This is a genomic window from Streptomyces sp. WI03-4A, assembly GCF_033792105.1.
Classification (GTDB): Bacteria; Actinomycetota; Actinomycetes; order Streptomycetales; family Streptomycetaceae; genus Streptomyces; species Streptomyces collinus_A.
In genome coordinates this window covers 1-51,527 of sequence record NZ_JARAUO010000052.1, presented here as the reverse complement: position 1 = coordinate 51,527, position 51,527 = coordinate 1, and the positions used below count along the sequence as shown (strand labels likewise).

At 73.5% G+C, this 51,527-nt stretch carries 51 protein-coding genes and 1 pseudogene; 27 read left to right on the top strand and 25 right to left on the bottom strand.

Translation table 11 applies throughout. The features are described from left to right. The first annotated feature begins 56 nt into the window (after positions 1 to 56). From PV343_RS35715 to PV343_RS35705, 3 genes are read left to right on the top strand one after another with little or no spacing between them, the layout of a single operon-like run. On the top strand, positions 57 to 1,232 hold the full coding sequence (locus PV343_RS35715) for a vWA domain-containing protein (protein ID WP_415923534.1): 1,176 nt from the start codon (positions 57 to 59) through the stop codon (positions 1,230 to 1,232). After that, entirely contained in the window at positions 1,225 to 2,331 is a 1,107-nt protein-coding gene (locus PV343_RS35710) for an XdhC/CoxI family protein (protein WP_319151190.1), read from the top strand. The genes PV343_RS35715 and PV343_RS35710 overlap by 8 nt, the downstream gene beginning before the upstream one ends. Before the next feature lie 17 nt (positions 2,332 to 2,348). Next, a complete protein-coding gene (locus PV343_RS35705; RefSeq protein ID WP_319151189.1) occupies positions 2,349 to 3,044 on the top strand; it encodes an SRPBCC family protein in 696 nt (231 codons plus the stop codon). Positions 3,045 to 3,186: 142 nt separating this feature from the next. Here PV343_RS35705 and PV343_RS35700 read toward each other — a convergent pair whose 3' ends face one another. The 3 genes from PV343_RS35700 to PV343_RS35690 all read right to left on the bottom strand — a co-directional run bounded on the left by PV343_RS35700 (position 3,187) and on the right by PV343_RS35690 (position 4,822). Beyond that, a complete protein-coding gene (locus PV343_RS35700) occupies positions 3,187 to 3,480 on the bottom strand; it encodes a hypothetical protein (protein WP_319151188.1) in 294 nt (97 codons plus the stop codon). Positions 3,481 to 3,567: 87 nt separating this feature from the next. After that, positions 3,568 to 3,969: a TraR/DksA family transcriptional regulator gene (locus PV343_RS35695; RefSeq protein WP_319151187.1), complete on the bottom strand. Its 402-nt coding sequence runs from the start codon at positions 3,967 to 3,969 to the stop codon at positions 3,568 to 3,570. Positions 3,970 to 4,120: 151 nt separating this feature from the next. Then, positions 4,121 to 4,822 (bottom strand): DUF4232 domain-containing protein, encoded by a 702-nt coding sequence (locus PV343_RS35690; protein WP_319151186.1) that lies wholly within the window; start codon positions 4,820 to 4,822, stop codon positions 4,121 to 4,123. A gap of 279 nt (positions 4,823 to 5,101) precedes the next feature. On the opposite strand from PV343_RS35690, the gene ppk2 reads away from it, so the two are divergent. Beyond that, complete coding sequence (gene ppk2, locus PV343_RS35685; RefSeq protein ID WP_319151185.1) at positions 5,102 to 6,097, top strand: polyphosphate kinase 2; 996 nt, start codon at positions 5,102 to 5,104, stop codon at positions 6,095 to 6,097. A 41-nt stretch (positions 6,098 to 6,138) separates the two neighbouring features. On the opposite strand, the gene PV343_RS35680 is transcribed toward ppk2, so the two are convergent. Continuing rightward, positions 6,139 to 6,402: a DUF4190 domain-containing protein gene (locus PV343_RS35680; protein ID WP_319151184.1), complete on the bottom strand. Its 264-nt coding sequence runs from the start codon at positions 6,400 to 6,402 to the stop codon at positions 6,139 to 6,141. 222 nt (positions 6,403 to 6,624) lie between these two features. Here PV343_RS35680 and PV343_RS35675 point away from each other — a divergent pair, with 222 nt between their 5' ends. Beyond that, the gene (locus tag PV343_RS35675) at positions 6,625 to 6,885 is read left to right on the top strand and encodes a hypothetical protein (RefSeq protein WP_319151183.1); all 261 of its coding nucleotides are present in this window, start codon (positions 6,625 to 6,627) and stop codon (positions 6,883 to 6,885) included. Positions 6,886 to 6,923: 38 nt separating this feature from the next. Here PV343_RS35675 and PV343_RS40495 read toward each other — a convergent pair whose 3' ends face one another. Both PV343_RS40495 and PV343_RS35670 read right to left on the bottom strand, forming a co-directional pair. Continuing rightward, a complete protein-coding gene (locus PV343_RS40495; protein WP_387952498.1) occupies positions 6,924 to 7,118 on the bottom strand; it encodes a helix-turn-helix domain-containing protein in 195 nt (64 codons plus the stop codon). 61 nt (positions 7,119 to 7,179) lie between these two features. Further along, positions 7,180 to 8,178, bottom strand: a complete 999-nt coding sequence (locus PV343_RS35670; protein WP_319151182.1) for a helix-turn-helix domain-containing protein — start codon at positions 8,176 to 8,178, stop codon at positions 7,180 to 7,182. A gap of 595 nt (positions 8,179 to 8,773) precedes the next feature. Between PV343_RS35670 and PV343_RS35665 the strand changes: the two genes are divergently transcribed. After that, complete coding sequence (locus PV343_RS35665) at positions 8,774 to 9,181, top strand: SH3 domain-containing protein (RefSeq protein WP_319151181.1); 408 nt, start codon at positions 8,774 to 8,776, stop codon at positions 9,179 to 9,181. A gap of 59 nt (positions 9,182 to 9,240) precedes the next feature. Here the strand turns inward: PV343_RS35665 and PV343_RS35660 are convergent, their stop codons facing one another. After that, positions 9,241 to 9,549 carry a WhiB family transcriptional regulator gene (locus tag PV343_RS35660; RefSeq protein WP_319151180.1) on the bottom strand — a complete coding sequence of 103 codons (309 nt, stop codon included), beginning with the start codon at positions 9,547 to 9,549 and terminating at the stop codon, positions 9,241 to 9,243. 191 nt (positions 9,550 to 9,740) lie between these two features. Between PV343_RS35660 and PV343_RS35655 the strand changes: the two genes are divergently transcribed. Then, complete coding sequence (locus PV343_RS35655) at positions 9,741 to 10,301, top strand: GNAT family N-acetyltransferase (RefSeq protein WP_319151179.1); 561 nt, start codon at positions 9,741 to 9,743, stop codon at positions 10,299 to 10,301. A gap of 73 nt (positions 10,302 to 10,374) precedes the next feature. Further along, positions 10,375 to 10,806 carry a YrdB family protein gene (locus PV343_RS35650; protein ID WP_387952436.1) on the top strand — a complete coding sequence of 144 codons (432 nt, stop codon included), beginning with the start codon at positions 10,375 to 10,377 and terminating at the stop codon, positions 10,804 to 10,806. Between the two features lie 94 nt (positions 10,807 to 10,900). Here the strand turns inward: PV343_RS35650 and PV343_RS35645 are convergent, their stop codons facing one another. The 3 genes from PV343_RS35645 to PV343_RS35635 form a co-directional block, all read right to left on the bottom strand. After that, the gene (locus tag PV343_RS35645) at positions 10,901 to 12,121 is read right to left on the bottom strand and encodes a WD40 repeat domain-containing protein (RefSeq protein ID WP_319151178.1); all 1,221 of its coding nucleotides are present in this window, start codon (positions 12,119 to 12,121) and stop codon (positions 10,901 to 10,903) included. Next, on the bottom strand, positions 12,118 to 12,675 hold the full coding sequence (locus PV343_RS35640) for a SigE family RNA polymerase sigma factor (RefSeq protein WP_319151177.1): 558 nt from the start codon (positions 12,673 to 12,675) through the stop codon (positions 12,118 to 12,120). Before PV343_RS35640 ends, PV343_RS35645 begins: the two co-directional genes overlap by 4 nt. A gap of 303 nt (positions 12,676 to 12,978) precedes the next feature. Further along, positions 12,979 to 13,848, bottom strand: coding sequence for an alpha/beta fold hydrolase (locus tag PV343_RS35635; protein WP_319151193.1), 870 nt, complete (start codon positions 13,846 to 13,848; stop codon positions 12,979 to 12,981). Positions 13,849 to 14,027: 179 nt separating this feature from the next. Here PV343_RS35635 and PV343_RS35630 point away from each other — a divergent pair, with 179 nt between their 5' ends. Then, positions 14,028 to 14,600: a GNAT family N-acetyltransferase gene (locus PV343_RS35630; RefSeq protein ID WP_319151176.1), complete on the top strand. Its 573-nt coding sequence runs from the start codon at positions 14,028 to 14,030 to the stop codon at positions 14,598 to 14,600. Positions 14,601 to 14,615: 15 nt separating this feature from the next. Here PV343_RS35630 and PV343_RS35625 read toward each other — a convergent pair whose 3' ends face one another. The 4 genes from PV343_RS35625 to PV343_RS35610 all read right to left on the bottom strand — a co-directional run bounded on the left by PV343_RS35625 (position 14,616) and on the right by PV343_RS35610 (position 19,978). Then, the gene (locus PV343_RS35625) at positions 14,616 to 14,990 is read right to left on the bottom strand and encodes a hypothetical protein (protein WP_319151175.1); all 375 of its coding nucleotides are present in this window, start codon (positions 14,988 to 14,990) and stop codon (positions 14,616 to 14,618) included. A 280-nt stretch (positions 14,991 to 15,270) separates the two neighbouring features. Beyond that, positions 15,271 to 15,771 carry a metallophosphoesterase family protein gene (locus tag PV343_RS35620; protein WP_319151174.1) on the bottom strand — a complete coding sequence of 167 codons (501 nt, stop codon included), beginning with the start codon at positions 15,769 to 15,771 and terminating at the stop codon, positions 15,271 to 15,273. 18 nt (positions 15,772 to 15,789) lie between these two features. Further along, a complete protein-coding gene (locus PV343_RS35615; protein ID WP_319151173.1) occupies positions 15,790 to 16,788 on the bottom strand; it encodes an SDR family oxidoreductase in 999 nt (332 codons plus the stop codon). 145 nt (positions 16,789 to 16,933) lie between these two features. Continuing rightward, complete coding sequence (locus tag PV343_RS35610; protein ID WP_319151172.1) at positions 16,934 to 19,978, bottom strand: FAD-binding and (Fe-S)-binding domain-containing protein; 3,045 nt, start codon at positions 19,976 to 19,978, stop codon at positions 16,934 to 16,936. Between the two features lie 125 nt (positions 19,979 to 20,103). Here PV343_RS35610 and PV343_RS35605 point away from each other — a divergent pair, with 125 nt between their 5' ends. The 4 genes from PV343_RS35605 to rfbC all read left to right on the top strand — a co-directional run bounded on the left by PV343_RS35605 (position 20,104) and on the right by rfbC (position 24,093). Next, positions 20,104 to 20,541 (top strand): MarR family winged helix-turn-helix transcriptional regulator, encoded by a 438-nt coding sequence (locus PV343_RS35605; RefSeq protein ID WP_319151171.1) that lies wholly within the window; start codon positions 20,104 to 20,106, stop codon positions 20,539 to 20,541. Positions 20,542 to 20,815: 274 nt separating this feature from the next. Then, on the top strand, positions 20,816 to 21,400 hold the full coding sequence (locus PV343_RS35600; protein ID WP_319151170.1) for a hydrolase: 585 nt from the start codon (positions 20,816 to 20,818) through the stop codon (positions 21,398 to 21,400). A gap of 124 nt (positions 21,401 to 21,524) precedes the next feature. Then, positions 21,525 to 23,480 (top strand): glycosyltransferase family 2 protein, encoded by a 1,956-nt coding sequence (locus PV343_RS35595; RefSeq protein ID WP_319151169.1) that lies wholly within the window; start codon positions 21,525 to 21,527, stop codon positions 23,478 to 23,480. 4 nt (positions 23,481 to 23,484) lie between these two features. Beyond that, complete coding sequence (gene rfbC / locus PV343_RS35590) at positions 23,485 to 24,093, top strand: dTDP-4-dehydrorhamnose 3,5-epimerase (RefSeq protein ID WP_319151168.1); 609 nt, start codon at positions 23,485 to 23,487, stop codon at positions 24,091 to 24,093. Here rfbC and PV343_RS35585 read toward each other — a convergent pair. From PV343_RS35585 to PV343_RS35575, 3 genes are all read right to left on the bottom strand, one after another. Then, positions 24,083 to 24,886: a class I SAM-dependent methyltransferase gene (locus PV343_RS35585; RefSeq protein WP_319151167.1), complete on the bottom strand. Its 804-nt coding sequence runs from the start codon at positions 24,884 to 24,886 to the stop codon at positions 24,083 to 24,085. The genes rfbC and PV343_RS35585 overlap by 11 nt on opposite strands. Before the next feature lie 149 nt (positions 24,887 to 25,035). Next, positions 25,036 to 25,209, bottom strand: coding sequence for a hypothetical protein (locus tag PV343_RS35580; RefSeq protein WP_319151166.1), 174 nt, complete (start codon positions 25,207 to 25,209; stop codon positions 25,036 to 25,038). Between the two features lie 134 nt (positions 25,210 to 25,343). Beyond that, on the bottom strand, positions 25,344 to 25,712 hold the full coding sequence (locus tag PV343_RS35575) for a DUF6479 family protein (protein WP_319151165.1): 369 nt from the start codon (positions 25,710 to 25,712) through the stop codon (positions 25,344 to 25,346). Positions 25,713 to 25,867: 155 nt separating this feature from the next. Between PV343_RS35575 and ctaD the strand changes: the two genes are divergently transcribed. After that, positions 25,868 to 27,550 carry a cytochrome c oxidase subunit I gene (gene ctaD / locus PV343_RS35570; protein ID WP_387952422.1) on the top strand — a complete coding sequence of 561 codons (1,683 nt, stop codon included), beginning with the start codon at positions 25,868 to 25,870 and terminating at the stop codon, positions 27,548 to 27,550. Continuing rightward, the gene (locus tag PV343_RS35565) at positions 27,547 to 27,930 is read left to right on the top strand and encodes a cytochrome c oxidase subunit 4 (protein ID WP_319151164.1); all 384 of its coding nucleotides are present in this window, start codon (positions 27,547 to 27,549) and stop codon (positions 27,928 to 27,930) included. Before ctaD ends, PV343_RS35565 begins: the two co-directional genes overlap by 4 nt. On the opposite strand, the gene PV343_RS35560 is transcribed toward PV343_RS35565, so the two are convergent. From PV343_RS35560 to PV343_RS35550, 3 genes are all read right to left on the bottom strand, one after another. After that, complete coding sequence (locus tag PV343_RS35560; RefSeq protein ID WP_319151163.1) at positions 27,866 to 29,359, bottom strand: cytochrome b; 1,494 nt, start codon at positions 29,357 to 29,359, stop codon at positions 27,866 to 27,868. The two genes, PV343_RS35565 and PV343_RS35560, sit on opposite strands and share 65 nt — an antisense overlap. Next, positions 29,356 to 29,628: a hypothetical protein gene (locus PV343_RS35555; RefSeq protein WP_319151162.1), complete on the bottom strand. Its 273-nt coding sequence runs from the start codon at positions 29,626 to 29,628 to the stop codon at positions 29,356 to 29,358. Before PV343_RS35555 ends, PV343_RS35560 begins: the two co-directional genes overlap by 4 nt. Positions 29,629 to 29,738: 110 nt before the next feature. Next, entirely contained in the window at positions 29,739 to 32,204 is a 2,466-nt protein-coding gene (locus tag PV343_RS35550; RefSeq protein WP_319151161.1) for a SpoIIE family protein phosphatase, read from the bottom strand. Between the two features lie 409 nt (positions 32,205 to 32,613). Here PV343_RS35550 and PV343_RS35545 point away from each other — a divergent pair, with 409 nt between their 5' ends. Further along, entirely contained in the window at positions 32,614 to 34,764 is a 2,151-nt protein-coding gene (locus PV343_RS35545) for a SpoIIE family protein phosphatase (RefSeq protein WP_387952417.1), read from the top strand. Positions 34,765 to 34,974: 210 nt separating this feature from the next. On the opposite strand, the gene PV343_RS35540 is transcribed toward PV343_RS35545, so the two are convergent. After that, a complete protein-coding gene (locus PV343_RS35540; RefSeq protein ID WP_319151191.1) occupies positions 34,975 to 36,435 on the bottom strand; it encodes a S1 family peptidase in 1,461 nt (486 codons plus the stop codon). 196 nt (positions 36,436 to 36,631) lie between these two features. Here PV343_RS35540 and PV343_RS35535 point away from each other — a divergent pair, with 196 nt between their 5' ends. The 5 genes from PV343_RS35535 (at position 36,632) to PV343_RS35515 (ending at position 43,717) form a co-directional block, all read left to right on the top strand. After that, the gene (locus PV343_RS35535) at positions 36,632 to 37,045 is read left to right on the top strand and encodes a PaaI family thioesterase (protein WP_319151159.1); all 414 of its coding nucleotides are present in this window, start codon (positions 36,632 to 36,634) and stop codon (positions 37,043 to 37,045) included. 452 nt (positions 37,046 to 37,497) lie between these two features. Then, positions 37,498 to 37,713 (top strand): hypothetical protein, encoded by a 216-nt coding sequence (locus tag PV343_RS35530; RefSeq protein WP_020943744.1) that lies wholly within the window; start codon positions 37,498 to 37,500, stop codon positions 37,711 to 37,713. 106 nt (positions 37,714 to 37,819) lie between these two features. Beyond that, a complete protein-coding gene (locus tag PV343_RS35525) occupies positions 37,820 to 38,626 on the top strand; it encodes an HlyD family efflux transporter periplasmic adaptor subunit (RefSeq protein ID WP_319151158.1) in 807 nt (268 codons plus the stop codon). Further along, positions 38,623 to 40,845, top strand: a complete 2,223-nt coding sequence (locus PV343_RS35520) for an NHLP family bacteriocin export ABC transporter peptidase/permease/ATPase subunit (RefSeq protein ID WP_319151157.1) — start codon at positions 38,623 to 38,625, stop codon at positions 40,843 to 40,845. Before PV343_RS35525 ends, PV343_RS35520 begins: the two co-directional genes overlap by 4 nt. Position 40,846: 1 nt before the next feature. Beyond that, complete coding sequence (locus tag PV343_RS35515) at positions 40,847 to 43,717, top strand: NHLP bacteriocin export ABC transporter permease/ATPase subunit (RefSeq protein ID WP_319151156.1); 2,871 nt, start codon at positions 40,847 to 40,849, stop codon at positions 43,715 to 43,717. 30 nt (positions 43,718 to 43,747) lie between these two features. On the opposite strand, the gene PV343_RS35510 is transcribed toward PV343_RS35515, so the two are convergent. Continuing rightward, on the bottom strand, positions 43,748 to 44,311 hold the full coding sequence (locus PV343_RS35510) for an SRPBCC family protein (RefSeq protein ID WP_319151155.1): 564 nt from the start codon (positions 44,309 to 44,311) through the stop codon (positions 43,748 to 43,750). A 174-nt stretch (positions 44,312 to 44,485) separates the two neighbouring features. Here PV343_RS35510 and PV343_RS35505 point away from each other — a divergent pair, with 174 nt between their 5' ends. Then, the gene (locus tag PV343_RS35505; RefSeq protein WP_319151154.1) at positions 44,486 to 45,991 is read left to right on the top strand and encodes an MFS transporter; all 1,506 of its coding nucleotides are present in this window, start codon (positions 44,486 to 44,488) and stop codon (positions 45,989 to 45,991) included. 174 nt (positions 45,992 to 46,165) lie between these two features. Continuing rightward, a complete protein-coding gene (locus PV343_RS35500; RefSeq protein ID WP_319151153.1) occupies positions 46,166 to 46,363 on the top strand; it encodes a hypothetical protein in 198 nt (65 codons plus the stop codon). A 22-nt stretch (positions 46,364 to 46,385) separates the two neighbouring features. Here PV343_RS35500 and PV343_RS40490 read toward each other — a convergent pair. Beyond that, positions 46,386 to 46,487: pseudogene (locus PV343_RS40490) on the bottom strand (flavodoxin family protein); the annotation flags it as partial. A 122-nt stretch (positions 46,488 to 46,609) separates the two neighbouring features. Here PV343_RS40490 and PV343_RS35490 point away from each other — a divergent pair. The 3 genes from PV343_RS35490 to PV343_RS35480 are packed head-to-tail and all read left to right on the top strand — an operon-like array spanning position 46,610 to position 48,467. Further along, positions 46,610 to 47,614, top strand: coding sequence for an iron-containing redox enzyme family protein (locus PV343_RS35490; protein ID WP_319151152.1), 1,005 nt, complete (start codon positions 46,610 to 46,612; stop codon positions 47,612 to 47,614). Next, positions 47,615 to 48,289 (top strand): HemK2/MTQ2 family protein methyltransferase, encoded by a 675-nt coding sequence (locus PV343_RS35485; protein ID WP_319151151.1) that lies wholly within the window; start codon positions 47,615 to 47,617, stop codon positions 48,287 to 48,289. A gap of 19 nt (positions 48,290 to 48,308) precedes the next feature. Next, positions 48,309 to 48,467, top strand: coding sequence for a CDGSH iron-sulfur domain-containing protein (locus PV343_RS35480; protein ID WP_387952494.1), 159 nt, complete (start codon positions 48,309 to 48,311; stop codon positions 48,465 to 48,467). 207 nt (positions 48,468 to 48,674) lie between these two features. Here PV343_RS35480 and PV343_RS35475 read toward each other — a convergent pair whose 3' ends face one another. Next, complete coding sequence (locus tag PV343_RS35475) at positions 48,675 to 49,109, bottom strand: protease inhibitor (protein ID WP_319151149.1); 435 nt, start codon at positions 49,107 to 49,109, stop codon at positions 48,675 to 48,677. Positions 49,110 to 49,512: 403 nt separating this feature from the next. Here PV343_RS35475 and PV343_RS35470 point away from each other — a divergent pair, with 403 nt between their 5' ends. Further along, entirely contained in the window at positions 49,513 to 50,682 is a 1,170-nt protein-coding gene (locus PV343_RS35470) for a lactate 2-monooxygenase (protein WP_319151148.1), read from the top strand. A 441-nt stretch (positions 50,683 to 51,123) separates the two neighbouring features. Here the strand turns inward: PV343_RS35470 and PV343_RS35465 are convergent. Continuing rightward, a partial coding sequence (locus PV343_RS35465; protein ID WP_319151147.1) for an RICIN domain-containing protein occupies positions 51,124 to 51,527 on the bottom strand: 404 nt, incomplete at its 5' end.

Below are 51,527 nucleotides of genomic sequence, written 5' to 3'. Positions count from 1 at the left end.
GGTCCGGCGCGGCGGGGGCGCGGCCCGGGTCGGCGGACGCCCAGGCCGGCGCGGCGGTGGCGCCGCCCGGCGCAGCGGACGGACGGTCGCTGGGTGGTGATGCCGTGCTGGTCGGCTTCGTTCGGGCGTTGCGGGCGGCGGGGCTCGATGCGAGCAGCGAGCGGTTGTACGCCTTTCTGCGGGCCGTGGACGAGTTGCGGACCGGGGTGCGGGCCGACGTGTACTGGGCCGGGCGGGCGACGCTGTGCGGCGAGCCCGACGACCTGGAGCGGTACGAGCGGGTGTTCGCCGCGTACTTCGGCGCACGGGACGGGGCCGCGTCCCGAGCCGTGCCGGCCGCCGCCGCGCCCCGGCCCGTACTCGCCGCCCGGGAGGCGCACGGCGACGCGCGCGAACCCGGTGAGCGGGAGCCGTCGGGCCCGCCCACCGCCACGCTCGCCAGCTCCGCCGAGGTCCTGCGGCACCGCGACGTCGCCGAGCTGGACCCCGCCGAACGCGCCCAACTACGCCGACTGCTCGTAGCGTTCGCCCTGCGCGGGCAGACCCGCCGCTCCGCGCGCCGGCGGCCCGCCCGGCGCGGGGACGTCGACCCGCGCCGCACGGTGCGGGAACTCCTCCGGCGCGGCGGCGAGCCGGCCCGGCTGCGGCGGCACGCGCGCGTGCACCGCCCCCGCCGGGTGGTCCTGCTCGTCGACGTCAGCGGCTCCATGGCGCCGTACGCCGACGCCCTGCTTCGGTTCGCGCACGCGGCGGTACGAGGGGGCCGCACCGAGGTGTTCACCATCGGCACCCGGCTGACCCGGGTCACCCGCGAACTCGCCCACCGGGACCCGGACCTGGCCATGACGGCCCTCGCGGCGGCCGTGCCGGACTGGCGCGGCGGCACCCGACTCGGCGAGCTGCTGCGCGAGTTCCTCAACCGCTGGGGGCAACGCGGCATGGCCCGCGGCGCGGTCGTCGTCCTGCTCTCCGACGGCTGGGAGCGCGGCGACCCGGAGCTGCTCGGCGCGCAGATGCGCCGGCTGCACGCCCTGGCCCACCAGGTGGTCTGGGCCAACCCGCGCAAGGCGCGCCCCGGTTACGCGCCGCTGGCCGCCGGGATGGCGGCGGCCCTGCCCAGCGTGGACGCCTTCGTCGAGGGACACAGCCTGGCGGCGCTCGAACGGCTGGCGGCGGTGGTGCGCGGGGCGGCGAGCGGTGAGGCTCTGGAGAAGGGAGCGCAGCGTGCGTGAGATTCTGCCGGCGCTGGAGCGCTGGTACGCGGCCGGGATCCCGTTCGGGCTGGCCACGGTCGTCGCGGTGAGCCGCAGCGCGCCGCGCGGGCCCGGCGCCGCCATGGCGGTGGGCCCCGACGACGAGGTCGTGGGGAGCGTGTCGGGCGGCTGCGTGGAGGGCGCGGTGTTCGAACTCGCGCAGGAGGTCGCGGCGAGCGGCGAGGCACGCCTCGAGACCTTCGGCTACAGCGACGAGGACGCGTTCGCGGTCGGGCTCACCTGCGGTGGCGAGATCACCCTGCTGGTGCGGCCGGTCACGGCCGCCACGGACCCGGCGTTCGACGCGGTCGCCGGGTCGGTCGCCGCGGGCGAGCCGGTGACCGTCGCCACGGTGGTCGACGGACCGGCGACGCGCGGCGCGACCCTCGCGGTCTGGCCGGAGCGCACGGCGGGCACCCTCGGCACGGCCGGGCTCGACGTCGCGGTCAGCGCCGACGCACGCGGCGAACTCGCCCTCGGCGCCTCCGTCCAGCGGCACTACGGGCCGCACGGGGAGCGCCGCGAGGACGCCGTCACCGTGTTCCTGCAGTCCTTCGCGCCGCCGCCGCGGATGCTGGTCTTCGGCGCCATCGACTACGCGGCCTCGGTGGCCCGCATCGGCGACTTCCTGGGCTACCGGGTCACCGTGTGCGACGCCCGCCCGGTCTTCGCCACGCCGAAGCGCTTCCCGGCCGGTGTGGAGGTCGTCGTCGACTGGCCGCACCGCTACCTGCGGAGCACCGGCACCGACGACCGCACGGTGATCTGCGTCCTCACCCACGACCCGAAGTTCGACGTACCGCTGCTGGAGGAGGCGCTGCGCCGGCCGGCCGCCTACATCGGGGCGATGGGCAGCCGCCGTACCCACGACGAACGGCGCGCCCGGCTCGCCGAGGCCGGTCTCACCGGGGCCGAGCTGGCCCGGCTGCGCTCGCCGCTCGGCCTCGACCTCGGGGCCCGTACGCCGGAGGAGGTCGCGGTGTCCGTCGCCGGGGAGATCGTGGCCCTGCGCTGGGGCGGCAGCGGGGCGCCCCTGACCGGCACCGCCGGGGCCATCCACCCGACCGCCGCCCCCTGAGACCCGAGGAGCACGTCATGGAGCTGCACCACGAGTTCACCGTCCCCGTCCCGGTCGACGACGCCTGGCACGCGTTCCTCGACATCGAACGCGTCGCCCCGTGTCTGCCGGGCGCGGCGGTGGAGAGCTACGACGGCAGGACCGTGAACGGCTCGGTGAAGGTGAAGGTGGGACCGGTCACGGTGACGTACCGGGGCACCGCGGTCTTCGAGGAGCAGGACGAGGGGGCGCACCGGATGGTGCTCGTGGCGAGCGGCCGGGAGACCCGGGGGCAGGGCACGGCCCGGGCCACGGTCACCGGCACCCTGACCGAACGCGACGGCGGCACGGCGGTGTCGGTGGACACCGACCTGACGGTGACCGGGCGCCCGGCGCAGTTCGGGCGCGGCGTACTGGCGGAGGTGGGCGACCGGCTGGTGGGCCGGTTCGCGGCATGCCTGGAGGAGCGACTGGCCGAACGCCCCGCCGCGTCCCCGGCCGAGGCGGCGCCGCCGCCGGCCGGAGAGGGGGCGGCGGCACCGCCCGTCGAGGGGGCGGCGGCACCGCCGGTCCGGGAGGAACCGGAACCGATCGACCTGCTGCGGACGGCCGGAGTGCCGGTGGCCAAGCGGGTCGCGGCGGTGGTCGCGGCGGCCGCCGCCGTCGCCCTGGCGGCCGTGGGCCTGCGGCGCCGGGGGCGGACGCGGTCCGGTCGCAGAGGCGCGCGACGGTAGCCGGCGCACCGCGCACCGTCCGCCTCAGCGACAGCCGGGGGCTCGCGGCAGGGTGCCGCGCACCCGGTGGGGCTGTCGCCCCCGGCTCGGCACCTGGGCCCCGGGCGGCTGCGAGGCGGCGCCGGGGCCGTCCGGCGGTGGGTCAGGCGTGCACGTGGCGTGACCGCGCCGCCCGCCGGGGTGCGGCGTGGTGCGCGGGCTCCGCCGGGCTCTCCGCCCGCAGGCGCTGGAGCCACAGGGCGGCGGTGAACAGCAGGCCGGTGAAGATGGCCAGGAGGAGGGCGGATACCCACATCTGCCGGCCCCCGGGGGCCTGCCAGGCGGTCCAGGCGGTCGACGCCGCCCACACCAGCACGCCGGCCGCGTAGAAGGTGCGCATGCGGCGCAGCTGCCGCACGGCCCGCAGGGACTTGATGCGATCAGTCTTGGATGCCATGCCGGCCCGTGTACCCCGGGGCACGCCGTTCAGCTTCACGAGTTGCCGGGCAGCGCACGACGGCCAGGTCGTCCCGCCCGCCTCGCGTCAAGCGCTGCGCGGGCCGGACCGGGCGCAGCGGACGCAGGTGGTGGCCGCCGGACGGATCTCAAGGCGTTCAGGGGGAATCGTCCCGCCACAGCCTTCACACTGCCCGTACCGACCCTGTTCGAGCCGTTCCAGTGCCCGGTCCAGTTCCTCCAGGTGCTCGCGCGTCTGCGCCATCAGGGCGGCGACGTGGGCCCGCTCGAAGGCGGTGGTGCCCCCTTCGGGGTCGTGCTCGTCGTCCACCGCGACCAGGGCGTTCGCCGCGACGATCCCGTCGTAGTCACGGCTCAGCGCGGCCGCCCGGGCGAGGGTGTCGGCCCGGTCGGCCGCCAGGCGTGCGCGGACGGCCGAGAGGTCCGACGGGCCGGGCCCGTCCTGGCCGTGCCGGGGTACGTCTGCCATGCCGGGAGAACGCTGACTCGCGGTCCCCTGTTCCCTCTCCCCTGTCCCCTGGGCATCCGCACGCGCGCCGGCTGCCATGGCTCGCACAGCGACCGCCGGCCCGGCCGGGGGCGGGCCGGCGGTGCTCCTCGGGCGGCGCGACCGGCCGACGTCAGAAGTCGTACGGCTTCTTGGTGTTCCAGTTCAGCACGTCGGCCTCGTTCCAGCTGAACTGCGGCTTCTGGCCCTTGGCGTCGACGGAGTAGAAGGGGCCCTCGTGACCGTCCGCGCCGCGCAGCGCCATGGCGAACGAGCGCGCCGTGTGGTTCTTCGAGCCGTAGTCGAAGAGGTTCACCGCGCTGTACACCTTGTCGCCGGCCCTGAGCGTGATGTGCTTGTCGCCGCCCGGGGCGTCCTTCTTGGAGTGCGGCAGCGTGGGGCCGTCGACGTCGTCGCCGAGCTTCACGGCCGGGTACGAGGTGACCCAGCACGGCGTGGCGCTCGTGTTCGACGCCGTGACCAGCAGGTGGTCGCCCTGTTCACCGGCGAACCGGTGCACCGCGGTGACCAGCATCTCGTCCCCGCGGCACTGCCGGACGGCGGCCTTCGTGCCCTTGTTAATCTTGTTCGTCCCGCTCGAGGCGCTCTCCGAGCGCACCTCCTTGGTGGCACCACCGGTCTTGGCCTGCTCCGCGCCGCCCTTGGCGTTCGCGTCGGACGCGGTCCGGCTCTGCGCGCCGCCGGCGGCGTGGTCGCCGCCCGCCGCCTTGGATCCGCCGGAGCCACCGCAGGCGGTCAGGCCGAGCGCCAGCGTGGCGGTGACGGCGGCGAGGGCGGCGGTGCGGGCGGTACGACGGGCACGATGCGTGGTCATGATGAGAGTTCCCCCATGGTCGGTGAGGACGCGTGGTCGGTGTGGACGCGGCACCTCCGTCCGCTCACGCAGAGCGGCCGGCCGCATCGACTGTGTCACTGCGCCCTTGTAGATGACACGGGAATGGGCGCCGTTCCCCCGGGTTTGTCCGTGTTCAGTAACAGGGCCGTCGGGCGTACGCACCCGGGAACGGTGTGCCTGGGTTCGGTCTGCCGGGGCACGCAGAAGGGGACTGAAGGGGACCGGCGGTGTGGCTGACGAGGCGGAGAGGCGGCGTGCGTGGCCGAGCGGGAGCGGGTGCTTGAGGCACAGGAGGGCCGGGGTCCGGAGCGCGAGGACGACCTGCTGCGCGGGCTCGCGGTGGACGACCGGCAGCCGGAGCGGCCGGTGCTCCTGGACGGCGACGGCCGGCCGATCGGGACCTGGCGGGAGAACCACCCGTACGACCACCTGATCGGGCGGCGGGAGTACGAGCGGACCAAGCGGATCCTGCAGATCGAGCTGCTCAAGCTGCAGCGCTGGGTGAAGGAGACGGGGCAGCGGATCGTCGTGGTCTGCGAGGGGCGGGACGCGGCCGGCAAGGGCGGCACCATCCAGCGGTTCACCGAGCGGCTGAACCCTCGCGGCGCCCGGGTCGTGGCCCTGGACAAGCCGACCGAGCGGGAGGCGGGACAGTGGTACTTCCAGCGGTACGTCGGCCACCTGCCGGCGCGCGGCGAGATCGTCTTCTTCGACCGGTCCTGGTACAACCGGGCGGGCGTCGAGAGGGTCATGGGGTTCTGCTCGGAGGAGGAACATGAGCGGTTCCTCCTCCAGGCACCGCTGTTCGAGCGGCTGCTCACCGACGACGGCACCCTGCTGGTGAAGTTCTGGTTCTCGGTGTCGCGTGCCGAACAGCGCACCCGGTTCGCGATCCGGCAGGTCGACCCGGTGCGCCGCTGGAAGCTGTCGCCCACCGACCTGGCCTCGCTCGACCGCTGGGACGACTACACCGCGGCCAAGGTCGACATGTTCCGGGCGACCGACACCACGCATGCGCCCTGGACGGTGGTGAAGAACAACGACAAGCGGCGGGGCCGCCTGGAGGCGATGCGCAGTCTGCTGTACCGGTTCGACTACCCGGCCAAGGACGCGGCGGCGGTCGGTACGCCCGATCCGCTGATCGTCGGTGCGGCGGACACCCTGCTCGAACCGGGCGAGGAACCGACGGCCCTCTCCCCGACACCGCTGGCCGGGCCGGGCGGTGGCCCCGGGAACCACCCGGACCCACGCTGACGGCCCGGCCGCCGACGTCCCGCCCCGGCGGGCGGGCCGGGTCAGCCCACGTGCCAGGTGAGGCTGCCGCCGTTGCCGGCGGCGACGACGAACATCACGATCATGAGGATGATGTCGACCACTCCGAGGCCGATGTCCCACTTCGCCATCACGGAGCCGGTCTGGCGCAGCGCCACGACGCCGAAGACGACGGCGAGCGGGCCCAGGATGATGGGCAGGAAGAAGAGGCCGACGATGCCGCAGACGAGTCCCGCGATCGCCAGTCCGCTCGTCCGGCTCGCCTTGCCTGTGCTGTAGGACGTCATCGGTATCTCCCCAACTGTCGCGATCGGCTTCGTTTCCCTCTTTCGTTCCTTCCTGGTTGCCCGTCACGGCCGGGTCATTCCTTCGGTGACGCGACCAAGTCCGCCCTTAGAAGGTCGAGTTGACGGACCGACGCGCCTTCGGTCGTACGCGGGTCTCCCCCGGCCGGGGGCTCGCAGGTTCGAACCACTCGCCGCGATCCGATCCAGGGCCAGATCCACGAGGTGTACGGCGGGATCCACGACACCGACATCTGTCTGGCCGTCCCCAAGAGCCCCAGCGGTGACTTCGCCAAGGACGTCGACACGACGAGCTGCAACAACTACCGGTCCTACTACCTCGGGATGAGCACGATCCCCAAGCCGAACAGGCCCACCACGCTCGGCACCGTCCCCGGATACATCGGGCACTGCTCCGCCAGTGACACCTACCCGAGCTGCTACCAGATCGACGGCAACCGCACCAAGTGGCTCTGGGTGCCCTGACCGGGCGATGCGCGGCATGCCCGGTCCGTCGCCGCCCGTCACCGTGACCCCGCGGCCACCAGGGTCGCGGTGACGGGTTCGAGCTCGGCGACCAGTTCGTCGAGCTCGGCGGGGGACAGTGCCTCGTACGGCGGGGCGGCGAGCTCGTCCGTCAGGGCCTCGACCCGCTGCTCGGGGGCACGTCCGGCGTCGGTGAACCGCCCGTCGGCGTCGACGAGTCCGCGCTCGCGCAGCCGAGGCCGGCATCCCGCCCCGCATCCGGGCCGAGGGTGCCCAGCGGCCCGCGGACCCGGCCTAGCCGATGCGCCCGGTGGCTTCCAGCAGGGCGGTGCCCAGGGGGGTGAGGGCGTGCAGCACCGCCTTGCCCTCCCGTCTCGTGGTGATCAGCTTGGCCTCGCGCAGCACGCCGGCGTGGTGGCTCGCGGCTGCCGCCGAGATGCCCAGCCGGCGCGACAGCTGCGTGGTGTTGCAGCCGTCGGCCACGGCCTCCAGCGCCGCCGCGCGCGTGCGGCCGAGCAGATCGCCGAGGGAGCGGTCGGTGCTCTCGCCGATGTCCCACAGCGGGGTGCCGACGTCGGCACCGGTGACGGCGGGGACCGCGAGGACGGGTGCCCGATCGGGTTCCAGCGGGGACTGCAGCAGTTCGACCTGCGGCGACGAGAAGAACGTCGGCGTGATCACCAGACCGCGGCCGCCGAGGTGGACGTCCGCGTCACGGGCATGGCGCACCTCGAGCACGGGCGGGCGCCAGCGCGTCAACGGGGTGCACAGGTGCGCGAGGAGCCCTTCGACACCCGTCTCGGCCAGGGTGTGCATGTAGGCCGAGCGCTTCGCCACCAGATGGGAGTGCACCCGTCCGGCGAACGGGGCGAGACCCACTCGGTGGCAGTGCCTGAGCGCGGCGGCGACTTCCAGCCGCGCCTCCCGGTCGCCGTCCATCAGGCTCTGCGCCCAGGACCGGTGGGAGGGGTGGAAGTCGATGTTCTCCAGTTCGATGCGCATCAGGTCACGGGGCGCTCCGAGGAAGTGGTCCACCGCCTCCTCGATGGAGGGGGCGTCGCCCGCGAGGCTCACCATGTCGATCACCGGCCCCTGCGCCGGCAGCAGCGCGGACAGCGGCTTCGCCCGGCCGCCCAGGCGCCCTCGCACGGACGCCTGCCACGGGCGGAAGGCCGGACCGAGGCCGCGCTGGCGGAGCAGTCTGACGCCGTCGAAGGTCTCCGCGGCCGCGCCGAGCGTCGTTGCCAGGCGGGTGCGCGCCAGGTCCTCGGCTGTGAAATGTATGCGTTTCACCGAGCGTCCATTCCCTGCCGTGCACGGTCACCGAGGGCAGTGTCCGTCCTGGGCAGCGGGCCGGGCAACGATCATTCAGGCCAGCGGCGGCCGGATCCGCGTGCTCCGGTGCGCGTCGGAGCGGGCTGACCCACCGCGGCGGAGCTTTCGAGCAGGGTCGAATACATTGCCGCTCCCGTCCCGGCGTGAGCATGATCGCCTCCACCAGCCGGTCGGCGACGGGGGTTCCGGCCGGCTGGTCGACGCCGTCTTGTCTGGCCGTGCGTCCAGCAGTAGGCCTGGTACGAACGGCCGGCAGTCAAGGTCGCCGGGTAGGCGCTGTTCTTGGTGGGCAGCCTGCGGACGTTGACGTCGGTGTAGGGCACGACGGTGTACGACGTCTCGGCCGGCGCCGCGACGGCGGCGGCGCCCGGGACGCTCACCGCGAGTGCGCCGGCCAGTGCGGCGATGACGGCAGACCTTCTGCGCATGACGGTTCCCCCTCGGAAATCGGCTGGTCGCCGATTCAAGGGCGACCAGTACGCCAACCTGCCCACGTCCGCGCGGTGCTGACGTCGCGTCGCATCGTCACGACCGGAGTCCGGAGGAACCCACGGTGACCACCCACCTGAAGACCAGGGCCAAGGCCGCGGCGGCCGGAGCGCTCCTCGCCGCCGGACTGCTGGTCGCGACCGCTCCCGGCGCCTTCGCGGCCACAACCGCGGCGCCGGCCGTCGACCGACCGTCATCCGCGGCGTCCGACGCGTACACCGTGGCGCCGTACACGGCGGTGAACCTCCGCCACGGGCCCGGCAGCGGCTACCAGTGGATGAGCACGCTGCAGTTCGGCCACACGTACACGGCGTACTGCTGGGTCTACGGCGAGATGGTCGTCGACAACGGCTACCGGAACAACATCTGGATCCACACCTACGGCGGCAGGGGCGTCGGAGTCGGCTGCGCCGGCGCGGTCTACCTGCGCGGCGACGAGCGGGCCGGGCTCCCCGCCTACGCCCAGTGCTGATTCCGGGTCCCGTGCGCCGGTGAAACGGCGGTGGTGACACCCGTCGTGTGGTGGCCGGGTCAGCTCGCCCTGGAGCCCGCGACCGCGGTTCGGGTGCGGTCGTGTTCCGCGCGGGCGGTCTCCAGCAGGCGTCGCCAGGAGATGACGGTCGGGCGACGCCGCAGCAGGGCCCGGCGCTCGCGTTCCGTCATCCCTCCCCAGATGCCGTGCTCGATCCGTTGGTCGAGGGCGTAGGCCAGGCACTCGGTCCGGACCTCGCACCCGCCGCACAGCGCTTTGGCACGGTTCTGCGCGGCGCCCTCGACGAACAAGTCGTCCGGGTCGGCCGTCCGGCAGAGCCCCTGCTCACTCCAGTCGGTGTCCGTCATCCGGTGATGCCGTCCTCTCCCCTGCCCGCCCTGTCGTTGCCTCGGTCGGAGGCAGCGGGCATATGACACTACGCCGCTCGGACGAATACTCGTTCCTCCGCTGCGCAGCATCACACCTTCGGATGAGGGGGAATTGCGTTCCGGCCACAGCGGCGATAAGGGCACTCGGCTTCGTACGGGTAAGGTCTGGCATGACCTACGTGATCACCGCTGCTCACCCTGACGACGCCGCGACGCTCGGGCCCCTGCACCTGCACAACTGGCTGCGGAACTACACCGACGCCGACGCGGGGATCGACGAGTCCTGGATCCGCGAGCACCGCGGTTCGTCCGCCACCGCGGAAGGCGTCGCGCAGTGGCGGGAGTTCATCGAGGTGGCGAACCAGCACCCCGCCCCGCGCTTCTGCCGTGTCGTCCGGTCCGGGACGGAGCTCGTCGGCTATCTCTGCGGCCACTGGGAGGAGTCGGGAACGATCACCCTGGGACCCATGTACCTGCTGGACGAGGCCCAGGGGCACGGACTCGGTGGCCGCATGATGACCGAATTCCTCACCTGGGCAGGACCGGCGCACATCCGCCTGGGAGTCGTCGACTGCAACGAACGCGCGATCCGCTTCTACCGACGCCACGGCTTCGAGATCGCGGGCGAGCGATACCTCTGGCGAGCAAAGCTGCCCACCCTGCCCATGACCCGCGAAGCCCGGTCGACCGCACCGGCCGGCTCCGCCGACCGGCCGTCGGTCGGGCCGTAGGCGGAGGTGAAGGAGCGGCGCGCCTGGTATGCAGAATCCTCAGCGCGCGCAGGGCGGATCCGGGGAGGGGCACATGGGGCGCATGCCGGGCGAAGGTGAGCGACGTGCGGCGGTCGTCGACGGACGGCTGTGGTACGTGGCGAACGAGGTGCTGGCGTTCCTGATCGAGATCGTCGCGCTGGGGCTGCTGTGCTGGTGGGGCTTCACCGCGAGTGGCGACGTGGGAGTCAGCGTGCTGCTCGGTATCGGCACACCGGCCGTCGCCGCGGCGCTCTGGGCACTGTTCGCCGCGCCCCGGGCGCCCTTCCGGCCGCCGCTGCCCGGCGTGCTGCTCGTGAAAGCGCTGGTGCTGGGCGGGGGTGCGCTGGCGCTGTACGGGGTGGGGCATCCGGTCGGGGCAATGGTGGCGGCCGTGGTGACCCTCGTGAACGTCACCGTGGCGGAGGTCTTCCGCCGGCCCGCGCCGGAAGGTGCTGAACGTGTTCCGGGCACAGCAACTCCCTAGCGGCTGGGCCGGAAGCCGTCCCTCGGCGCTGACCGCCGCGGCCCGCCGGCCCTTGAGGGGGCCGACGGGCTGACGGCAGCCTGCGAGGAGTCGGTCAGCGAGAGCTGAAGACCGGGGTCCAGCGGCCCGGGTAGTCGTCGCTCGCCTTGCGGAAGCCGCTCAGCGGGACGACCTTGTCGGTACCGACGGTGACCAGCAACAGCTGGTTGCGGAACTCTCCCTTGCCGCCGCACTTCTTGGGGTCGCAGCCCCAGGCGATGAGACGCTTGTTGTCGGCCCAGGCGAGGAGTTGCTGCACCGGAACGGTGGTGATCTGCCGGCCGGTGTGCGCGTCCAGGATCGCGGCGGCGATCGTTTCCCCGTAGCCCGCGAAGCCTCCCGCGCTGAGTTTGCCGTCGGGCGAGACACCTGCCTCCTCCGAGGCGGGGCCCTTCTCGTCCGCCGGCCAGTCGGCCTTGGTTCCGTCCGGGGTGTAGTAGTCGCGGAAGGGCTTCGTCGGGGTGTCCGCGTAGACGAGCTTGCCGTCATGGCTCCAGGCGAAGTCCGCGCGGGAGTTGCCGAACCAACCCATCTCGTCCTTCGAATCGGCCACTTCGTGCCAGTGCGCCTCGCCCGAGTCCACGTCCACGACGGTGAATCCGGTACGGCTGGGCACCGGTCCGGGGACATCCTTGCCGTTGACGTTCTGCTTGTGGTCCGCGAACATGCGGTCGGGATTCTTGGCGTAGGTCGTCGCGACGAGCTTCGTGCCGTCCGGTGAGAAGGCGACGCCGGCGACGCCCCGGTCCATCTTGATCCAGCGGTCCACCCTGCCGGTGATCAGGTCGAGCAGTCCGATGCGCCTGGCGGGCAGTTCACCCTCCAGTACGGCGGCGGTGCGGGAACCGGGGGCGACGGCCAGGTAGGCCCATGCGGTCTTCTCGTAGGTGCCCGTCTTCTGGTCGAGGAGCCCGTAGGTACGGGTGAGGACGTCGTCACCGTTCGGCTGCTTGACGGACTTGGTGACGTAGAAGGCGGAGAGGACCGTGTCCCCGGCCGCGATGAGGGACCTGGGCGGCGACTGGTCGGGATGGCCGATGACGTCGCTCCGGTTGGTCACGCTCGCGGGCCGAACGTCGTCGCCGCCCGTGCCGAGGCGGGGTACCGCCACCGCGAGGGTGATCGCGGCGACCGACGCCGCGGCGACGGACACGAGCCGGCGGGTACGGCGGCGGCGCCGCACGGCCAGGACACGGTCGGCGAGGTGGGGCGGTGCGGGGACGGTGTCCGCGGCCTGCTCGCGCAGGGCGTCCGACACCAGTTCGTCGACGTTCACGGATGCACCTCCACGGGCGGGTTGGGGTGGGACGGCTGCTGTTCGGCCCTGGCCGGGCCGAGCGCCGCGAGTTCGGGCGCGAGGGTGCGCAGACGGGCCAGGGAGCGGTGCGTCGTGGACCGTACGGTCCCCACGGAGCAGCCCAGGATCCGGGCCACGTCGGCCTCCGGAAGATCCTCGAAATAGCGCAGGACGAGCACCGTGCGCTGCCGGGCGGTCAGCCTCGCCAGCGCCCCGCGCATCACGAGGCGCAGCTCGGCCGCGGACGGCGCGTCCGCCGTGGTGCTCGTCTCGGGCGTCCGGGCGACGCTCAGCTCGCGGTGCGGCCACTTCAGCCGCCATCGGCTGACCTGCTGCCGGTAGAGGACCTGGCGCACGTACGCCTCCGGTTCCTCGATCCGGTTCCAGCGGCCCGCGACCTTGATCAGCGCGTTCTGCAACAGGTCCTCGGCGGTGTGGCGGTCGCCGCCGCACAGGAGGACGGCCGTCTTCAACAGCGCCGACGACCTGTTCGCCACGAACTCCCGGAACTCCGCATCGGCTTGTGCATCCATCGTCACCTTCTCTTGCCCGGCGGCCCCGGTGGCTCACCCCTACGCCCCTGATGACGCGCGCCGCCGCCCCTCACTATGCCTCCCGGGATGATCTACGCCGAAAATCTTTTCCGGCCCACGCGGCGGGCGGTGGACGGGCGTGGCCGACGCGCCCGTCACTCCGGACGGGAAGCGGGGGGCCCACCCCCCTTCTGGTGTGGGCCGCCGGGTTCGTGGGTGGTCAGCCGTGGTGGCCCGCCCGGTCCACCGAGACGTGTCGCGGCAGATCGGTCCTTTCCCGTGTTCAGCGCGACAGCCGTGCCGTCAGGTGGTCCGCCAGAATTCGCACAGGGCGGTGGCCAGTGCCTCGGGGGCCTCCTCGGCGATGTGGTGGCCGGAGTCGATCGGGCCGCCGTCCAGGCGGTCGCCCGCCCAGGCGCGCCAGACGCCCAGTACGTCGCCGTAGAGGTCGGCCATGTCGTCGCGGGTGGCCCACAGCACCTGCAGCGGGCGGTCGATGCGCCGGCCCGCGCGGCGGTCGGCGTCGTCGTGCTCTCGGTCGACACCGAGGCCGGCCCGGTAGTCCTCGCACATGGCGTGCACGGTGGCCGGGTCGTGGATCGCGTGCCGGTAGTCCTCGTACGCCTCGGCTCCCATGTGCTCGGCCGTGGCCTTGTACCAGGCGTCGGGGTCCGCGTTGATGACACGCTCGGCGGGCTTGTCGGTCTGCCCCAGGAAGAACCAGTGCCACCAGCTCGCGGCGAACGTCGCGTCACAGCGTCGCAGCGCCTCCCCGATGGGGACGGCGTCCAGCACGCTGACCGCGGACACGGCCCGCGGGTGGTCCAGGGCCAGGCGCGTGGCCACGTACGCGCCCCGGTCGTGCCCGACGACGGCGAACCGTTCGTGCCCGAGGCCGCGCATCACCGCCACGCAGTCGGCCGCCATGGCGCGCTTGGAGTACGGGCGGTGCCGCGCGTCGGTCGGAGGTTTCTCGGACCGGCCGTAGCCGCGCAGGTCGGGGCAGACCACGGTGTGGCCGGCCGAGACCAGCAGCGGGGCGACACGGTGCCAGGTCGCGTGCGTGCGCGGATGGCCGTGCAGGAGCAGCACGGCGGGACCGCTGCCGCCGTGCCGTACCCGCAGCCGGGCCCCGTCACCTTCGCGTCGCGTCAGCTCGAACCCGTCGAACATGGGCATGCGCCCCTCCCCGGCCTCGGACATCCAACCCCTGCCCTGCAAGGGCCTGTCCATGCGGACCCCGACGGCCACTGCGGCCTCCGCGCCCACGCGACGGGCGGCCGGCGGCGACCGCTGCCGTGCCGCCCGCCGTTCAGATGACTCCGAGGAGTCCGTTGCGCACAATCGGTGCCATGGACTACCGATATGCCGTGGGGGCCGATGCCATGGCCATGGCTGAGCTCTTCGCTGCCAATCACCATGACGCTCTGACGGAGCAGGAGCGTGCGAGGCAGGGATTCGTGCAGGGGGACTTCGACGCCGGCACGCTGCGCGCGATGGCCGAGGCCGGGAGCCTGCTCGTCGCGGACGACGACGGGCGGCTGGCCGGCCTGCTCGGGCTGGCCTCCCCCGAGGACCTGCCCAGTGCGCCCCCGCCGGTCCGGGCGCTGCTGGATGCGCAGGGTTCGCTCCAGTGGCGGGGGCGCCCGCTGCGTTCCACTCCCTTCCTGCTCTACGGGCCCGTGGTGGTCGCCGCCGCCTATCGCGGCAAGGGAGTGGCCCGGGGGCTGTTCGCCGCCGCGCTTCGGGCGGCCTCGGGCCGGGCCGATGTGATGGTCGCGTTCATCGAACTGGCCAACCGTGCCTCGTGGGCGGTCCACGTGGACGGTCTCGGCATGACCCCCCTCGGCGAGTTCACCCTCGGCGACCGGGCCTATGGCGTCGTCGGCGCGTCCACCCGGCCGGCGTCCACGCCCGGAACCTGAGGTGGTCCCGCCTCCCTACGGATTCCCCCGGCCCCCGGACGACCGCCCGCCCAGCAGGCACCCGCACAGCACCGCCGTGGCCGTGTAGCGGGCGGCGGAGCCGAGGGTCACCGTGTGGAAGCCCCGGAGGAAGCCGGCCGGGCCGGTGGGCCGGCCCGCGATCGCGCCGGCCACCGCGATGCCGATGGCGCCGCCGGTCTGGCGCGCGGTGTTGTTGACGGCGGAGGCGAGGCCGGAGCGTTCGCCGGGGACGGCGGCGATGGCCGCCGCGACCACGGCGGGGGTGAGCAGCCCGCAGCCGATGCCCCACAGCAGGAACGCCGGCACCAGCAGGCCGGGGCCGGAGTGGGCGTCGGCGCGGGTGAGCAGGGCGAGTCCGGCGGCGGCCACGAGCAGGCCGGCGACGGCCGGTGCGCGGTGAGCCGTTCCGGCTGGTGACTCGCCCGCCGAGCAGCGCGAACACGGCGACCATCAGGGCGCGCGCCGCAGCAGGGTGATCGGTGAGTGGGCCGTCCTCCACGGGTACCACGGAGCCGGAGGACGTCCCCCGCGGCACGCACCACGCGCGGCGGGGCCGTGCGGCGTGGCACGCGCCGCGTGTGGCAGGGCGGCGCGCGACGGGGCACTCACCGCGTGCGACGGGGTGCCGCGGCGGTCTGGCCCCGGCCGGCTAGCGCTCGGGGAGCCGGTGCAGGGTCACGTCGGTGAGGGTGCCGTCGGCGAGGGTCGCGGTCAGGTAGGTGCGGTGCGGCTGGCGGCGGCGGTCGGTCGGGGAGCCGGGGTTGAGCAGCCGCAGTCCGCCGGGGGCGGTGCTGTCCCAGGGGATGTGGCTGTGTCCGAAGACCAGCACGTCCAGGTCGGGGAAGCGGGCCGCGCAGCGGGTCTCGCGGCCCTTCGCGGGCCCGGTCTCGTGGACCACGCCGAAGCGCAGGCCGTCGAGTTCGGCGTACGCCACCTCGGGGAGCCGGGCCCGCAGCTCGGGGCCGTCGTTGTTGCCGTACACGCCGATCAGCCGGCGGCTGCGGCTCTCCAGCAGGTCGAGGGTGGCGGTGTCCACCCAGTCACCGGCGTGGAACACGACGTCGGCGTCCGGGAGTTCGGCGAGCAGCGGGTCGGGGAGCCGCTTGGCGCGCTTGGGCAGGTGGGTGTCGGACATCAGGAGCAGGCGCACGCCGCCAGCCTAGGCCCGTCAGGAGGCCAGACGCCGTACGGCGCTCACGGCGCCCAGTACGGCGGCGCCGGTGCCGAGGGCGGTGGCGGCCGGGTGCCGTACCAGGACCTCCTGCCAGGAGCGGGCGTGGGAGCTCTCGTCGAAGGAGCCGTGGGCGCCCTGGTCGTCGGCGCGGTCCCGGTCGGCGGGTTCGAAGAGGTTGCTGAGGTCGGAGGGCGGGACGCTGTCCGTCTGCTGGGAGCCGAAGCCGGTGCGGGCCAGGTAGCGGTCGAGCAGGGCGGGAGCCAGCCGGTTGGCCCAGATCGTGGCCACGGTGGTGGCGCCGACGTAGTACTGCTTGCGGCGCGGATGGTCGGCCGCGTACGCGACTCCGCGCGCGGCGACCTCCGGCTGGTAGATCGGCGGCACCGGCATCGGGTGCTTGGCGAGCCGGTCGCGGACCCAGTCGAACTGGGGCGTGTTGACGGCCGGCATCTGGGCGACGGTGACGTGCACGTTGCTGCCGCGGTGCAGCAGTTCGACGCGCAGGGTGGAGGTGAAGCCGTTGATGGCGTGCTTGGCACCGCAGTACCCCGACTGGAGCGGGATCGAGCGCTCGCCGAGCGCGGAGCCGACCTGCACGATGGTGCCACGGTCGCGGGGCAGCATGCGCTTGAGCGCGGCGCGGGTGCCGTTGACGAAGCCGAGGTAGGTCACCTCGGTGATCCGCTTGTACTCCTCGGGGGTGATCTCCTCGAACGGCGCGAACACGCTGGAGAAGGCGCAGTTGATCCACACGTCGATGGGGCCGAACTCCTTCTCCGCGGCCTCGGCCACGGCCTCCACCTGTGCCGGGTCGGCCACGTCGGCGGTCTGGACGAGGGGGCGCCCGCCGAGCGCCGCGACCTCGTCGGCGGCCGCTTCGAGACCGCCCTTGCCGCGGGCGACGAGCACGACGTCGGCGCCGCGCCGGCCGTAGAGGCGGGCGGTGGCGCGGCCGATCCCGGCGCTGGCCCCGGTGATGACGACGGTGGGCATCTTCCTCTTCTCCTCTCGCGGGAACGCGGGCGGTTCCCGGATCCGGCTCGCTTCGGGCTCTGTCCCGGTGCGGGCTGCGGGCTGTGCGGGGCGTTCGCGCCTCCGTCGTGGTGGCCGTGCCGGTGGGCACTCCCCTCGGGTCGGGTCAGGTGCGGTGCCGCAGTCGCCGGGCCGCGCCGGTGCCGGCCGCGGCGACCAGGGCCGCCGCCGAGGCGGTCGTCGCCCAGCGCAGGACGCGGGACGGCCCGTGCGGGCGGTCGGCCAGGCGTTCGGGCTCCTCGCTGGGCAGGTTGCCGTCCAGGGCGAGGGCGAGGACCTCGGCGAGGTGCAGCGCGCGGCGGCCGGTGCCGCCCTCCTCGATCTGGGTGCGGCAGCTGAAGCCGTCGGCGAGGACCAGGCTGCCGGGGGCGGCCGCGCGGACGGCGGGCAGGACGCCCTGTTCGCCGACGGCCATGGACACTTCGTGGTGGCCGCGTTCGAAGCCGAAGTTCCCGGCGAGGCCGCAGCAGCCCTCGTCGAGGACCTCGGCGTCCAGGTGGGCGCGGCGCATGAGTTCGCGGTCGGCGTCGAACTTCATGATGGCGTGCTGGTGGCAGTGGGTCTGCACGGTGGCGTGGCGGGCCAGTTGCGGGGGCCGCCAGTCGTCGGGCGCGTGGTGGACGAGCTGTTCGGCGAAGGTGCGCACCTGTCCGGCGAGCCGCTGCACGTCCTGGTCGGCGGGCAGCAGCTCGGGGGCGTCGGACCGGAAGACGGCGGTGCAGGAGGGTTCGAGGCCGATGACGGGGGTGCCGGCGTCCAGGTAGGGGCGCAGCACGTCGAGGGTGCGGCGCAGCACCTTCTCGGCGACGGGGAGCTGGCCGGTGGAGATCCAGGTCAGGCCGCAGCAGACCGGCTTGGTGGGTACGGCGACCCGGAAGCCGGCGTCCTCCAGGACCCGTACGGCCGACTTGGCGATGGAGGGGTGGAAGTAGGTGCTGAAGGTGTCGGGCCACAGGACCACGGTGCGCGGGTCGGCCGGGTCGGGCTCGTCGCCGCCGCGCGCCTGCCACCACTGCAGGAAGGACTGACGGGCGAACAGGGGGGCGGAGCGGGCCGCGGCGACGCCGGCCAGCCGCTTGCCCGCGCCGGCGAGGCCGGGCGTGTGCAGCGCGAGGTTGACCAGGGCCGGGGAGAGGCGGGAGAGCCGGGCCCACAGGGGCAGCCAGCCCATCGAGTAGTGGGCGGCGGGCCGCATCCGGCCCGCGTAGTGCTGGGAGAGGAACTCCGCCTTGAGGGTCGCCATGTCGACACCGGTCGGGCAGTCGGACTTGCAGCCCTTGCAGGCCAGGCAGAGGTCCAGGGCGTCGCGCACCTCGGTGGACCGCCAGCCGTCCTTGACGGCCGAGTCGGCGTGCCCGTCCAGCATCTCGAAGAGCAGCCGGGCCCGGCCCCGGGTGGAGTGCTCCTCCTCCCGGGTGGCCCGGTAGGAGGGGCACATCACGCCGCCGGAGTGGCTGCGGCAGTTGCCGATGCCGACGCAGCGCATGACGGCGCGGTTGAAGGAGTGGTCGTCCTCGGGGAACTGGAAGTGGGTGGCGGGGGTGTCGGGACGCCAGGTGGGGCCGAGGCGCAGTTGCCCGTCGACCGGGTTGGGGTCGACGACCTTGCCCGGGTTCATCCGGTTGCCGGGGTCGAACAGCGCCTTCAGTTCGCCGAAGGCGGTCACGAGACGTTCGCCGAACATCCGGGTGAGCAGTTCGCCGCGGGACTGCCCGTCGCCGTGCTCGCCGGACAGGGAGCCGTCGTAGGAGGCGACGAGGTCGGCGGCGCGTTCCACGAAGCGGCGGAAGTGGGCGACGCCGTCGGCGGTCTTGAGCCCGAACGGGATGCGGGTGTGGACGCAGCCCTGCCCGAAGTGCCCGTACAGGGAGGGGTGGTCGTAGTCGAACTCCTCGAACAGCTTCTTCAGGTCGCGCAGGTAGTCGCCGAGCCGCTCGGGCGGGACGGCGGAGTCCTCCCAGCCCTCCCAGGTCTCGCGGTCGTCGGGCGGGCGGGCGGTGACGCCGAGTCCGGCCTCGCGGGCCTTGAGCATCCTCTGTTCGCGCTCGGGGTTGTCGGAGAAGGCGACGTTCGCGTCCTTCTCGCCCCGGCCGACGGCTCGCAGCAGGGCGTGCGCCTGCTCGTCGACGGCGTCCTGGCTGTCGCCGCTGAACTGCACCATCAACCAGCTGTCGCCCTCGGGAAGGATGTTGAGGGACTCCAGGTAGGCGCCCTCTTCGCGCATGAGCTGGGCCATGCGGCCGTCCAGGGCCTCCAGCTGGCTCGGCGAGCAGTGCTCCAGGAGGTGGGAGACGTCGTCGGCGGCGGCGCAGATGTCCTCGTAGCCGAGGACCAGCAGCGACTGGAACGCGGGTACCGGTACGAGGTCGAGTTCGGCACGCAGGACGGTCACCAGGGTGCCCTCGCTGCCGACGAGCGCCTTGGCCACGTCGAAGCCGTTCTCGGGCAGCAGCGAGTCGAGGTTGTAGCCGGAGACGCGGCGCGGGATCTTGGGGAAGCCGCGCCGGATGTCCCCCAGGTACTCGGTGGCGATGCGGTCCATGCCGCGGTAGAGCTCGGCGAGCCGCCCGCCGCCCGCCTCGATCCGGGCGCGTTCGCCGGGCGAGGTGGGGCCCACCCAGGCGCGCTGCCCGTCGTAGGTGAGGACCTCCAGGCGGCGCACGTTGTCGACGGTCTTGCCGTAGGCCTGGGCCGAGGCGCCGCAGGAGTTGTTGCCGATCATGCCGCCGAGGGCGCAGTGGCTGTGGGTGGAGGGCTTGGGCCCGAACTGGAGCCTGTGCACGGCGAGTCGCCGGTTGAGGGCGTCCAGGACGATGCCGGGCTCGACGACGCAGGTGCGGGCGTCGGGGTCGACGGACACCAGGCGGTCGCAGTACTTGGTCCAGTCGACCACCACGGCGGTGTTGGTGGTCTGCCCGGCGAGGCTGGTGCCGCCGCCGCGGGAGAGGACGGGGACGTCGAAGCGGGCGCAGACGGCCACGGCCCGGGCGCCCGCCTCCACCGTGCGCGGCACCACCACCCCCAGCGGCACCTGCCGGTAGTTCGAGCCGTCCGTGACGTAGGCGCCACGACTGCCCGCGTCGAAGCGGACCTCCCCGTCCACTTCGTCCCGGAGTGCGGCCTCCAGGCCGGAGATGTCCCACTGGGTCATCTGCGCTCCTTGCGTTCACCGAGGTGCTGCTCCGTCCGAGGACGGGCGAGTACCCGAGCAACCCATCAGGCAAAACTGAACAGTCTGGGCTGGACAGTTTTCCCTGCCGGATCTAGGGTGGCGGCATGGCCGACATCTCCGAATCCGCCGTTCGCGCCGCGCGTGACCTGCGCGTGGTGTTCAGCAGGCTGCGGCGCCGCATCCGCGAGGTCACGCAGGACGCCGACCTGACACCGTCGCAGGAGTCGGCCCTGTCCCTGGTCGGCAAGCACGGCGCGGCCACGGCCAGCGCCCTCGCCGCGGCGGAGGGCGTGCGCCCGCAGTCGATGGCGACCACGCTCGCCGCCCTGGAGCAGCACGGCCTGATCCGGCGCGCCCCCGACCCCGACGACGGCCGCCGCCAGCTGGTCACCCTCACCGAGGCCGGCCGGGCCCGGGTCGAGGGCAACAAGCAGCTGCGCGAGGAGTGGCTGGCCCGCGCCTTCCAGGACCGCTACACCGAGGAGGAGCGGCAGGCGGTCCTGCGGGCGCTGGAGCTGATGGCGCGGCTCTCCCAGCCCTGACGCCCGGCCCGTCGGCAGGCGCCGCCCTCCGGCCCGTCGGCGGGCCCCGCCCCTTCCCCGCCGAGTCCGCCTCTCCCGGTCCGCCTCCCCCTCCGCCGCCGAGTCCCATCCGCCGCACCCGTCCCCGCCGGATCCGGCCCGACGTGCCCGACGTGCCCGCCCGGCCGTCCCCACCGTTCCCACCGTCTCCTCCGTCTCATTGCCTCCTTCGTCCCACCTCCTCCGTCCCACCGTCCCGCTGGACGTCCCACCCCTCGAAAGGCCCGACCGGCTCATGTCGCTCACCACGCTCGACCCCCGTACCGCCCTCGTCGCGATCGACCTGCAGAACGGCATCGTGGGCATGCCCACCCAGCCGTACGCCGGTGCCGACGTCGTAGCGCGCACGGCCGAACTCGCCGACGCCTTCCGGGACCGCGGTCTGCCCGTGGTGCTCGTCCGGGTCTCCTTCGCGCCCGACTTCGCGGACGCCGTGCCCGGCCGCACCGAGCGCCAGGCGCGGGGCCTCGCCTTCCCGGAGGGGTGGGACGCCGTCGTCGACGAACTGTCCGGCCACGCCGGTGACATCCGCGTCACCAAGCACAACTGGAGCGCCTTCCACGGCACCGACCTGGAGGTCCAGCTCCGCCGCCGCGGCATCACCCAGATCGTGCTGACCGGCATCGCCACCAGCATCGGCGTCGAGTCCACCGCGCGCGACGCCTACGCCCACGGCTACCACGTCACCCTCGCCACGGACGCCATGGCCGACAGCGACCCCGAGGCGCACCGGGGCAGCGTCGAGCGGATCTTCCCGCGGCTCGGCGAGAGCGGCACGACGGCGGAGATCCTGGAACTGCTGGCCAAGACGCACGCCTGACCAGCGCGTCCGGTGCCCGGTGCGGGCGGGCAACCGCCCCCGCCGGGCGCCGCGTTAACATTTCGGCCACGCGCACCGTGCCGCCCAGGTCACGGAAAGCGAACCAAGGGGGCTTGGAAGCCGGATGCCGGTCAAGGTCAGCGTCGTCGTACCCGTGTACAACCCCGGCCCGTACATCGAGGAGTGCGTCGCCTCGATGCTGCGGCAGACGCTGCCTCCCGACGAGTTCGAAGTGATCTTCGTGGACGACGGCTCCACGGACGCCACCCCGGCCCGGCTCGACGCGCTCGCCGCCGAGCACCCGCACATCAGCGTCATCCACCAGGAGAACTCCGGCTGGTCGGGCAAGCCCCGCAACGTGGGCATCGAGGCGTCCCGCGGCGAGTTCGTGATGTTCGTCGACAACGACGACCACCTCGGCGACGAGGCCCTGGAGCGGATGTACGCCTACGGGGTGGCGAACGACGCGGACGTGGTCGTGGGCAAGATGGCCGGCAAGGGCCGCCCGGTGCCGGTGGAGCTGTTCCGCCGCAACCGGCCGCGCGCCACCGTGGCCGACGCCCCGCTGATCGACAGCCTCACCCCGCACAAGATGCTCCGGCGCGCCTTCCTGGAGCGCACCGGACTGCGCTTCCCCGAGGGCCGGCGGCGCCTGGAGGACCACGTCTTCGTCACCGAGGCCTACCTGCGCGCGGACAACGTCTCGGTGCTCGGCGACTACGTCTGCTACTACCACGTCAAACGCGAGGACGCCGCCAACGCCGGCTTCCAGCGCTTCGAGCCCGTCGGCTACTTCAAGAACCTCCGCGAGGCCCTCGACGTCGTCGAGCGGTACACCGAGCCGGGCCCGCTGCGCGACCGGCTGCTGCGCCGCTGGCTGCGGGTGGAGATGGTCGAGCGGATGAGCGGGCGCCGGCTGCTGGCGATGCCCGACGACTACCGGCGCGAGCTGCTGCGGGAGATGCACGCGGTCGTCGTGGAGCGCTTCGGCCCCGGGGTGGCCACCGGGCTGCGCCCCGACCAGCGGATCGTCGCCGCCCTGATCCGCGAGGACCGGTACGACGACCTGGTCGCCTACGCCGAGTGGGAGACCGGCGTGCGGCCCAGGGCCGTCCCCACGGCCGTCGAGTGGCAGGAGGGCACGCTGCGCGTGCGCTTCACCGCGGAGTACCACGGCCCCGACGGCGCCCTGACCGTGGACCCGGACGCGCCCCGGCCCGCGGCCGACGGCGCGCCCGCCGACCTGACCGAGGCGGCGCGGCGGCTGGCGGCCGCTGCGGCCGAGGGCTTCGAGGACGCGCGCGCCGACCTCGTGCTGCGCGACCGGCGGACCGCCGCGTCCTTCTTCCAGCCGGTGGAGGTCACCCGCGAACGCGTCCCGGCCGGGGACGGCCGGATCCGCCTTGTGCTGCGCGGCACGGCCACCGTCGACCCCGCCGGTGCGGCGGGCGGCGCCGCGCTGTCCGGCGGCCTGTGGGACGCCTATGTACGGGTCTCGCTCGGCGGCTGGACCAAGGAGTGCCGGCTGGGCCCCGCCCCGGAGCGGGCGGCCGCGCTGCCGCCGGCCGGGCTCGTCGCCGGCCGGGTGGTGCTGCCGTACTGGACGAAGCGGTACCGCAACTTCTCCCTGGACGTGAACCGGGCCGTCAGGTCGCTCGGCCTGCACCGGCTCACCCCGGCGGACGCGGCGGTGTCCGACACCGACGTGCTGACCGTCGCGCTGCCGCTGCACGTCCCGGACACCACCGACGTCGCGGTCCGGCTGACCGACACCGCCTCGGGCCGGACGCTCGACCGGGCCGCCGTGCTCACGCCCGCCGACGGCGCCCACGCGCTGCTGGAGGCCGCGCTCCCGTCGGACGACCTGCGCAACACGACCTGGCGGACCGATCTGCGCCCGTCCGACGGCCGGGTCCTCGCGCTGCCGCTGCTGCTGCGGGCCGGCCGCACCCGGGGCGCCGTGGAGGTGACCCGCGGCGCGCCGGCCGGGCTGCTGCGGCGGGTGCTGCGCGGGGCGCGGCGCCTGCTCGGCGCGGTACGGGGCAGGACGGGCAGGACCACGACGACTCGAAGGGCCTGACGGGATGCGGCAGTTGGGGATAGCGGACGCCTGGGTGCTGGAGCCGAAGGTGTTCCCGGACGACCGGGGCAGCTTCCACGAGTGGTACCGGGGCGCGGAGTTCCGCGCGGCCACCGGGTACGACCTCACGCTCGCCCAGGCCAACTGCTCGGTGTCCCGGCGGGGCGTGCTGCGGGGTGTCCACTTCGCCGACGTGCCGCCCGGGCAGGCCAAGTACGTCACCTGTGTGCGCGGTGCCGTGCTGGACGTGGTCGTGGACATCCGGGTGGGCTCCCCCACCTTCGGCCGGTGGGAGGCGGTGCGCCTGGACGACGACACCCGGCACGCCGTGTTCCTGGCGGAAGGTCTCGGACACGCCTTCATGGCGCTGACCGACGACGCCACCGTGGTGTACCTGTGCTCGGCCGGGTACGCGCCGGGGCGCGAGCACGGCGTGCACCCGCTCGATCCCGGCCTGGGCATCGCCTGGCCGGAGGACGCCGAGCCGGTGCTGTCCGGCAAGGACGCCGAGGCGCCCACCCTGGCCGAGGCGGAGCGGTCCGGGCTGCTGCCCAGCTACGCGGACTGCTCCGCCCACTACGAGCGGCTGCGCGCGGGCCGGTTCAGCGGCTGACGGAGTACGGCGCCAGCGCGCGCCGCAGCGGCTCCCAGCCGCGGGCCCGTCCGGTCCCGCGGTTGCGGGCCGCCACCAGCGGCTTCCAGAAGCCGGCGCCGAGGAAGTCGGCGGGCGCGACGGCCGTGGTGCGCTCCAGGACGGACTCGGGCACCTTCTGCGGGTCGGGCACCTCGAACTCCGCGACGATCTCGTCGTAGCGGTCCTTCAGGACGGTGTTCGCCGGGTCGGCGCCGAACACCACGAGCTGGCCGGTGGGCGCGGTGTCGACCAGGACCGTGACCAGGTCCGGGCGGTGGCGGTTCAGGATCTCGACGAGCTTGTAGACGTCGCCGGTCCAGGCGTCGGTGTGCCGGTCGCGGGCGGCCTCGTCGACGTTGCGCGGGAGCATGTCGTCGAAGACGATCACACTGGCCCAGTCGGCGTGCTTCTCGATGTTGACGAAGTCCCGCAGCGCGTACTCGAACAGGTGCATGCCGTCGATGAACGACAGGTCGAGGGTGGTGCGTCTGAAGTACCCGAACGGGCTGCGGTTGCGCGCCAGGTTGCGCAGCGGATGGCGGCCGCCCCTGAGGTGGGCGAGGGGGTTGTCGCGGGCGAAGAAGTCGTCGCTGGTCGCCTTGGCGAGGTGCACGTCGCAGCGGATCTCGGTGACCACCTTGAACGCGGGGTCGATCGCGATGCTGGGCACCCGGGACAGCGTCAGGCTGCGACCGTCGTTGACGCCGATCTCCAGGTAGTTGCGGTTCGCGCTGACCTTGTGGAGCTCCCGCAGGAACTCGTGCCGTTTCACTGGGACATCTCCTGGCGGACGGGAGGCGGGGCATGGCTGCGTGAGCCGAGCGCCGCTCCCTCGGCTCGCGGCCTCACCCTAACGGCGATCGTCCGATGCGGACCTGTGTTTGCCACACGGGGCCGCCGCCGGCCGCGCCGCCCCGCGGCTCAGTCCTCGCCGCGGACTATGTTGTCCTCGGCCCCGGCGCCCTGCTGCGTGGCGGAACGTTCCAGCACGGCCGGCAGACAGGTGCGCGCCCTGGTGCGCCGACGGCGCTTGGCCTTGGACCAGCCGGTCTCGGCGTAGGGGAGCGTGGTCTTCTCACTGCTGTGCGCGGTCACGGCGCTTCATCTTCCTTCTGGTTCCCTCTGGCTCCGGGGCCAGGTGCGGGGAATGCCTCCCGCACCCGGCCCGTCGCACGGTGTGTGCGGTCCGGGTCCCCGCGCCGCACGCGCACAAACCAGGCGGAACCGGCTCAGGTCCGGCCGCCGCCACCGCCGCCGAAGGACCCGCTGGACCCGGGCGACCACCGCGGGCGGCGCTGGTCCTCGGCGCGCCGGGTGCCGACGTTGCCGAGCTGATGGGGCGTGAGCCGTTCGCTCTCGTCCGTGGCCCGCGGCACCTCGTAGGGCTCGCGCATCTCGCGCGTCTCCCGCACCGGCCCGTCGGGCGGGAGCGTGGGCTGCTCGTCGGGACGGGGCGGGGCGGACTCCCGCCGGCGCACGTTCATGCCGAGCCGGACGGCCCACACCAGCCCGGCGGTGATGGCGACACCGGCGACGAGGACGAGGACGTATCCGAACATCTGACCGCCCCCGGCTGCTTGGTACGTGGCTGCGTTCATGGGCGTCGGGTACCCGGGGGCGCCCGACGGATGCCTGGCGGACACCCGGCCGATGGCGCTTCACCCGGACGGCGCAGCGGGCCGCGGACCCGGCCGTGGGCCCGCAGGGCGTGGCGCGGGCGGGCTCCGCGACCCCCGGAGTAGCGTCGCTCACGATGACCGAATCACCGGAAATGTCCGAGCTCAGGGAGATCACCGCACGGTACTCGGCCCCCGCCCAGCGGCCCGGCCGGGCCCTGCTGCGCTGGGCCTTCACCGCCGACCACAAGGTGATCGGCCGGCTCTACATGGTCACCTCGTTCTCCTTCTTCCTGCTGGCCGGGCTGCTTGCGCTCGGCATGCGGGCCGAACTGGCCCGTCCCGGCCTGCAGTTCCTGAGCGAGGAGAGCTACAACCAGTTCTTCACGATCCACGGCACCATCATGATGCTGCTGTTCGCCACGCCCATGTTCGCCGGGTTCGCCAACGCCGTCATGCCGCTGCAGATCGGCGCCCCCGACCTGGCGTTCCCGCGGCTGAACGCGATGTCGTACTGGATGTACCTGTTCGGCGGGCTGATGGTGATCTCCGGCTTCGTGGTGCCGGGCGGGGCGGCGGCGTTCGGCTGGTTCGCGTACGCGCCGCTGAACAGCGCCTACTTCTCCCCCGGCGCCGGCGGCGACCTGTGGACCATGGGTCTGGTGGTGTCGGGCGTCTCGACGACCCTGACCGCGGTGAACTTCATCGCCACCGTCGTGTCCCTGCGCGCGCCGGGCATGACCATGTTCCGCATGCCCATCTTCACCTGGAACGTGCTGTTCACCTCGATCCTGGTGCTGCCCTCGTTCCCGGTGCTGACCGCCGCGCTGCTGGCCCTGGAGTCGGACCGCAAGTTCGGGGCGCACGTCTTCGACGCCGCGAACGGGGGCGCGCTGCTGTGGCAGCACCTGTTCTGGTTCTTCGGCCATCCCGAGGTGTACATCGTCGCGCTGCCGTTCTTCGGCATCATCTCCGAGATCATCCCGGTCTTCTCCCGCAAACCGCTGTTCGGCTACCTGCCGATGATCGGGGCGACGATCGGCATCACCATGCTGTCGGCGGTGGTGTGGGCGCACCACATGTTCGCCACCGGCGCCGTGCTGCTGCCGTTCTTCTCGATCATGTCGTTCCTGATCGCGGTGCCCACGGGCATCAAGTTCTTCGCGTGGACCGGGACGATGATCAACGGCTCGCTCTCGTTCGAGACGCCGATGCTGTGGTCGCTGGGGTTCCTGGTGACGTTCCTGCTGGGCGGGCTCAGCGGGGTGCTGATCGCCTCGCCACCGCTGGACTTCCACCTGACCGACTCCTACTTCATCGTCGCCCACCTGCACTACGTGCTGTTCGGCACGGTGGTGTTCGCGATGTTCGCCGGGTTCTACTTCTGGTGGCCGAAGTTCACCGGGAAGATGCTGGACGAGCGGCTCGGCAAGTGGCACTTCTGGCTGCTGTTCCCGGGGTTCCAGGCGACCTTCCTCGTGCAGCACTGGCTCGGCGAGGAGGGCATGCCCCGCCGGTACGCGGACTACCTGCCGTCGGACGGCTTCACCCTGCTCAACGCCATCTCCTCGGCGGGTGCGTTCGTCATCGGCGTCTCCACCCTGCCGTTCCTGTACAACGTCTGGCGCACCGCCGTCCGGGGGAAGCGGGTCACCGAGGACGACCCGTGGGGCTGGGGCCGGGGCCTGGAGTGGGCGACGTCCTGCCCGCCGCCGCGGCACAACTTCGTGGCGCTGCCGCGGGTGCGCTCGGAGTCGCCCGCCTTCGACCTGCGCCATCCGGACGTCGTGCGCAAGGCCGAGGAGAAGGGACTGCGGTGAAGGCGGAGGCGAGGCTGTTCGGCGGGGTCGCGCTGTTCTTCTGGGCGACCGCCGCCCTGTACGGGGTGTGGTCGGGCGAGGCGGCGGGCACGACGGCGCTGGTGGTGGCGGGCGGGATGGCGGGGGTGATCGGCTTCTTCTTCCTGGTCCAGTACCGGCGCCGGGGCTCCCGGCCGCAGGACCGCACCGACGCGGACGTGGCGGAGGCGGCCGGGCCGGTGGCCTTCTTCCCGGACGAGAGCCCGTTCCCGATCGTCACCGCGCTGGGTTTCGCGCTGACGGCGACCGGGGTGGTCTTCGGGCTGTGGCTGTTCCTCATCGGCTCGGTCGTTCTGGCTCGCGGGGTCTACGGGATGGTGTTCCAGTACGCCCGCCGGTGAGCGCCCGGCGCGGCGCTCCCGGCCGGAACTCCTCGACGGGCTCGTGGTCGCTCTCGTAGCCGCCGGTGACGTTCTGCTTGATGTCGCCGGTGGGCACGCCCTCGGCCAGGCGCTCGCGCTCGGCCTCGGTGAGAGCCCGGCACAGCCAGCGGGTGACGAGGAAGGCGACGACGGGCGCGAGCACGAGGGAGACCCGCAGGATCCAGGTCAGGGCGTCCACCGAGACGCGGAAGGTCTGGGCGATGACGTCGTTGGCGCCCGCCACCAGGAGCACGACGTAGAAGACGGTGCCGGCCACGCCGAGGCCGGTGCGCACGGGACGCTCGCGCGGCCGGTCGCACAGGTGCTGCTCGCGGTACCACTCCCCGGTCAGACGCTGCTCCACGAACGGGTAGGCGTACAGCACGCCGAACAGCAGCGCGGGCAGCACGACCGCCGGGAGCAGCACGTTCCACATGAGGGTGTGCCCCGCGAAGTTGGTCTCCCAGGGCGGCACGAGCCGCAGCGCGCCCTCCAGGAAGCCCACGTACCAGTCCGGCTGCGAGCCGGTGGAGTCCACGTCGGGGCGGTAGGGGCCGTAGGTCCACACGGGGTTGATCTGCGCGACGCCCGCCATCAGCGTCAGGACGCCGCCGACGGTCAGGGACAGCCCCGTGGAGAGGGCGGTGAACTGGGGGAAGAGCGGCTTGCCGAGGACGTTGCGGTTGGTGTGTCCTGGCCCCCGCCACTGCGTGTGCTTGAGGTGGAACACCAGCATCAGGTGGACCGTCACCAGGGCCAGGATCGCGCCCGGGAGCAGCAGGATGTGCAACGGGTACAGACGGGTGATGATGTCGTGGCCCGGGTAGGGGCCGCCGAAGGCGAAGAACGCCACGTACGTGCCCACCACGGGCAGGGACGTCATGATGCCCTGGGCGATGCGCAGTCCGGTGCCGGAGAGCAGGTCGTCGGGGAGCGAGTAGCCCGCGAAGCCCTCGGCGAGCGAGAGGACGAACAGGGTCAGCCCGATCACCCAGTTGGCCTCGCGCGGCCGGCGGAACGCGCCGGTGAAGAAGATCCGCAGCATGTGCAGGCCGATCGCGGCGATGAAGACCAGCGCGGCCCAGTGGTGGATCTGCCGGATCAGCAGGCCGCCGCGCACGTCGAAGCTGATGTCCAGGGTGGAGTCGAAGGCCGCCGACACCAGCACACCGCGCAGGGGCACGTAGGAGCCGTCGTAGACGACCTCGGTCATCTCCGGCTGGAAGAAGAAGGTCAGCCACACGCCGGTCACGACCAGCACCAGGAGGCTGTAGAGGGCGATCTCGCCGAGCATGAACGACCAGTGCTCGGGGAACGCCTTGCGCAGCAGCGCGCCGCCCTGGAGCAGCGGCAGTCTGGCGTCCACCGCGCCCGCGACGCGTTCCGCGCGGCGGGCGGCTCGGCTCACGAGTCCTCCGGTGCCGCCGCTCGTGCCACCTCGGCCTCCACCTCGGCGCGCGGCCGGCCCGTCTCGCGCGCGTACTCGCTCAGCGCGGTCTGCACGTCGCGGGCGAGGTCCCGCCAGGCGCGCAGCGCCGTCTCGTAGGTGCCCGACTGGGCGCCGGTCATCTGCCGGTCGGCCGGCGGGCCGTACGCGATGCGCAGCTCGTCGACCATGCGCTGGGCCGCGTCCGAGGCCCGCTGCTTGGCCACCAGCTCTTCGAAGGTGTGTGCCACGTCAAGACCCTAGGCACGGTGGGCGCGACGCCGCCTGTCGAGCCGCCGTTCGGGGGAGGACCGCTCCCCCGGACGGCGGTCCGGCGTACCCCGGCCGGCCGGTGCGGCCCCTACCCCTGGTCGGGTGGCGGGCCGGCGTCCGGCACGAGGTCCGCCCACACCTGTTTGCCGCCGCTGACCGGCACCGTGCCCCAGGCCGCCGAGACCGCCTCGACCAGCAGGATGCCCCGTCCGCCGGTGGCCTCCCAGCCGATGCTGGTGGGCTTGACGGGGCTGCGCGGCGAGCCGTCGGCCACGGCGAGCCGGAGCCGGTGGTTGACCAGGCTGAGGTCGAGCCGGACCTGGCCGCCGGTGTGCACGAGGGCGTTGGTGACCAGCTCGGAGACGATGAGCAGGGCCGCGTCCAGGGTGTCGCGCTCCACGCCCCAGGTGCGCAGGGTGCGCCGGGTGAAGCGGCGGGCGTGCCGGACGGCCTCCGGGACCCGCCACACGGTCCAGCTCTCGCGCAGCGGGCGTACGGCCATGCCGTCGTAGCGCATCAGCAGCAGGGCGACGTCGTCGCCGCGGTGCGCCCCGGTCAGCAGGGCGTCGGCGACCAGGCCGAGGTGGCCGGGGTCGGCGGCGGCGAGCTCCGCGGCGAACCGGGCCATGCCCTCGTCGATGTCGGCCTCGGCGGACTCCACCAGGCCGTCCGTGGTCAGCGCGAGCACCGTGCCGGGCTGGAGCCGCAGCGGGGTCATCGGGAAGTCGGCCCGGGTGAGCACACCGAGCGGCGGGCCGCCCTCGGTCTCGACGATCTCGGTCGATCCGTCGGGGTGGCGCAGCACCGGCTGGGGGTGGCCGGCGCGCACGCACCAGGCGGTGCCCTGCTCCATGTCGACGTCGACGTAGCAGCAGGTGGCGAAGAGGTCGGTCTCCATGTCCAGCAGCAGCCGGTTGGCGTGTGTGACGACGACGTCGGGGGCGTGGCCCTCGGCGGCGTAGGCGCGCAGGGCGGTGCGCATCTGGCCCATCAGGGTGGCGGCGCCCGCGTTGTGACCCTGGACGTCGCCGATGACGAAGGCCACGTGGTTGTCGACCAGCGGGATCACGTCGTACCAGTCGCCGCCGACCTCGAGTCCGGCGGTGGTGGGCAGGTACCGGGCGACCGCGACCGCGCCGGGCAGCCGGGGCAGACGGCGTGGCAGCAGGGTTCGCTGGAGCATGCCGACGAGTTCGTGCTCGGCGTCGAAGGCGTGCGCCCGCAGCAGGGCCTGTCCGGCGAGGCCGGCCGAGGCGGTGAGCAGGGCACGCTCGTCGGGGGCGAACTCGTGGGGCTGGTCCCAGCCGATCAGGCAGGCGCCGGCCATGCGGCCGCCCGCGGGCAGCGGCAGCACGGCGAGGCCGCCGGGGCCCACCTCGGCGAGGGCGGGCTCGAGGGCGCTGCCTGCGGGCCAGATCCGGGACCGGCCCTCGCGCAGGGCGGCGGCGAGGGTGGGCATGGACCGCACCGGCGCGTCGGGCCACTCGGTGCGCCACTCGCTGCGCCACAGCTCGGGCCAGGCCTCGGGTTCGGGCGGGTCGAGCACGGTGACGACGAGCCGGTCGTTCTCCAGCTCGGCCAGGGCGAGGCGGTCGGCCTGCAGGGGTTTGCGCAGGGCGACGACGACGGCCTGGCCGACGTCCTTGACGGTGCCGGCCATGGCGAGGGCGGCGGCCAGGCGCTGCACGCGGGCCACGTCGGTGACGTCGGAGCGCAGCGTCGAGGCGTCCGCGACGGTGCCGACGAGCCGGGCCGGGCGGCCCTCGCCGCTGCTCAGCATCCGCCCGCGCAGCCGCAGCCACTTGGGCGGCCCGGACGGCTGCAGGACGCGGAACTCCAGCTCGCGTTCGCCGATGGACATGTGGTCGGCCTCGACCACCGACATCAGGGCGGGCAGGTCCTCGGGCACGGTGAGGCCGAGCAGCGTCTCCACCTTGCCGTCGAACTTCTCCCGGCCGATCCCGAAGAGCCGCAGGATGGTGTCGCCCACCTCGACCCGGCCGCTGTCCATGGCCAGGCTGAACCGGTCGGCGGGCAGCTCGCCGACCTCCGTGGTCCCGATCGACGCGGGCACGGCCACCGCCCGGGCGACCAGTTCCAGGCAGGCGCGGTCGTCGGTGCCGAAGCCGCCCGGATGCTCACTGACGGCGAACAGACAGCCGCCGCCGGCCGGGCCGAGCGGCAGCACCCCGACCGAGAAGTCGGCCGACGGTGTCCGGCGCGCCTCCGGGAAGTCGGCCAGCTCGGCCGGGCCGAGCCACACCGCCCGCCCGGTGCGGTGCGCCTCCGCGACCGGCGAAGCGCCCGCGGCCGGATAGCTGTCGCGCAGCCCGTACAGCGTGCGCGGCAGTCCCGCCGACTCCACCAGGCACAGCCCCGTGGGGTCGGCACCGGGCGCGTAGACCCCCGCGAACGCCGCCCCGGCGAACACCAGCGCCTGTTCGAGAACCCGGCGCAGCCGGTCGGGAGAGGCGGACAGGTCGATGAGCGTTTCAAGGGCGGTCTCGGCACGCTCGGCTCTCGTTCTGCGCACCGCAGCACCCTCACTGGCCACTTGGCCATTACAGCGCGGATGAGCCGCCCGCGCAGCCCCTGCGGGCGCATCACGCGCCGCGCGGCACCGGTTCCTCGAAGCCGCCGCACACATCTTTACCCGTGCGTTTCGCACGGCCGGCCCGTGACAGCCGTGACTGTCCGCGACCCTGCGGCTCCTGTGAGTGTCTTCCCGTCACCCGCAGGAAGGGGCTCCGGTGCCCGACCGACGGGACCCGCCCTCCAGGTCCCGGAGCGGGGGCATGAACTCGGCCGGACGGGGTATCCGTGCGCACCCAGGGGCGGCGCCGCTCCCCGGCAGGTGAGCACCGCCGGCCGGGAAACAGCCCGAGGCGCTCGCCGTGCGCCGCGCTCCCCCGCGAGGCAGCCTTGTCCCCGGGAGGCGAGGCGACGCGCGGCCGTGGGAGGAGGTGGTCGGCGTGTCCGACGGGCCAGGGCCGACGCGGGCACCGGCCGACGCCGGCGCACCGGCCGGTGAGCCGCTGCTGTCGCTCGCGCTGGCCTCGATGCTCGAAGGGGTGCACGCGCACTCAGGGGCGGTGTACCTGCTCCACCCCGACGAGCCGGTCCTGGAGATGGCGGTGATGGCGGGCATGCCCCGGGCGTTCGCCGCGCCCTGGGAGCGGGTCGGGCTGAGCGCGCCGATCCCGGTCGCGGACGCGGTGCGCCTGCGGCGCCTGGTGTGGGTGGGCGGCGAGGAGGAGATGGCCCGCCGCTATCCGCGCATCGCGGTGGTGCTCCCGTACCCCTTCGCCCTGGCCGCGCTGCCGGTGGCGACGGCGGACACCGTGTACGGAGCCGTGTTCCTCACCTGGCCCGGCGCCCACGCGCACGAGCTGTCCGACGAGGAGCGGGAACACCTGACGGCGGCCTGCGCGCGGCTGGCCCGGCGGCTGGAGCGGGCCGCCGCGGAGAACCGGCCGCCGGGCCCCGAGCGCGACCTGCTGGCCATGCCCGTCTCCGGGGTGGCGGGGACGCTCGGTTCGGTCGAGGCGGCACGGATGGTGTCCCGGCTGCCCTACGGTCTGGTGTCGCTGGATCTGCACGGCCGGATCTGCTTCGCCAACGCGGCCGCCGCCGAGATGCTCGGCCGGCCCGCCGGCGAACTGCTCGGCACCCTGCCCTGGGTGTCGGTGCCGTGGCTGAACGACCCGATGTACGAGGACCGTTACCGGGCCGCGCTGATGAGCCAGCAGGCCACGTCGTTCGTCGCGCTGCGCCCGCCGGGCGAGTGGCTGTCGTTCCGGATGTATCCGAGCACCACCGGGCTGAGCGTGCGGATCAGCCGGGCCCGGGCGGTGGCGGACATGGCGCGCACCGCGCAGCGGACGGAGCGGGGGCACCCGAGGCTGGTGACCATCTCCCAGGTGCTGAGCCTGGCCGGGGCGCTGACCGAGGCGGTGAGCGTGCAGGACGTGGTGCAGCTGGTGTGGGACGAGGTGGCCCCGTCGGTGGGCAGCCAGGCGATGGTGATCCTCGGCTCGGAGGCCGGGCGGCTGCACGTGCTGGGCCACCGCGGCTACCAGGACCCGCACGTCGTGGAGCGGTTCGCGGGGCTGCCGCTGAGCGAGCGCACCCCGGGCACCCAGGCACTGAACAGCGGGGTACCGGCGTTCTTCGACTCGCGCGAGCACCTGGAGCGGCTGTACCCGGACCGGCACGAGATGCCGGACGGGTACGCGGCCTGGGCCTATCTGCCGCTCATCGCGTCCGGGCGGCCGGTCGGCACCTGCGTGCTGGCGTACGCCGAACCGCACGCCTTCCCCGCCGACGAGCGGGCGGTCCTGACGAGCCTGGGCGGTCTGATCGCGCAGGCCCTGGAACGCGCCCTGCTGTACGACGCCAAGCACCGGCTGGCGCAGGGGCTGCAGCAGTCGCTGCTGCCGCACTCGCTGGTCCGGCTGCCCGGCATCGAGGCGGCGGCCCGCTATCTGCCGGCCACCCTGGGCATGGAGATCGGCGGCGACTTCTACGACCTCGTGCCCGCCCGGCCGCTGGCGGCCGCCGTGATCGGGGACGTGCAGGGCCACAACGTGACGGCGGCGGCCCTGATGGGGCAGATCCGCACCGGGGTACGGGCGTACACCACGGTGGGCCAGCCGCCCCAGGAGGTGATGCGCAGCACCAACCAGCTGCTCGTCGACCTCGGCGCCGAACTGTTCGCCAGCTGCCTCTACCTGCGGCTCGACCCGGCGCGCGGCAAGGCCGTGATGGCCCGCGCCGGACATCCCCCGCCCCTGGTCAGACGCCCGGACGGGCGGGTGCGGGTGCTGGACCTGGCCGGCGGCCCGCTGCTCGGGATCGACCCCTCGGCCACGTATCCGACGACCGAGGTGTCCCTGGCGCCCGGATCGGTCCTGGTCCTGTACACGGACGGCCTGGTGGAGTCGCCCGGGGTCGACATCGAGGACTCCCTGGTCGAGCTGGGCGCGCTGCTCGCGGAGGTCGGCGACCAGCCGCTGGAGCACCTGGCCGACGAGCTGGTGCGGCACAGCGCGGCCGCCCGGGAACGGGCGGACGACGTGGCGGTGCTGCTGCTGCGGGCCGGCGAGGCCGGCTGAGCCGCGGGGCCCGGTGACCGAGGTCCGGTCGCCGGGCCCGACGGGCGTGGTCCGGCCCTCCCGCCGGAGGGCCGGACCGTCCCCGCCGGCCGGAACCGCTGGGGCCGGCGGGGAGTTGTGGGGGCGTTCCCGTAGCTCCCGCCGCTCCGGTCGATCTCGTCGCTCGCGCGGGACGCCTCAGGGGAGCGTGCGGGTCACGGGGTCACGGGGTCACCGTCGAGAGGACCCGCCGTGGCCCGAGCCGGCGCCGGACTCGTGACCGGTTCCCGCGCCCGCACCGCTCTGGTCAGCCGCACCGCTCTGGTCCGCGCCGCTCTGGTCGCCGGCCGCGGCGGACGGGTCGGCGCCGCCGCCGATCTGGTCACCACCGGCCTGATCACCCGAGCCCGCCTGATCACCCGAGCCCGCCTGGTCACCGGCGCCCGCCTGGTCACCGGCGCCCGCCTGGTCGCCCGCGCCCGCCTGGTCACCGGCCGATGCCGACGGGTCGGCGGTGCCGGCCTGGTCGCCCGCGCCGGCACCCGCGCCGTTGCCGCCGTCGCCGAGGGTGGCTCCGGTGGCCTGGAGGGCGGCGGTGACCGGCTGGAAGAAGGTCTCGCCACCGCTGGTGCAGTCGCCGCTGCCGCCGGAGGTGAGGCCGATTGCGCCGCCGTCCTGGGTGAACAGCGAGCCGCCGCTGTCGCCGGCCTCGGCGCAGACGTTGGTCTGGATGAGGCCGTTGACGGTGTCGACGCCGCCCGGATCGGTCTCGCTCTGGAAGTTGACGGTGGCGTCGAGACCGGTCACCTGGCCGTTGTGCAGTCCGGTGGTGGAGCCCATCCGGAAGACGGTGGAGCCGACGGTGGCGTCCGCGGCCTGCTTGATCTGCACGGTCTGGCCGTTGCCGACGTTGACCTCGCTGGGCGCCTGGGTGGCGGCGTCGTTGTACTTCACCAGCGAGAAGTCGTTGCCCGGGAAGGTGGCCTGGTCGACGGTGGCGACGGGCTGCCCGTTCTGCGAGTCGGACCAGTCCTTGGCGGCGACACCGCAGTGACCGGCCGTCAGGAAGGCGGGGCTGCCGTCGGACGCGGTGACGTTGAAGCCGAGGGAGCAGCGGACCTGGCCGCCCTGCACCTGGGAGAAGATGGCGTCGCCGCCGGAGACGAAGGTCTTGAAGGTGCCGGCCGACTTCTTCAGGGTGGCCATGTCCGCGCCGAGGCCGCGCACGGTCGACTCGAGCCGGTCCCACTTGGCGCCGGTGACGGTGGAGTCGGCGGTGACGACGACCTTGTCGGTGCGCGGGTCGACGGCCCAGGCGGTGCCAGGCATGGTCGCCTTGGTCTTCAGGGTCCGTGCCGCGGCCTTGAGTTCGGCCGTGCTGTTGGCGACCTGGCGGACGGCCGCGCCCGCCTTCTGCGCCTGCACGACGACGTTCTTGTCACCGTTGACGACGTTCACGACGAGCTGCTGCTTGCCGCTGTCGTAGTAGGAGCCGGCGAGGGCGTCACCGAGCGCCTTCTGGAGCTGGGCCGCGAGGTTCGAGGCGTCCGCCGCCTTCAGGATCTTCGCGGTGCCGGCGGCGCCCGAGGCCTGGTCATTGTCCTGGGAGGCGTTGGCGTTGGGCAGCAGGAGTGCCGCCGCTCCGAGCGCCGCGACGCCACCCACCGCTATCGCGGCCTTGCGCTTGGGCATTCGCTTGTGACTCAACTTCTCGACCTCCTGGGGACGGGGGTCTGCCGCTGTAGGGCAGTGGTTGGGGGCGCCTGGATGGCTCTAGGTACGGGCGGGTCACACGGTGCGTTCAATTCCGTTTGCCAACGGGCGTGCCAGGAGGGTGAATCGGCCATGTCCCGCGTGCCGCGCCGGGCGGCCGGGAAGAATCGCCCACATGACGATGACCCCTGCGGAAGCGGACAAGATCCTCTCCGCCCACTTCGCCCCCTGGGTGCTCGAACTGGGGCTGTCCGTGGAGGCGGTGGGCGAGGACCGGGCGGTCCTGCGTCTGCCCTGGTCGGACCGGCTGGCCCGGGAGGGCGGCGGGCTCTCGGGCCAGGCCTTGATGGCGGCCGCGGACACGGCGACGGTGATCGCGGTCTCGGCCGCGCGGGGCGGTTTCGTGCCGATGACGACCGTTCAGCAGTCGACGTCGTTCCAGCGCGCGGTGACCGGTTCGGATGTCCTGATCGAAGCGGTCCTCACCAAGCTCGGCCGGCGGACGGCGTTCGCGGACATCACGCTGAGCGACGCCGGCTCGGGCGCGCTGGCGGCCCGGGCGAGCACGGTCTACGCCCTGATGGGCTGACACGCTCGGCTACCGGTTGGTAGCGGTCCGTTCCGAACACGTAGCGGAATCCCTGCTTCAGGGAATCTGCACATTGAATGCTCAACCGAATCACGGGCGTCGCCGGTTCTGCACATCCGCGCGCCCCCCTGGGTGCCATTGGCGCCGAGTGCCGGATTCTCCGGCCGGCGGGCAAGGGTCTGGCGGCGCCGATGCCGCGCGGCATGTGAAGGACTCATCGACATGCCGTGCCCGCGCCTGCACGTATGCGCCCGTCCGTGCGTCAAGTTCGCAGGTGAGAGCCCTGGTTGATTGGAAGCGCGAGCGACGTGCGTGCTTTGATCCATCGCACCGCGGGGGTCCCCCGGGCTCCCGGAGACGGGCACCCGGCGCCCGCGGCCGCGGCCGTCCGTCTGTCCCCAGAGGGGGCCGCTTCCCCCCTTGTGAATATCCATATGAAGGGAAGTTCCACCATGAACTCCACCCCCCAGGTCGAGACCGTCGAGATCTCGGACGCCGAGCTGGACAACGTCTCCGGCGGTCTTTCCGTGAACGCCCTCAACACCGCCACCGGCGCCCTGAACGGCATCGCCCCGGTCTCCGGCCTGGTGGACACCGCTGTCGGCACCGTCGAGGGCGTCACCGGCCTGAACACCCAGCCGCTGACCAACCTGGTCGCCGGTCTCTGATCGCACCTCGGTGTCACCGAAGTCCCGGAGCCGTCCCCAGGCTCCGGGGCTCTCGGGTGCCCCGAAACGCACCCTGACGACGTCCTTTCTGGGGTGAGGGAGTTCCGTGCAGTTCCGCAAACAGGCCCTCGCCAAGCTCCAGTCGCCGGAGGAGCTCGACCTCCCGGTGCGGCTGGCCCGCCCCCAGGGCTGGCTCGCGCTCGGCGTCACCGTCGTCGTCATGGCGGCCGCCTCCGTGTGGGCGGTGACCGGTTCGGTCGCCTCCACCGTGAGCGCGCAGGCCGTCCTCACCCACGGACAGGGCAGCTACCTGCTGCAGAGCCCCGTGACCGGCCAGGTGACCGCCGTACTCGCGAAACAGGGTGAACGGCTGCCGGCCGGCGCCCCCGTGCTCAGGGTCCGCACGGCACAGGGCGACGCGACGGTCCGCACGGTCGCGGCAGGCCGCGTCACCGCGCTCGCCGCCACCATCGGCCAGATCATCAGGACCGGCACCGACGTGGCCGCCGTCGAGAAGATCGCGCACGCCTCCGACCCGCTCTACGCCACCGTGTACGTCCCCGCCGAGAACGCCGCCGCCATCCCCGCGCACGCCCCGGTCGACCTGACCGTGTCCTCCGTGCCGGCCGAGCGCTACGGCGTGCTGCGCGGACACGTGAAATCGGTGGACCGCGCCGCCCAGTCCCCGCAGTCGATCGCCGCCTTCCTCGGCGACAGCCAGCTCGGCGAGCAGTTCACCCGCAAGGGACGCCCGGTGGCCGTCCTCGTGGCCCTGGACCGGTCGTCCTCCACCCGCAGCGGCTACCGGTGGTCCACCGGCGACGGCCCGCCGTACCGCCTCGACTCCATGACCCTCGCCTCCGGCTCCGTCCGGCTCGCCGACCAGCGTCCCCTCGATTGGCTGCTCCCGTGACCACCACGCAGGAAACCCGCGGCCGCAGACGGGCCGCGCCGGCCAAGCGGCCGGTGCCCAAGCCCAGCGGCGGCACGGTCCGTTCGCCCACCGTGCTCCAGATGGAGGCCGTGGAGTGCGGTGCCGCCTCCCTGGCCATGGTGCTCGGCCACTACGGCCGGCACGTGCCGCTGGAGGAGCTGCGCATCGCCTGCGGCGTCTCCCGCGACGGCTCGCGCGCCAGCAACCTGCTCAAGGCCGCCCGCGGTTACGGTCTGACGGCCAAGGGCATGCAGATGGACCTGGCCGCCCTCGCCGAGGTACGGGCCCCGGCCGTCCTGTTCTGGGAGTTCAACCACTACGTCGTCTACGACGGCATGGGCCGCCGCCTCGGCCGGCGCGGCGTGTACATCAACGACCCCGCCAAGGGCCGCCGGTTCGTGCCCATGGAGGAGTTCGACGGCAGCTTCACCGGTGTGGTGCTGGTGATGGAGCCCGGCGACGGCTTCACCCGGGGCGGGCGCAGGCCGGGCGTGCTCGGCGCGATGCCGGCCCGGCTGCGCGGCACCGCGGGCGCGCTGCCCGCCGCCGTGCTGGCCAGCCTGCTGCTGGTGGCGGTGGGCGCGGCCGTGCCCGCGCTCAGCCGCACCTACATCGACATGTTCCTCATCGGCGGTCAGACCTCGCTGCTGGGCGTGCTGTTCGCGTCCATGGCGACCTGCGTGCTGCTCACGCTGGTGCTGACCTGGCTCCAGCAGGCCAACCTGCTGCACGGCCGGATCATCTCCTCCACCCTCTCCAGCGCCCGCTTCCTGCGCCACCTGCTGCGGCTGCCGGTGACCTTCTTCGCCCAGCGCTCCCCGGCCGACCTGGTGCAGCGGCTGCAGTCCAACGACCAGGTCGCCGAGACGCTGGCCCGCGACCTCGCGGCGGCGGGCGTCGACGCGATCGTGGTCGTGCTGTACGCGGTCCTGCTCTACACCTACGACCCGCAGCTCACCTTCCTCGGGATCGGCGTGGCGCTGCTCAACGTGGTGGCGATGCGGCTGGTCGTACGGCTGCGGGCCACCCGGACGGCGAAGCTGCGCGCGGACACCGCGCGGCTCACCACCACCTCGTACACCGGTCTGCAGCTGATCGAGACGATGAAGGCGACCGGCGGCGAGGACGGCTACTTCCGCAAGTGGGCCGGACAGCACGCCACCACCCTGGAGGAGCAGCAGCGGCTCGGTGTGCCCAGCGCCTGGCTGGGGGTGGTCGCGCCGACGCTGGCCACCGTCAACAGCGCGCTGATCCTCTGGATCGGCGGCCTGCGGGCGGTCGAGGGGCACATCTCGGTCGGCCTGCTGGTCGCCTTCCAGGCACTGGTCACCCGCTTCACCGCGCCACTGACCCGGCTCAACGGCGTGGCGGGCCGCATCCAGGACTTCGCGGCCGACGTGGCCCGGCTCAAGGACGTGGAGAACTTCCAGGCCGACCCGCTCTACGCCCGCCCCGGCGGGGGCGACTCCACCCGCCGGCTGCACGGGCACGTCGAACTGGAGAACGTCACCTTCGGCTACAGCCCGCTCGACCAGCCGCTGCTGACCGGCTTCGACCTGACGGTGGGTCCGGGCCGGCAGGTGGCGCTGGTGGGCGGCTCGGGCAGCGGCAAGTCGACCGTGTCCCGGCTGATCTCGGGCCTGTACACGCCCTGGGACGGGGTGATCCGCATCGACGGCCGCCGTCTCGAGGACATCCCGCGCGGCGCGCTCGCCGCCTCCGTGTCCTTCGTCGACCAGGACGTGTTCCTCTTCGAGGGCTCGGTCCGCGACAACGTGGCGCTGTGGGACCCCTCGGTGCCGGACGAGGCCGTGGTGGAGGCCCTGAAGGACGCGGCCCTGTACGACGTGGTGACGCGCCGGCCCGGCGGCATCCACAGCACGGTCGAGCAGGACGGCCGCAACTTCTCCGGCGGGCAGCGCCAGCGCCTTGAGATCGCGAGGGCGCTGGTGCGCCGGCCCAGCATCCTCGTGCTGGACGAGGTGACCAGCGCGCTGGACGCGGAGACCGAGCAGGTCGTGATGGACAACCTGCGCCGGCGCGGCTGCGCCTGTGTGGTGATCGCCCACCGGCTGAGCACGGTCCGCGACAGCGACGAGATCGTCGTGCTCCAGCACGGCACGGTCGTGGAGCGCGGACGCCACGAGGAGCTGGTGGCGCGCGGCGGCGCGTACGCCGCGCTGGTCAGGGAGCGGTGAGATGACGACGGTTCAGCAAGGGCAGGAGGGGTACGAAGGCGACCTCGTCCTCGGTGCGCTGGGCACGCTCGGCACCCGGGTCGACTGCGCCGGTCTCAACCGGTTGGACCTGGAGGGCCCGCAGGTGCTGTGGCTGGTCGCGGCCGGGGCCCTGGACCTCTTCGCCGTGGACTCGGCCGAGCAGGGCCACTGGCACCACCTCGGCCGGCTGGAGGCGGGCGCGCTGCTGCTCGGGCCGGTCGCCGGCCCGCAGCACACGCTGGTGGCGCGCCCGGTGCGCGACTGCGTGGTGCACCGCGTCGGCCTGCGCGAGCTGTACCAGCCCGCGCACACCCAGACCTGGTCGTACGACGAGTACGGCAACCCCCGGTACGTGCCGCCCACGTCGAGCCCGCTGGAGTACGCGCTCGCCCTCGGCGTGGGCCGCGGCCTGTCCGTCCTGTTCCAGGCGCCGATGGCCGAGGAGCGGACGGCCGCCCATGGGGGTACCCCCGCGGGAGCTCGTTCGAGCGTGGGGGACGACGACGACGTCTTCTGGATGCAGGTGCCGCCGGGCAGCGTGCAGTACGGGTCGCTGTACGGCGCGGAGGCCGCCGCCGACCTGCTGATGGACCCGGCGCTGTGGCAGAGCATGGTGGACCAGCAGTACCGGCTGCTGACCGCGCTTGACCGGTGGATCGAGCAGCTGGAGCGCACGCACGAGACGCGAACGGCCGCCGGCATCAAGGCCGGTGAGGCGGTCCGCGCCCAGGCCGACCAGACCCTGCTGGCCGCCATCGGCAAGCGCTCGGCCCGCCGCACCACGGCCGCCGACGCGGACGCGACGTACGCGGCCTGCCGGCTGGTCGCCGAGGCGGCCGGGATCGAGCTGGCCGGTCCGGCTCAGGGCGGCACCGAGAGCGACCGCCTCGACCCGGTCGAGCGGGTCGCCCTGGCCTCCCGGGTGCGCACCCGCGCGGTGCGCCTCGACGGGCGCTGGTGGCGGGAGAACGTGGGCCCGCTGGTCGGCCACCGGGCGCTGTCCGGGGCGCCGGTCGCGCTGCTGTGGCGGCGCGGCGGCTACGCGGCCGTCCACCCGGGCACCGGCCGGGAGACCCCGGTCGAGAAGGCGAACGCGGCGGAGTTCGAGCCGCGCGCGGTGATGTTCTACCGGCCGCTGCCCGAACGCCGTCTCACCCCGGCGGCGCTGCTGCGGTTCTGTCTGCGGGGCACCCGCGGCGACCTGCTCAACCTGGGGCTGGCCGGGCTGGTGACGGTGGCGATCGGCGCCCTGGTGCCGGTCGCCACGGGCAGGGTGCTCGGCGAGTACGTGCCGAGGGCGCAGGAGGACCTGATCGCCCAGGTCTGTCTCGCGGTGCTGCTGAGCGGGGTGGTGTCGGCCGCGTTCACGCTGCTGGAGAACCTGACCATCCTGCGCCTGGAGGGCCGCATCGAGGCGGCGCTGCAACCGGCCGTCTGGGACCGGCTGCTGCGGCTGCCGACCCGGTTCTTCACCCAGCGCTCCACCGGTGAACTGGCCAGCGCGGCCATGGGCATCAGCGCGATCCGCCGGCTGCTGGCGGGCGTCGGCCCGGTGGTCGCGCAGTCCGTGACGGTCGGGGCGATGAACCTGGGGCTGCTGTTCTGGTTCAGCGTGCCGATGGCGCTGGCGGCGATCGGCATGCTCGTCGTCATCGCCGCCGTGTTCCTGGGTCTCGGGCTGTGGCAGGTGCGCTGGCAGCGGCGGCTCGTGGTGCTCGGCAACAAGCTGAACAACCAGGCGTTCCAGACCCTCAGGGGCCTGCCGAAGCTGCGGGTGGCGGCGGCCGAGAACTACGCGTACGCCGCCTGGGCCGGTGAGTTCGCGCGCAGCCGGGAACTCCAGCAGAAGGTGGGCCGGATCAAGAACCTCACCACGGTGCTGGGCTCGGTCTACCTGCCGGTGTGCACCCTGCTGATGTTCATGCTGCTGGCCGGCCCGGCCAGGGGCGCGATGTCGGCGGCGGCGTTCCTCACCTTCAACACGTCGGTGACGATGCTGCTGACCTCGGTCACCCAGCTCACCGGGTCCTTCGTCTCCGCGGTGGCCGCGCTGCCGCTGTTCGAGGAGATCAGGCCGGTCCTGGACGCCACGCCCGAGGTGCGCTCCGCGAGCACCCGGCCGGGTCCGCTGTCCGGTGCGGTGGAGGCCCGCCGGCTCTCCTCCCGGTACGCCGACGACGGGCCGCTCGTGCTGGACGACGTGTCGTTCTCGGTGCGGCCCGGGGAGTTCGTGGCGATCGTCGGACCCAGCGGCTGCGGCAAGTCCACCCTGCTCCGGCTGCTCATCGGCTTCGACCGGCCGGTCTCGGGCAGTGTGCTGTACGACGGCCAGGACCTGGCCGCCCTCGACCGGTCGGCGGTGCGCCGTCAGTGCGGCGTCGTCCTCCAGCACGCGCAGCCGTTCACGGGGTCCATCCTGGACGTCATCTGCGGGACCGAGCCGTACACGCCGGAGGAGGCGATGGCCGCCGCGGAGCTGGCGGGTCTGGCGGCGGACATCGAGCGGATGCCGATGGGGCTGCACACGATCGTCGCGGGCAACGGCGCGATCTCCGGCGGCCAGCGGCAGCGGCTGATGATCGCCCAGGCGCTGATCCGGCGCCCGCGCATCCTGTTCTTCGACGAGGCGACCAGCGCCCTGGACAACGACACCCAGCGCGTCGTCATCGAGAGCACCCGCAAGCTCAACGCCACCCGTGTCGTCATCGCGCACCGCCTGTCGACGGTGCTGGACGCGGACCGGGTGGTGGTCATGGAGGACGGCAAGGTCGTCCAGCAGGGCACGCCCGCCGAGCTGCTCGCCGACACCGGGGGCCGGCTGCACGAGCTGGTGCGCAGGCAGCTCGCCTAGGGCCCTGCGCACAGGCCGCGGGGCCCGGCGTCACCGACCGGCCGGGGGGCGGTCCGGGCCCGGTACGGGGGCGCCGGACGGCACCCCGGCCGTGACGTAGGCGGCGTAGAACTCCTGCCACGTCCCGCCCGCCCCGGTGCGTTCCCCGGCGGGCGGTCCGCCGCCGGCCGCGGTGTCCAGGGCGGCCAGGCAGACCTCCCAGCCGGCGGCGTTGCGTGCGGCGGTGTCCTCGGCGGCGAGGACGTCGGTGAGCGTGAACCGGGTGCGGGCGCCGCCGGTGTCCTTCCGCGCGCCCAGTTCCTCCAGGTCGAAGTGGAGTTCGTCGCCGCCCCACTCCAGGGAGAGGTGCAGGGGCGGCCGGACGTCGATGACCCGGCCGGCGGACTCGGGCATGTTCGGGTCGCCGCTGAAGCGGACGACGCCGCCGGGCCTCAGGTCCATCTCGGCCCGGGACGGGAACCAGCGCGCGAGTTCGCCGGGCTCGGTCACGAACCGCCAGACGCGCTCGACGGGCCGGTCGTGGACGCGGCTGAACCGGACGGCCGGGCGGCCGCCGTCGAGGGTCAGGAAGGTTCCGGTGAGATCGACGGTCATGGGTGCTCCGGTCCCTTCGGTCCTTGGTGGTCCTGTGCGGGGTCTGCCGGTGTGGTACCCGTCACCCCCGCCCCACAAGCGAAACGTTGCCGTTTCGCTGGGACTGCTCTAGCCTCGATCTGTACGAAACGGTTTCGTTTACGCCTCTACGCGAGCTTCCCGGAGTGGTTCCCCATGCCCCAGAAGACTGTCGCCGACGGCACCCGTGCGGGGGCCCTCGCGAAGGCCCCCGCCGAGGCCCCGGCCAGACGGTGGTGGATCCTCGCGGTCATCGCCGTCGCCCAGCTCATGGTGGTCCTCGACGCCACCATCGTGAACATCGCCCTGCCGTCCGCCCAGGCCGACCTCGGCTTCTCCGACGGCAACCGGCAGTGGATCGTGACCGCCTACGCGCTGGCGTTCGCCTCGCTGCTGCTGCTCGGCGGCCGCATCGCCGACCTGTTCGGCCGCAAGCCCGCCTTCCTCGTCGGCATCGTCGGTTTCGCCGCGGCCTCCGCGCTCGGCGGTGCCGCGAACGGCTTCACCATGCTGGTCGTCGCCCGCGCTCTGCAGGGCGCCTTCGGCGCGCTGCTCGCGCCGGCCGCGCTGTCGCTGCTCAACACCACCTTCACCGACGCCCGTGAGCGGGCCCGCGCGTTCAGCGTGTACGGCGCCATCGCCGGCGCCGGCGGCGCGGTCGGCCTGCTGCTCGGCGGCGTGCTGACCGACGCGTTCGACTGGCGCTGGACCCTGTACGTCAACGTGGTCATCGCCGTGGTCGCCTTCGTCGGCGGCTGGGTGCTGCTGGGCAGCCACCGGGACGCGGCGGACGCCAAGCTGGACGTGCCGGGCACGATCCTGGTCGCCGCGGGTCTGTTCGCCGTGGTGTACGGCTTCTCCAACGCCGAGACGCATGACTGGGGCTCACCGCTGACCTGGGGCTTCCTGATCGCGGGCGGCCTGCTGCTGGCGGCCTTCGCCTGGTGGCAGACCCGGGCCGCGCACCCGCTGCTGCCGCTGCGCATCCTGCTCGACCGCGACCGCGGCGCCTCGTTCCTCGCGGTGCTCCTGACCGGCGCCGGCATGTTCGGCGTGTTCCTCTTCCTGACCTACTACCTCCAGCTCAACCTCGGCTTCAGCCCGACGAAGACCGGTGTCGCCTTCCTGCCGATGGTCGGCGCGCTGATGGTGGCCGCACAGCTCGGCACCACGGTCCTGGTACCCCGGCTCAGCCCCAAGGCGGTCATCCCGCTGGGCTTCGCGATCGCCACGGCCGGCATGGCCTGGCTGACCGGCATCGGCCTCGGCTCCTCCTACACGAGCGCGGTGCTGCCCCAGGTGATCGTGATCGGCGTGGGCCTCGGCCTGGTCATGCCGCCCGCCATGCAGCTGGCCACCGGCGGGGTCGCGGCCGAGGACGCGGGCGTCGCCTCGGCCACCGTCAACGCCATGCAGCAGGTGGGCGGCTCGATCGGCACGGCCCTGCTGAACACGCTCGCCGCGAGCGCCGCCACCGACTACCTGGCGGGCCACACCCCGCCGAGCAGGCAGGTGCAGGCGCAGGCCACGATCGAGAGCTACACCACCGCCTTCTGGTGGTCCGCGGTCCTCTTCGGCGCGGGCACGGTCATCGCCTTCCTGCTCTACCGGCGCGGGGTGCCCAAGCAGGACGCGGACGCGGCACCGGTCGTCCACATGTGAGCCGCCGTTCCTGATCGTCCTGATCGTCGCGATCGTGCCGAGGGGCCGCCGTCACCACGACGGCGGCCCCTCACAGGCTTGAGACGGCGCCGACGGGTAACCCGAAGTGGATCACGACGATCCAGCCGCTCGGACCGCCGGGACGAGCGGGACGCGGCGACGGAAGGGGACCCCATGCCGGACGGGCACGACGACCACCACGACGGTCACCGGAACGACCACCACGAGGCACGGCCCCGGACGGCCCTGGGCGAGGTGCTCCACGAGGCCGAGGACGCGGAGACGCACCACCGCGACGAGCGCCGGGACGGCGAGGCCGCCGACGCCATCACGCCGAACACCGCGGCGCAGGAGCGGTCGGAAGGAGAGTGAGCCGCGAGGGCTAAGCCGGGCCCTCGTCGTCGGCCTCCGAGAGCACCGCGTCCATCCGCTCCAGCACCCGCTGGGCCACCGAGGACGGCCGGCCCGGCCAGGGGGGCGCGGCGATCACCGGAATCCGCGCGTCCTGCAGGTTGTCGTGCCCACGCGGCCGGCGCCTCCGTGGTCGACGGCTCCGGCGACCTCTTCAAAATGCGGTTGATCACTGGTGCCTTCATGCCGGGTGGGTACCCGGCTTCCATGAACGACCACCTGCGAGGACCCCAGCTGCCCCCGGCCCGGGGGCAGCTCTCCGAGGCCGTCGCCGCGTACCTGCGCGGCGCCGGCCGGCTGCCCCGGACCGTCACGGCCGACCCGTACGGCGACGATCTCCAGCTCGCCCTCTACCTCTGCTACGAGCTGCACTACCGCGGCTTCGCGGGCGTGGAGCCGCGCTACGAGTGGGATCCGGAGCTGCTGCGCCTGCGGGGCGCGATGGAGGACCGCTTCCTGACCGCGCTGCGCGCCGACGCCCCGGGGCACGACAGCCTCGACGACGCGCTCGGCGCGCTCCTGGTGGAACCGGCCGAGGGCACCGGGGTCACCCACTTCCTGTGCGGCGAGGGCGAGTTGTGGCACCTGCGCGAGTACGCGGCGCAGCGCTCCCTGTACCACCTGAAGGAGGCCGACCCGCACGCGTGGGTGCTGCCCAGGCTGTGGGGGCGGGCCAAGGCGGCGATGGCCGCGGTGGAGTTCGACGAGTTCGGCGGCGGGCGGGCCGAGCGGGTGCACGCCGGGCTGTTCGCGGACCTGATGGCGGACCTCGGCCTGGACACCGGGTACGGCCGCTACCTGGACGCGGGCTGCGCCGAGATGCTCGCCGTCGTCAACCTGATGTCGCTGTTCGGGCTGCACCGCGAGCTGCGCGCCGCGCTGGTGGGCCATTTCGCCGACGTGGAGATCACCTCGTCGCCCGGGTCGCGCCGGCTGGCCGAGGCGATGCGCCGCACGGGCGCCGGTCCGGCCGCCGAGTTCTTCTACGACGAGCACGTCGAGGCGGACGCGGTGCACGAGCAGGTGGTCCGCCACGAGGTGATCGGGGGCCTGCTGGAGGAGGAACCGGAGTCGGCGGGCGACATCGCCTTCGGCATCGACGCGACCGAGTTCCTGGAAGGCCGGCTGGCGCGGCGGCTGCTCACCGAGTGGCGCGCGGGACGCTCGTCGCTCCGCACACCCCTTGCCCCTGAAATGGCCCATACATCCTGAATGCGAGGGTACTCGCGCGATGTGATCTCTCTGGTACTTCCGGGCGTCTACGCCCCTCAGGACGACACGGCGCTGCTGATCGAGGCCCTCCACGAGGAGGCACCCGCGCCGGGCGCGCGCGTGCTCGACGTGGGCACCGGAAGCGGCGCGCTGGCGCTCGCGGCCGCCCGCCACGGCGCCGAGGTCACCGCGGTGGACGTGTCACGGCGGGCGGTGTGGACGGCGCGGCTGAACGCGTGGCTCACCCGGCTGCCGGTCCGGATCCGGCGCGGCAACCTCTTCGGCCCGGTCCGGGGCCGGACTTACGACCTGGTGCTCGCCAACCCGCCCTACGTTCCGGCGCCCGCCGAGCGGCGCCGGCCGCGCGGCCGGGCCGTCGCCTGGGACGCGGGCCACGACGGGCGGCTGCTGCTGGACCGGATCTGCCGGGACGGGCCCGGGCTGCTGCGGCCCGGGGGCGTTCTGCTGATCGTCCACTCCGCGCTCAGCGGACCGGAGCGCACGCTGCAACTGCTGCGCGGCGCGGGGCTGAAGGCCGCCGTGGTCCGGCGCCGCTGGATCGCGTTCGGTCCGGTGCTGCGCTCCCGGGAGGACTGGCTGCGGCGCCGCGGTCTGCTCGCGGCGGCCGACGACAAGGAGGAGCTGGTGGTGATCCGTGCCGAACGACCGTGCTGACCGGCCCTGTCGGATCCGGATGCAGCGGCCGGGGCCGCTGTTGGTGGAAGGCCCGGTGGAAATCGAACTGGAGGACGGCACCACGGTCACCTCCGACCGTTTCCGTGTCGCTCTGTGCACCTGCCGGCGCAGTCGCCGCTTCCCCTGGTGCGACACGAGTCACCGGCGCAAGGTGTGACCACCGGTTGAAACCGGTTGTTTTTCGCCGCTCCCCGGGAGGCCCCCCACGGGCCTGCCCGGGGAGCGGCTGTGTGCCCGGGAGTCGACGGGACGGCCCCACTCCGCCCGTCGGCCCCGGTGCGAGATCGCAGGTTCCCCGTTCCAGGGGCCGCACTCCCCAGTTGCGGGCCTGATCCGGTGATACGGAGACCGTGCGATCCCGGCTCTAGAACGCGAAGACGCTGCTGTCGAGCGCGTCCTTCGCGCACATGTTGCCGAAGGTCCGTTCGTAGGAGACGCGCTGGCCCTGCCAGACGCCCTGCACCGTGACGACGACGGGGTCGTAGATCTTGGTGCAGTGGACGTCGCCCCTGGCCTGGAGGGCCGCGAAGTCACCGCCGACCCCACGCAGTTCCGCGCAGGCCCGGCCGGCGGCCGGGTGGGTGCCCGAGGCCGTCGGGGCGCAGTTCAGGGTGACGGCGCGCTCCGGAGTCGCCGTGGCCGCGCTGTCGCCGTGGCCGGTGGTGAGCACCAGGGCCGACGGGGCGTAGAGCGACGACGGGGCGGCGTCCGGTGCAGCGGCGGCGGCCCCGGTCAGGGGTCCGCAGACGGCGGCGGCCGTGAGGCCGAGGGCCGCTGCCCAGCGCGCGGTGTTCCGCATTGTGTGCATCCTTCCGCTCGGTTGGAGGGTGCCGCGGCGTCGGCCGGGTGCGGCCGGGGCGGCGAGCGCCACTCTGCCGAGTCCGGCGACGAAACACACATCGAACCCTCACGTTTCAGTAACCTTGCGTGTTGAATCAGTGGCGTGAAGTCACTAAAACTGACCGGGTCGACCGCTCAACCGAGCGGTTCTTGATCGGTCATGCTCGATGGATGGCTGAAAAACACCTCTTCGTTAATCGGCCTGAAACATTCCGGCCGCGCCCCCGGTGAACCCCGTCGTGACGCCTCGTGTTCACGGGCGCGTTCCGGAATCCCGACGGGTTCCCCCGTGGGCCGGCCCGCGCCTACCCGCGAGTATCGTCGGCGCGGCGCAGGCTCGACGAGGAGAGGCGGACCCACGGATGGCGAAGCACTGGGCGGACTTCCAGTACGAGATCTACCTGAACGGGATGACGGGGGCCGTGCCCCGCCTGCCCACCGATCTGACCCGGCTCGAGGAACTCGCCGGACACCGCCTCGGCCCGGGCCCGGTGGGGTACGTGGCGGGCAGCGCGGGCGACGGCAGCACGGCGACGGCCAACCGGGCCGCGCTCGCCCGCCGCCGGATCGTGCCGCGCATGCTGCGGGACGTCCACGAGCGGGACCTGTCGGTGGAGGTGCTCGGCCGTGCTCTGCCCGCGCCGCTCGCCCTCGCTCCGGTCGGTGTGCTGTCGATCATGCATCCGGACGCCGAGCCGGCCGCCGCCCGGGCCGCCGCCGCACAGGGGGTGCCGTACATCCTGTCGTCGGCGTCCAGCACGCCGCTGGAGCAGGTGGCGGAGGCGATGGGGGACGCCGAGCGCTGGTTCCAGCTGTACTGGGGCAGCGACCGCGAGGTGACGCGCAGTTTCCTCGGCCGGGCCCGGGCGGCCGGCTACTCGGTGCTGGTGGTCACCCTGGACACGCCGCTGCTGGCGTGGCGGCCGCGCGACCTCGACCAGGCGTACCTGCCGTTCCTGCACGGGGTGGGCACCGCCAACTACTTCACCGACCCGGCCTTCGCCGCCGGGCTCGCCAAGCCCGTGCACGAGGACCCCACCGCGGCCGTCCGGCACTTCCTCGGCCTGTTCGGGGACGCCGGCCACACCTGGCCCGACCTGGCCTTTCTCCGGGAGCACTGGGACGGTCCGATCGTCCTGAAGGGCGTGCTGCACCCCGACGACGCGCGGCAGGCCGCCGACGCCGGGATGGACGGCGTGGTGGTCTCCAACCACGGCGGCCGCCAGGTGGCCGGCTCGGTCGCGGCGGCAGACGCGCTGCCCGGCGTCGCGAAGGCGGTGGGCGACCGGCTGACGGTCATGTTCGACAGCGGGGTACGCACCGGCGACGACGTCTTCAAGGCCCTCGCCCTCGGCGCGCGGGCGGTACTGCTCGGGCGGCCGTACGTGTACGGCCTCGGCCTGGACGGCCAGCCCGGCGTCGAGCACGTGATCCGCTGCGTCCTCGCCGAACTCGACCTCACCCTGGCCCTGTCCGGGCACTCCACCCCGGCTACGGTCACCGCGGACGACGTCGTCGAGACGAACGCCTGACCGGCGGCGGCCCCGGCAGCGGCGGCGGCCGCCGACACGGTGACGGTTCCGCCGTGGACGGTGACCGCCCCCGCCGAAGGCGCCGGCGGGGCCCGCCGGGTGCGCGTCCGGGGACGCCGGTCGAGCTCCCGTCGCGGGCCGGCCGTCCCGGACCGCCGCACGACCCGCCGGTCCCGGCACTCGACAAGGAGGCCGGACTCTCTGACAGGCCGTCGGCCTCCCGGCGCGCCCCGGCGGAGACGGCGGCGGGTTCCGCCGACGTCCGTGCCGCGGCCCGCCACGGGCGGTGACGGAACCTGCCGACGGCGATGGCAGGGCCCGCCAAGGCAGTGGCGGGCCCCGCCGAAGCCCGCCGAGGGCGTATCCGGGGCCGCCGGGCAGGTGCCCGTCAGGGACGGGCTGCCCGACGGCCCCGGCACTCGGCAGGAGGCCCGGGCTCGGCTACGGGGCGTCGGACAGCCAGCGTTGGCCGGCCGAGTGGTCGCGGACCTTGACCACGATGTCGGAGCCCGCGGTCTCGCCGGCCGGGGACAGGGCCAAAGTCTCGTCCCAGCGGGGCAGCAACTCGCCCTGGACGGTGAGGTGGTAGCGCACGTCGTCACCGCGTCGCGCGTCCGCGTCCGCGCAGGTGCCGAGGATGACGACCCCCGCGTCGGCGTGCGAGTCCAGGCACAGGCCCGCGTCCGCGCCGCTGCGCAGCAGCCCGTCCGCGCCGTACGTCCACCGCTGCGTCGCCGCCGTCGAGCAGGCGGCGAGCACCGCGCTCGCGCCCGCCGCCGGCCGGCCCTTGACGTCCAGGCACAGGTCGGCGGCGGCGTTGTGCAGCCGGGTCGGCCGGCCGGCCG

Excerpts from the sequence above, each read along its gene's own strand:
- PV343_RS35705 (WP_319151189.1), top strand. The coding sequence starts at position 2,349 with ATGGAGCTGCACCACGAGTTCACCGTCCCCGTCCCGGTCGACGACGCC.
- PV343_RS35700 (WP_319151188.1), bottom strand. The coding sequence starts at position 3,480 with ATGGCATCCAAGACTGATCGCATCAAGTCCCTGCGGGCCGTGCGGCAG.
- PV343_RS35695 (WP_319151187.1), bottom strand. The coding sequence starts at position 3,969 with ATGGCAGACGTACCCCGGCACGGCCAGGACGGGCCCGGCCCGTCGGAC.
- PV343_RS35690 (WP_319151186.1), bottom strand. The coding sequence starts at position 4,822 with ATGACCACGCATCGTGCCCGTCGTACCGCCCGCACCGCCGCCCTCGCC.
- PV343_RS35680 (WP_319151184.1), bottom strand. The coding sequence starts at position 6,402 with ATGACGTCCTACAGCACAGGCAAGGCGAGCCGGACGAGCGGACTGGCG.
- PV343_RS35660 (WP_319151180.1), bottom strand. The coding sequence starts at position 9,549 with ATGACGGACACCGACTGGAGTGAGCAGGGGCTCTGCCGGACGGCCGAC.
- PV343_RS35655 (WP_319151179.1), top strand. The coding sequence starts at position 9,741 with ATGACCTACGTGATCACCGCTGCTCACCCTGACGACGCCGCGACGCTC.
- PV343_RS35650 (WP_387952436.1), top strand. The coding sequence starts at position 10,375 with ATGGGGCGCATGCCGGGCGAAGGTGAGCGACGTGCGGCGGTCGTCGAC.
- PV343_RS35640 (WP_319151177.1), bottom strand. The coding sequence starts at position 12,675 with ATGGATGCACAAGCCGATGCGGAGTTCCGGGAGTTCGTGGCGAACAGG.
- PV343_RS35635 (WP_319151193.1), bottom strand. The coding sequence starts at position 13,848 with ATGTTCGACGGGTTCGAGCTGACGCGACGCGAAGGTGACGGGGCCCGG.
- PV343_RS35630 (WP_319151176.1), top strand. The coding sequence starts at position 14,028 with ATGGACTACCGATATGCCGTGGGGGCCGATGCCATGGCCATGGCTGAG.
- PV343_RS35615 (WP_319151173.1), bottom strand. The coding sequence starts at position 16,788 with ATGCCCACCGTCGTCATCACCGGGGCCAGCGCCGGGATCGGCCGCGCC.
- PV343_RS35610 (WP_319151172.1), bottom strand. The coding sequence starts at position 19,978 with ATGACCCAGTGGGACATCTCCGGCCTGGAGGCCGCACTCCGGGACGAA.
- PV343_RS35605 (WP_319151171.1), top strand. The coding sequence starts at position 20,104 with ATGGCCGACATCTCCGAATCCGCCGTTCGCGCCGCGCGTGACCTGCGC.
- PV343_RS35600 (WP_319151170.1), top strand. The coding sequence starts at position 20,816 with ATGTCGCTCACCACGCTCGACCCCCGTACCGCCCTCGTCGCGATCGAC.
- PV343_RS35595 (WP_319151169.1), top strand. The coding sequence starts at position 21,525 with ATGCCGGTCAAGGTCAGCGTCGTCGTACCCGTGTACAACCCCGGCCCG.
- rfbC (WP_319151168.1), top strand. The coding sequence starts at position 23,485 with ATGCGGCAGTTGGGGATAGCGGACGCCTGGGTGCTGGAGCCGAAGGTG.
- PV343_RS35575 (WP_319151165.1), bottom strand. The coding sequence starts at position 25,712 with ATGAACGCAGCCACGTACCAAGCAGCCGGGGGCGGTCAGATGTTCGGA.
- ctaD (WP_387952422.1), top strand. The coding sequence starts at position 25,868 with ATGACCGAATCACCGGAAATGTCCGAGCTCAGGGAGATCACCGCACGG.
- PV343_RS35540 (WP_319151191.1), bottom strand. The coding sequence starts at position 36,435 with ATGCCCAAGCGCAAGGCCGCGATAGCGGTGGGTGGCGTCGCGGCGCTC.
- PV343_RS35535 (WP_319151159.1), top strand. The coding sequence starts at position 36,632 with ATGACGATGACCCCTGCGGAAGCGGACAAGATCCTCTCCGCCCACTTC.
- PV343_RS35530 (WP_020943744.1), top strand. The coding sequence starts at position 37,498 with ATGAACTCCACCCCCCAGGTCGAGACCGTCGAGATCTCGGACGCCGAG.
- PV343_RS35515 (WP_319151156.1), top strand. The coding sequence starts at position 40,847 with ATGACGACGGTTCAGCAAGGGCAGGAGGGGTACGAAGGCGACCTCGTC.
- PV343_RS35510 (WP_319151155.1), bottom strand. The coding sequence starts at position 44,311 with ATGACCGTCGATCTCACCGGAACCTTCCTGACCCTCGACGGCGGCCGC.
- PV343_RS35505 (WP_319151154.1), top strand. The coding sequence starts at position 44,486 with ATGCCCCAGAAGACTGTCGCCGACGGCACCCGTGCGGGGGCCCTCGCG.
- PV343_RS35500 (WP_319151153.1), top strand. The coding sequence starts at position 46,166 with ATGCCGGACGGGCACGACGACCACCACGACGGTCACCGGAACGACCAC.
- PV343_RS35490 (WP_319151152.1), top strand. The coding sequence starts at position 46,610 with ATGAACGACCACCTGCGAGGACCCCAGCTGCCCCCGGCCCGGGGGCAG.
- PV343_RS35485 (WP_319151151.1), top strand. The coding sequence starts at position 47,615 with ATGCGAGGGTACTCGCGCGATGTGATCTCTCTGGTACTTCCGGGCGTC.
- PV343_RS35480 (WP_387952494.1), top strand. The coding sequence starts at position 48,309 with ATGCAGCGGCCGGGGCCGCTGTTGGTGGAAGGCCCGGTGGAAATCGAA.
- PV343_RS35475 (WP_319151149.1), bottom strand. The coding sequence starts at position 49,109 with ATGCGGAACACCGCGCGCTGGGCAGCGGCCCTCGGCCTCACGGCCGCC.
- PV343_RS35470 (WP_319151148.1), top strand. The coding sequence starts at position 49,513 with ATGGCGAAGCACTGGGCGGACTTCCAGTACGAGATCTACCTGAACGGG.